Origin of the sequence: Variovorax multivorans (assembly GCF_051216835.1) — a bacterium.
GTDB lineage: Bacteria > Pseudomonadota > Gammaproteobacteria > Burkholderiales > Burkholderiaceae_C > Variovorax.
The window spans coordinates 499,807-554,830 of the sequence record NZ_JBPJZL010000004.1 but is presented as its reverse complement, the minus strand read 5'-3'; the positions used below and the strand labels follow the sequence as shown (position 1 = coordinate 554,830).

Sequence of the window (55,024 nt, the reverse complement as noted above, 5' to 3'; positions counted from 1 at the left end):
TGAACGTATGAACTGAGGGCGCTTTCACCCTCCTACACGCGCAGGATGCGCTCGCCGCGCCCGATGCCGCTGGCACCGGTGCGGACTGTCTCGAGGATAGCGCTACGTTCGATCGCTTCAAGAAAAGCGTCGTTCTTGCCGTGGTCGCCAGTGAGTTCGATGGTGTAGCTCTTGTCGGTCACGTCGATGATGCGGCCGCGGAAGATTTCCGCCATGCGCATCATTTCCTCGCGCTCCTTGCCGACCGCGCGCACCTTCACCATCATGAGCTCGCGCTCGGTGTAGGCGCCTTCGGTCAGGTCGACGACCTTCACCACTTCGATCAGGCGGTTCAGATGCTTGGTGATCTGCTCGATCACGTCGTCTGAACCGGTGGTGACGATGGTCATGCGCGAGAGGCTTGCGTCCTCCGTGGGCGCCACCGTGAGCGATTCGATGTTGTAGCCACGGGCCGAGAAAAGGCCCACCACGCGGGAAAGAGCACCCGGCTCGTTTTCCAGCAGCACTGCAATGATGTGTTTCATGTTTGCGTGACTCCTCTTTTCGCCGCCCTCCCCCACGCACGGTAATGCGCGGGCTCGGCGGGCAATAGATTCGTCAGTAAAGAGTTGAGCGAATGTTCCGCGGATCAGAGATCTTCGGAACCCAACAGCATTTCGGTGATGCCCATGCCGGCCTTCACCATCGGGAACACGTTTTCGGTGGGGTCGGTGCGGAAGTCCATGAACACCGTGCGGTCCTTGAGCTTGCGTGCTTCGCGCAGCGCGGGCTCCACGTCTTGTGGACGCTCGATCAGCATACCGACGTGGCCATAGGCCTCGGCGAGCTTCACGAAGTTGGGCAGTGCATCCATGTAGCTATGGCTGTAGCGGCCGGAGTATTCGATCTCCTGCCACTGGCGCACCATGCCCAGGTAGCGGTTGTTGAGCGAGCAGATCTTGATCGGCGTGTTGTATTGCAGGCAGGTGGACAGTTCCTGGATGCACATCTGCACCGAGCCTTCGCCGGTGATGGTGAACACTTCCGAATCGGGCTTCGCGAGCTTGATGCCCATGGCGTAGGGAATGCCCACGCCCATGGTGCCCAGGCCGCCTGAATTGATCCAGCGACGCGGCTCGTCGAAGCGGTAGTACTGCGCAGCCCACATCTGGTGCTGACCCACGTCCGACGTGATGTACGCGTCGGCGTCCTTGGTCATGTTCCAGAGGGTCTCGACCACGTATTGCGGCTTGATCACGTCCTTGTTGCCGCGGTCGTACTTCAGGCAATCGCGCGAGCGCCAGGCCTCGATGGTCTTCCACCAATCGGCCAGCGCGCCGGCGTCGGGCTTGGTGGTGCTCTCGCGGATCATCGAGATCAGTTCGGTGAGCACGTCCTTCACGTCGCCGACGATCGGAATGTCGACCTTCACACGCTTGGAGATGCTCGACGGATCGATGTCGATGTGGATGATCTTGCGTTCGTTCTGCGCGAAGTGCTTGGGATTGCCGATCACGCGGTCGTCGAAGCGCGCACCCACGGCCAGCAGCACGTCGCAATTCTGCATCGCGTTGTTGGCTTCGATGGTGCCGTGCATGCCCAGCATGCCCAGGAACTTGCGGTCGCTCGCCGGATAGGCGCCCAGGCCCATCAGCGTGTTGGTGACCGGGTAGCCGAGCATGTCGACCAGCGTGCGCAGTTCGTTGCAGGCGTTGCCCAGCAGCACGCCGCCGCCGGTGTAGATGTAGGGGCGCTTGGCAGCCAGCAACAGTTGCAGCGCCTTGCGGATCTGGCCGCCGTGGCCCTTGCGCACCGGGTTGTACGAGCGCATCTCGACCTTGTCGGGATAGCCCGTGTAAGGGACTTTCTTGAACGAAACGTCCTTGGGCACGTCCACCACCACGGGGCCCGGCCGGCCGCTGCGTGCAATGTGGAAGGCCTTCTTCATCGTCATGGCCAGATCCTTCGGATCCTTGACGAGAAAGTTGTGCTTGACGATGGGGCGGGTGATGCCGACCGTGTCGCATTCCTGGAAGGCGTCGAGACCGATGGCAGCCGTTGGCACCTGGCCCGAGATGATCACCATCGGGATGGAGTCCATGTACGCCGTTGCGATGCCGGTGACCGCATTGGTCAGGCCTGGACCGGAAGTGACCAGTGCCACGCCGACTTCGCCGGTGGCGCGCGCATAGCCGTCGGCTGCGTGAACAGCGGCCTGCTCGTGACGCACCAGCACGTGCTGGATGGTGTCCTGCTTGTAGAACGCGTCGTAGATGTAGAGAACCGCGCCGCCGGGGTAGCCCCAGACGTACTGGACGCCTTCGGCCTGCAGTGCCTTGACCAGCACTTCAGCGCCCATGAGTTCTTGCGTCGGGTTGCCTGCGCCTGAGGACGCGGCTGCTGCGGAAATGATTTCCGCCTTGGAGATTTCCATGATCAACCTTTGTTTATTTCGGGAACGAAATACCTTGGGTGCCCCTTGCCAACCCTTGTGAGGTCGCGCCAGGACTTGAGGCCAAAGCCATGAGCGGACTGATGTTCCGCCGGACCGTGACCCGTTTGCCTTTTGACTTGCAGGGCGGATTATGACATTTCCGGGCGTTCAGATTCGCTTCAGCTGCCTTGTAAAGCTACAAAGGCATAATCCGCGGCGGTAAACATACGCGATCGCTAGACCCTCTTCCCCACGCGGCGCGCCCTGCGCGCCCCCTCTCGCTTGGCCACTGAACAAGAACTCTCCGACTTCCTGAAAAGCGTTGAACGACGCGCTTTCAAGCGCTCGGTCTACCACGTGCGGGATGAAGAAGCGGCCCTCGATATCGTGCAGGACAGCATGATGAAGCTGGCGCAGCACTACGGCGACAAGCCCGCGGCCGAGTTGCCGATGCTGTTTCAGCGCATCCTGTCGAACTGCACGCTCGACTGGTTCCGCCGCCAGAAGACCCGGCGCGCCCTTTTCTCCAACCTCAGCGATTTCGACTCGGTCGACGACGACGGAGATTTCGACTTGCTGGAGAACTTCGTCTCGCCGACCGACTCTAGGGAATCGGAGAGCGCCGAAGACACGACCCGCCGCGCCCAGGTCTTCCACGAGATCGAGGAACAGATCGCAGCACTGCCGGGCCGTCAACGCGAGGCTTTCCTGATGCGTTACTGGGAGGAAATGGACGTCGCAGAGACGGCCGCTGCGATGGGCTGCTCCGAGGGCAGCGTCAAAACCCATTGCTCGCGAGCCGTTCACGCTCTGAGCAAGGCGCTCAAGGCCAAGGGAATATCGCTATGAACACTAAGGTTCCAACCTCAACATCCACCATCGCCGAAGACCAGTTCGGCCAGCGTCTGGTCGCCCGCCTTTCGGCTGGTAACCGAGAGCTGCCGCACGACATCGGCGAGCGGCTGCGCGTGGCGCGCGCGCAGGCCGTGGCCGCGCGCAAGCAGCCCCCACAGCTGCGGACTGCGCCCGTGGTGGTGCAGTCGGGCCATGCGCTCACGCTGGGTGGAAGCTGGTGGACCCGCATCGGCTCCGTGGTGCCGTTGATTGCGCTCGTGGCTGGCCTGATCACCATCAGCGTGATGCAGGACGACGACCGCGCCAGCGAGTTGGCCGAAGTGGATTCCGCGCTGCTGACAGGCGACCTGCCGCCCGCCGCCTATACCGACCCCGGTTTTGCCCAATTCCTGAAGGCCGACAACGCCTCCGACTGATTTTTCATCGACCGAATGCGACGCCGCTCCACCTCCAGCGCAAACACCCCCCGCCCGTTGCGCCCGCTCCCGGCGGGCGCAGTCGTTTGGGCAGGTGCGCTTGCAGTCGCAGCCTTTAGCCTGACGCTCGCCTGCGCTCAGCCTCCTTCCGAAGCAGCGATCAAAGCCGCGGCAGGCCCGGCTTCGGCAAGCTCCGCTTCGGCCACCAGCCCCAAGGCCATCTCGACGACCAAGCCTCTCTGGAGCGAACTCACAGCCGAGCAGCAGCAAGCCCTGAAGCCGCTGAACGCTCACTGGAATACGCTGAACGTCGGGCAAAAGAAGAAATGGCTGGCCCTGTCGCGCAACTTCGCGAGCATGTCGGCGGACGAACAGGCCACCCTGCACAGTCGCATGATCGAATGGACCGCCCTGAGCAATCAGCAGCGCGCCCAGGCCCGCCTGAACTTTGCCGAGGTCAAGCGCATTCCGGCTGACGAGCGCAAGGTCAAATGGGAGCAGTACCAGGCCTTGAGCGAGGAAGAAAAGCGCAAGCTCGCGGAACGCGCCCCACCCAAGCCACGCGGCGCCGCCATTCCCGTGCGGCCAGTCTCGTCCCAGAAGCTCGTGCCGGTGCCGGCCGTCACCCCCGGCGTGCAGCACACGCCCAGAATTCTGCTGGCCCCGCCGCCCGCCCCCACTGCCACACCGGCCACGATCATGGTGGCGTCGCCGCCGGAGCGCATGCCTGCAGCGGCGACACCGGCGGTTTCCATCCTCCCCGCCGCGCCTGCCCCGTCCAGCATCGCTTCTCCACCGGTCCCGGCCGAAGCCCAGGTGCCCGCGCCGTCGTCGGCAGCCGAGCCATCCTCCCCTGCCCCCTGATCCCAAGGCTTCGATGGTTTCCAGTTCTCCCGAGGCTTCGGGCCCAGATCAGCCCGCCTCGCCGATCCCTTCTGCATCCAGCGCTCCTGTTTCGATAGTGCCCGGCCTCTGGCGCCGTATGGCCTGCTGGCTCTACGAGGGCATGCTGCTGTTCGCGGTGGTGTTCGTTTCGGGCTGGCTCTTCAGCACGTTGGGCCAGATGCGCGACGCCATGGATTCGCGCCGCCATCTATTTCAGGCTTTTCTTTTCGTGGTGTTCGGCGTGTACTTCGTCTGGTTCTGGACCAAAGGTCAGACCCTCGCCATGAAAACCTGGAACATCCGCATCGTCGACGTGCACAACCAGCCCATCAGCCAACGCCGCGCGTTGGCGCGCTATCTGCTGAGCTGGGTCTGGTTCCTGCCGCCGCTGGCCGCCATTGCTCCCTTCAAGCTGTCGGGCGGCGAATCGACCGTCCTGATCTTCGGCTGGGTCGCAGTCTGGGCCCTGCTGGCTCGTTTTCACCCCGAGCGCCAGTTCTGGCACGACGCCTGGGCCGGTACACGGCTCATCACCTCCAAACCGATGAGTCGCCAATGAGTGCCTTGCCCAAGCTTCCCGATCCCGCTGTCAATCCGCAAAAAGCCCGCAAGGGCTTCGAACGCGTCTGGCATGCCACGCTGATCTCTCTGCACGGCCTGCACGCCGGCTGGAGCGAGCCCGCCTTCCGCCAGGAAGCCATCATGTCGATCGTGATGATTCCGGCCTCCTTCTGGCTCGGGCGCAGCTGGGTCGAGGTGGCGCTGCTCGCGGGCAGCGCCATCCTGGTGATGATCGTCGAGCTGCTCAACACAGCGGTGGAAGCCGCCATCGACCGCATCGGCCCCGAGTGGCACGACCTCTCCAAGCGCGCCAAGGACATGGGCAGCGCCGCGGTGCTGCTGTCGCTCACGCTGTGCGGCGGTATCTGGGCGGCGGCGTTGTGGCAACGCTTCGTGTCATGAGAAGGCCCGCGGGCTGCGGCATGATGGCAGGATGAATCCTGAATTTTCGATCTGTGTGTATTGCGGCTCGCGCCCCGGCGAGCGCCCTGAATTTTCCCAAGCCGCGCAAGCCGTCGGCCAATGGATCGGCCAGCACGGCGGCCAACTTGTCTACGGCGGCGGTCGCACCGGCCTGATGGGCACGGTGGCCGAAGCCACCCGCCTCGCCGGCGGCCGCGTGGTCGGCATCATCCCTAAGGCATTGGTCGACAAGGAATTGGCCAACCCGCTGTGCGACGAGCTGCACGTGGTCGACACCATGCACGAGCGCAAGGCCATGATGGGCGAGCGCGCCGATGCCTTCGTCGCCCTTGCGGGCGGCATTGGCACCTTCGAGGAATTGTTCGAGATCTGGACCTGGCGCCAGCTCGGCTACCACGACAAGCCCACCGGCATCCTCAACACCGCCGGCTACTACGACGGCCTGCTCGGCTTCCTGGCGCACAGCGTGCGCGAGGGCTTCATGGGCGAATGGCAGATGAGCCTGATCCGCACCGGCACCAATGTGCCTGAGCTGCTCACGGCATTGCGCGCCGAAGTGCCGCTCCATCCACGCGAAGACAGGCTGTCGGAAAACCTCTGACGACCATGTCGAAAGCCCCGTCGCCGGGGCTTTCTTGCTCTAAACAGCGTTTTCGTTTTCCTCACCCGTACGGATGCGCACGATGCGCTCCACGCCGGTGACAAAAATCTTCCCGTCGCCGATCTTCCCGGTGCGCGCGGAGCTGACGATGGCTTCGATACAGCGCTCCACATCACCCTCGTTGACGACCACTTCGACCTTCATCTTGGGCAGGAAGTCGACCACGTATTCGGCGCCGCGGTAGAGCTCGGTGTGCCCCTTCTGGCGGCCGAAGCCCTTGACTTCGGTAACGGTCAGGCCGGTGACGCCCACTTCGGCCAAGGCCTCGCGCACGTCCTCGAGCTTGAAGGGTTTGACGATGGCGGTGATCTGCTTCATGGTTTTCGTGCTCCGGCGGTTTCGTTGAATTTGCTGGTGATAGGGTAACGCCAATCCTTGCCAAAGCTTCGATGGGTGACCCGGATGCCTACCGGCGCCTGGCGCCGCTTGTATTCGTTGATCCTGATGAGCCGCGCAACCCGCTCGACCACCGCACGGTCGTAACCCGCAGCAATGATCTCGTCGATGCCTTCGTCGTCCTGCATGTAGCGTGCCAGGATTCCATCGAGGATGTCGTAGGGCGGGAGGCTGTCTTGATCGGTCTGATCGGGCCGAAGTTCGGCGCTGGGGGGGCGCGTGATGATCCGCTCGGGAATCGGCTCGGTGCCCGTGCCGTACGGATCGTGGGCATTTCGCCAGCGCGCCAGCGCGAACACCGTGGTCTTGAGCAGGTCCTTGATGACCGCGAAGCCACCCGCCATGTCGCCGTACAGCGTGCAGTAGCCGGTGGCCATTTCGCTCTTGTTGCCCGTGGTGAGCACGATGGCGCCGAACTTGTTCGAAAGCCCCATCAGCAGCGTGCCGCGGATGCGGGCCTGGATGTTTTCCTCGGCCGTGTCCTCGGGCAGGCCCTTGAATTCTTCGGCCAGCGCGCCCTTGAAGGACTCGAAGGTGTGCTTGATGGAAATTTCGTCATAGCGCACGCCCAGGCGGCTGGCCATGTCGCGCGCATCGATCCAGCTGATGTCGGCGGTGTAAGGCGAAGGCATCATCACCGCACGGACCTTGTCCTTGCCCAGTGCATCGACCGCGATGGCAAGCACCAATGCGGAGTCGATACCGCCCGAAAGCCCCAGGATGGCGCCCGGAAAACCGTTCTTGCCGACGTAGTCGCGCACGCCGAGCACAAGGGCGTCCCAGAGCTGTGCCTCAGCGTCTCGCGGCGGTGCGATGGCCGCCGGCTCGGCCACGAAGCCCACCCCACCCTGCGGCGTGCGCTCCAGTTGGGCGAAGACCAGTTTCTCCTTGAAGCTCTCGGCCTGCATGGCGGCCACGCCATCGGCCTGCAATGCGAACGAAGCGCCGTCGAACACCACTTCGTCCTGCCCGCCGACCAGGTGCGCGTACACCAGCGGCAGACCTACCGCGCGCGCCCGGTCGGCCATGCGCGCGACGCGCTCGCCTTCCTTGCCCACGTGATATGGCGACGCATTGATCACCGCCAGCACCTCGGCGCCGCCTTCGCGCGCCAGTTCGGCTGGCTGGTCGAACCAGGCGTCTTCGCAGATCAGCAGGCCGACCGAGACGCCGCCCGCCTCGAACACGCAGGTGCCCTGCCCCGGCGTGAAATAGCGGCGCTCGTCGAACACCTGGTAGTTGGGCAGTTCGCGCTTGGCATACGTTTCGAGGATGCGGCCTTCCTTGATGACGCTGGCCGCGTTGTGGCGCATCTGCACGGCCACCGAGCGGCTGCGCAGGCTGCCGCCGGTCGGATGCCCCACCACCACCACCATGTCTTTGAGATCGGCCAGAGCGGCGGCTATGCCTTTCACGGCATCATCACAGGCTTCGGTGAAGGCGGGACGGAGGAACAGGTCCTCTGCCGCGTAGCCGGCAATCGAGAGTTCGGGCGTCAACAAGAGGCGCGCGCCCTTCGCATGGGCATCGCGCGCGGCTTCGACGATTTTTTTCGCATTGCCGGCGAGGTCGCCCACCACAAAATTGAGTTGCGCGATGGCGAGCTTGAGCGTCATACAGAAGGAAGAAAAAGGCTTGAACGATTATGTCATTCGGGTTCTGTCGTCGCCGGCTGACGTGAGCCCGGACGCATGGAACGCGCTGCTGGCCGCCGAGGCCGAGCCATCGCCCTTCATGCGCCACGAATACCTCGCGGCGCTGAACGACAGCCGCAGCGCCACGCCCGAGAGCGGATGGATGCCGCAGTTCGTCACGCTGTGGCAAGGCGAGCAGTTGCAGGCCGCGTGCCCGTTCTACATCAAGGACCATTCCTACGGCGAGTACGTCTTCGACTGGGCCTGGGCCAACGCCTACGAGCAGCACGGGCTCGCGTACTACCCGAAGGCCGTGGTCGCGGTGCCCTTCACGCCCGTGCCCGGCACGCGGCTGCTGGCGCGCGACGCCCAAAGCCGCACATTGCTGGTGCAAGGACTCGTCGCGCTATGCAAGCAGGAGGAACTGTCGTCGCTGCACCTGCTGTTCGGCGCCGATGCCGACATCGCCGCCTGCACCGAAGCGGGCCTGATGCTGCGCAACACGGTGCAGTTCCACTGGACCAACGCCCAATACCCCGACTTCGACGCCTTCCTCGCCAGCCTCTCGCACGACAAGCGCAAGAAGATCCGCCAGGAGCGCCGCAAGGTCGCCGATGCCGATGTGAGCTTCCGGTGGTCGCGCGGCACCGACATCTCGAAGGCCGACTGGGACTTCTTCTACCGCTGCTACGAGCGCACCTACCGCGAGCACGGCAACCCGCCCTACCTCACGCGCGACTTCTTCCGGCGCATGGCCGACACGATGCCCGAGGCCTGGCTGCTGTTCGTCGCCGAGCGCAACGGCAAGCCCATGGCCACCAGCCTGATCGCCCTTTCGACGCAACCCGATGCACCGCTCGTTGCCTACGGCCGCTACTGGGGCGCGCTGGAGCGCGTCGACTGCCTGCACTTCGAGGCTTGCTACTACCAGCCGCTGGCCTGGTGCATCGAACATGGCGCGCAGCGCTTCGAAGGCGGCGCCCAGGGCGAGCACAAGATGGCGCGCGCGCTGATGCCGGTGAAAACCACCAGCGCCCACTGGCTGGCGCATCCGGCGTTTGCCGATGCGGTCGAGCGCTTTCTGGAGCGCGAGGGCGCGGGCATCGAGAACTACATGGACCACCTGGGCGAGCGCAGTCCGTTCAAGGCAGCCTGACCAGCCTGTCTTGCCATGCGGGGCTGCTATAAAAGCGCCCGATATCCACAACAACTCAGAGAGAACTCGATGCCATTCGTCGGACTGGGGCTGCACGTCCTCATCGCGCTGTTCTTCGCCGTGCACGCGATGCGCCACGGCAAGCAGATGTACTGGCTCCTCATTCTTTTCAGCTTCCCGCTACTGGGCAGCATCGTGTATTTCGTGGTCGAGTACCTGCCCGCCTCGCGCATGCAGCGCACCGCCGGCAAAGTGGCCAGCGCGGCCATCGGCTTCATCGACCCCGAGCGCGAATACCGCGCGGCCACCGAGGCTTACGACCTCGCACCCACAGCCCAGAACAAGCTACGCCTTGCCAAGGCCGCGCTCGACAAGGGCCAGGCGGCCGATGCCGTCGGCCACTACCGCGACGCACTGAAAGGCCCGCTGGCCTCCGATCCCGAACTGCAGTTCGGCCTGGCCAGCGCACTGCTCGCGGCAGGTGGACCGGCTTCCGGCCGCGAAGCATTGCAGGCACTCCAGGCCCTGCGTGCCACGCGCGACGACTACCGCAAGGACGAAGTCGCCGTGCTCACCGCCCGCGCCCTCGCCGCCGACGGACGCCAGCCCGAAGCGCGCGAAGCCTTCGAGGCCGCGCTGAGCCAGTACAACACCGTAGAGGCCCGCGCCCGGTATATCGCGTGGCTCGCCCAGCAAGGCGACGCCGCCAGCGCACAGCGCCAGTGGGACGAACTCCAGCAGGCCGCGCGTCATTGGAACTCGCATGCGCGTTCGGTCAATCGCGAATGGATGCGGCTGGCCAGCGACGCGGTCCGCGCCTGAAGCATCTCCTCTGTCCAAGGGCATAGTGCCCTTGACCATTCGGCACATCGACGGCGCGCGGCGCCTCTCCTAGCATCCGCTTCGAGGAGAAAGAACCGCATGCCGCCCTTCACACGCCCTGCCCTCGTGGCACTCTGCTTCGTGGCTGCCAGCCAGTTGGCGACGGCCGCCAGCTTCGACTGCGCCAAGGCCGGCAACGCCACCGAGAAAGCCATCTGCGCCGACCCCGGCCTGTCACGCCAGGACGAAGCCATGGCCGCGCTCTACAAGCGGCAAGTCGAAATGCCCGGCACGGGCCAGTGGGCGACGTTCCTGAAACGCGACCAGCGCGACTGGATCGCCGTGCGCAACCGCGAGTGCCGCGGCAAGACCGAATGCCTGAAGCAGGACTACGAGCGGCGCATCACCTACCTGAGTCACCCGCTGCTGCATTGGATGGGACGCTATGTGGAAGGCCAATGCCCGAAGGACGGCCGCTTCCTCGACGTGACGCCCGAGCTGGGCGGCACACTGGACATCCAGATCTACGTTTGCCCTGACCCGCGCGGCAACATGCTGCTGCAGGGCAAGAACGTGCTCGACGGGCAGCGGCGCCTCGTGGTGCGGGAGAGCGGGCGTTGCACCCGCACACTCCAGTTCGACACCGACCGCATCACAGTCTCGGACACACCGGGCTGCGCACCATCGCTGGCCGGCAGCTTCACGCGCGACCCGCGCCGCTCGCCCTTCGAGAACGAATAAGTTACTTCTTGTAGCTGGCGATGCCGTCCAGGATTTCCTTCTTGGCCGCGTCGATGCCTTCCCAGCCCAGCACCTTGACCCACTTGCCTTCTTCCAGGTCCTTGTAGTGCTCGAAGAAGTGGCTGATGGCCTTCAGGCGCATCGGGTTCACGTCGTCGACCGACTTCCAGTGGCTGTAGATGGGCAGCACCTTGTCGGTGGGCACGGCCAGCACCTTGCCGTCGACGCCGGCTTCGTCTTCCATCATCAGGATGCCCAGGGGGCGGCACGGCACCACCACGCCCGGCAGCAGTGGATACGGCGCGATCACCAGCACGTCGACCGGGTCGCCGTCGCCCGACAGGGTCTGCGGCACGTAGCCGTAGTTGGCCGGGTAGTACATGGCCGTCGTCATGAAGCGGTCGACAAAAATCGCACCCGACTCCTTGTCGACTTCGTACTTGATCGGGTCGGCGTTCATCGGGATTTCGATCACGACGTTGAAGGAATCGGGGACGTTCTTGCCTGGGGAAACTTTGTCGAAGGACATGACGTTTTTCGAGTAGTGGAAAAGTATGAGAGAGATGGGGACAAACCCGGAGTTTACTTTCCGTGTCACCGACCGGTCGCACGCGCGCTCGTATTTGCCTGTAAATTGCAACCGTTGGCCAATCGGCTCCGCACCCCAGGTGCAGTGAGCTTCGAGGAAGCAACGCGACGGAAAACATGGTCCCGTACGCGTTGCACGCAGGGCCCATGCTGTCCGTCTCCACAAGTCGCAACGAACGAATGGAGAAGCAAAGCATGATCGGCAACACCCCCCTGATACTGGCTATCGTCTGCGGCCTCGTGGCCGTGGCCTACGGTTTCTGGGCTCGAAGTTGGATTCTCGCGAAGGACGCCGGCAATGCCCGCATGCAGGAAATTGCAGCGGCCATCCAGGCCGGCGCCTCCGCCTACCTCGCCAAGCAGTACAGCACCATCGCCGTTGTCGGCGTGGTGCTTGCCATCCTCATCGCCATCTTCCTGGACCTGACCACGGCAGTCGGCTTCATCGTGGGCGCAGTGCTCTCGGGCGCCTGCGGCTTCATCGGCATGAACGTGTCGGTGCGCGCCAATGTGCGCACGGCGCAGGCGGCCACCCAAGGCATCGGCCCGGCACTCGACGTCGCGTTTCGCGGCGGCGCCATCACCGGCATGCTGGTGGTGGGCCTGGGCCTGCTGGGCGTGTCGGCCTTCTACTGGGTCCTGATCGGCAGCAGCACGCCAGCGGCGGGCCACAGCCTCGCGGCCACCCTCAATCCGCTGATCGGCTTTGCCTTCGGCTCTTCGCTGATCTCGATCTTCGCGCGGCTGGGCGGCGGCATCTTCACCAAGGGTGCCGACGTCGGCGCCGACCTGGTGGGCAAGGTCGAGGCCGGCATCCCCGAAGACGATCCGCGCAACCCGGCCGTGATTGCCGACAACGTGGGCGACAACGTCGGCGACTGCGCCGGCATGGCGGCCGACCTGTTCGAAACCTACGCCGTGACGCTGATCGCCACCATGGTGCTGGGCGCGCTGATGGTCACCGCGGCGCCCACCAATGCCGTGCTGTACCCGCTGGCGCTGGGCGGCGTGTCGATCATCGCGTCGATCATCGGCTGCTTCTTCGTGAAGGCCTCGCCGGGCATGGTCAACGTGATGCCGGCGCTCTACAAGGGCCTGGCTGTGGCGGGCGTCCTCTCGTTGATCGCGTTCTGGTTTGTCACGAGCTGGCTTATTCCCGACAACGCGATCGCCCCGAGCGGCAGCCAGCTGAAGCTGTTCGGCGCCTGCTTCGTCGGCCTCGCGCTGACGGCCGCACTGGTGTGGATCACCGAGTACTACACCGGCACGCAGTACAAGCCCGTGCAGCACATCGCGCAGGCATCGACCACCGGCCATGGCACGAACATCATCGCGGGCCTGGGCGTGTCGATGCGCTCCACGGCCTGGCCGGTGATCTTCGTGTGCATCGCGATCCTGGCCTCCTACTCGCTGGCGGGTCTCTTCGGCATTGCGGTGGCTGCCACGTCGATGCTGAGCATGGCCGGCATCGTGGTGGCGCTCGACGCCTACGGCCCCATCACCGACAACGCCGGCGGCATTGCAGAGATGAGCGATCTGCCCGCCAGCGTGCGCGCTGTGACCGACCCGCTCGACGCGGTCGGCAACACCACCAAGGCCGTGACCAAGGGCTACGCCATCGGCTCCGCGGGCCTGGCCTCACTGGTGCTCTTCGCCGACTACACGCACAAGCTGGAGAGCTTCGGGCTGAACATCAGCTTCAACCTGAGCGACCCGATGGTGATCGTCGGCCTCTTCATCGGCGGGCTGATTCCCTACCTGTTCGGCGCAATGGCCATGGAGGCCGTGGGGCGCGCGGCCGGCGCGGTGGTGGAAGAAGTGCGGCGCCAGTTCCGCGACATCCCCGGCATCATGGAAGGCACCGGCAAGCCCGAGTACGGCAAGGCCGTGAGCATGCTGACCGGCGCGGCCATCAAGGAAATGATGATCCCGTCGCTGCTGCCGGTGCTGGTGCCGATCGTCGTCGGCCTGGTGCTGGGGCCGAAGGCACTGGGCGGGCTGCTGATGGGCACCATCGTCACGGGCCTGTTCGTCGCCATCAGCATGTGCACTGGCGGTGGCGCCTGGGACAACGCCAAGAAGTACATCGAGGACGGCCACTTCGGCGGCAAGGGCAGCGAGACGCACAAGGCAGCCGTCACCGGCGACACCGTGGGAGACCCCTACAAGGACACCGCCGGCCCGGCCGTGAACCCGCTGATCAAGATCATCAACATCGTGGCGCTGCTCATCGTGCCGCTGGTGGTGAAGTTCCATGGTGGCGATGCGGCGGCGGCCGTGCCGGCGAAGGTCGAGATGCCGCCGGCTGTGACCGCGCCCGCCGCGATGGCTCCGGCGACACCTGCTGCGGTGGTTGCTTCGGGCGCCGTGTCGGCCGCAGAAGCCGCGGCGGTGAAGGTCGAGAACGGCGTCGTGAAGTTCTACTTCGCGAGCGCCAGTTCCGAGGTAGCGCCCAACGCCAAGGAAGCCCTGGCCGACGTCATCAAGGCCGTGCAGAGCGGCAGCACAGTGCTCGTGAGCGGCTACCACGACGCCAGCGGCGACCCGGCAAAGAATGCCGAGCTCGCCAAGCAGCGCGCGATGGCCGTGAGCGATGCGCTCAAGGCCGCCGGCGCGCCCGAAGACAAGATCGAGCTGGCCAAGCCGGAGCAATCGCAAGCCGACGGGCCGCCCGCCGAGGCGCGCCGCGTAGAAGTCAAAGTAAAGTCCTGAGATGCCCACACCCGAACGACTCGAATCATTCATCGCCGCTGTCGAAGGCGGCGCGCATGCCAAGGCCATCGAGGACTACTACACCGAAGATGCCACCATGCGCGAGAACCAGGCCGAGCCGCGGCGCGGCCGCAGCACGCTGGTGGCGCAGGAAAGCGCCGTGCTCGACCGCACCGAGTCGGTAGTCTCCACCTGCGTGCGGCCGGTGCTGGTGAACGGCGACCACGTGGCGATCCACTGGATCTTCGAGTTCACGTTCAAGGGCGGCAGCAAAATGCGCATGGAAGAAATCGCCTGGCAGCGCTGGGAAGGCGAGCGCATCGCGGAAGAGCAATTCTTCTACGACCCCGCGCAGAAAAAGCCGGGCTGACCGCTTCTGCGAGCGAACCCACCGCCATGGCGCTGCCGCAGACCTCCTAGCCCCATGCGATACCTTCACGCACTGTTCGCCGGCACCTGGGCCATCGCCCGGGCCGAGCTGGCGATCGTGCGGCGCTTTCCGCGCATCCTGCTGGCCGTAGTGGCGGTTGGCGTGGTGCCGGCGATCTATGCGCTGATCTACCTCACGAGCGTGTGGGACCCGGCCGGCCACACGGCCGACCTGCCCGCCGCCATCGTCAACCAGGACCAAGGCGTGACCTACATGTCGCGCACGGTCAACGTCGGCGACGAACTCACGCACACCCTGCTCGACAAGCGCGCCTTCGGCTTCCGTGCGATGACCGACGCCGAAGCCGCGCGCGCCGAGGTGCGGCGCGGCACGCTGGCCTTTGCGCTGCTGATTCCAGCCGACTTCAGCGCCAACGCGGTACCGGGTGCGCAGCGCGGCGCGGGGCAACTGGTGGTCTACACATCCGAAGGCAACAACTACAGCTCGGCCGGCCTGGCGCGGCGCTTCGCGGGCGAGCTGGGGCACCAGGTCAACGAGATGCTCAACGAGCAGCGCTGGGGGCTGGTGCTGAATGCGGCCTCCGGCTCGCAGCAGCGGCTCGACAAGCTCAAGCAGGCCCTGCTGGAGCTGCGCGACGGCAGCCAGACGCTGGCCAACGGCGCCGCCCAATACAGCACCGCCGCGCAGCAGGTGGGCAGCGGGTTCAAGCAGGTCAACGGCGGCATCCGCACCATCGAATCGAAGCTGCCGGCCGACGCGGACCTGCGTGCGCTGAAGGCCGGCTCGCAGCAACTCGCGGCGGGCCAACGCGAGCTCGGCAGCGGGCTCGCGCAGATCGGCGACGGGCTCGGCCAGCTCGAAGCCGGTGCCGGCCAGCTCGGCGACGGCGCGCGCAAGATGCAGAAGGATTCCGCCGACATCCCCTTCGTGGGCGAGCGCATCGCCAAGGGCGCGGGCGAACTCGCAGCCGGCGCCGACAAGCTGCGCGGCGGCATCGATCAGGCGCAGGGGGCCATGGCCAAGGCACAGGACGGCAACCATAAGCTCGCGGCCGGCGCCACTGCGCTCGACGGCGGCGTGGGCAAGCTCACCGACGGCATGGGGGCGCTGTCTGGCGGCATCCGCACCATGGCTGGCAAGCTGCCCGCGGACAAGAAGCTCGACGAGTTCGTGCAGAGTGGCGCTCAGCTTGCACAGGGCGCACAGCGCCTGCTGACCGGTGTGCGCACCATCGAAGCCGCCCTGCCCGCCTCCATCACCCGCATCCAGGGCAGCGCCTCGGGGCTGGCCGATTCGGTCGAGCCCAAGGTCGAGGTGGTAGCACCGGTGGACAACAACGGCAGCGCCTTCGTGCCGAACATGGTGTCGGTGGCGCTGTGGATCGGCGCCGTGATGGCGGGCTACCTGTTCAACATCCGCATCGTGCTGGCGGACCACACCCACTACCCGAAGCTCGCCAAGACGCTCGGCAAGATCACCATGCCGGCGCTGATCGTGCTGCTGCAGGTGGCGCTGGTGCTGGCCACGCTGCTGGGCGTGCTGCAGGTGCAGGCGCCGCACGTGGCGGCGCTGGCGCTCACGATGGCGCTGGCCTCGCTGGTCTTCCTGGTGGTGCTGTTCGCGATCCTGCATGTGTTCGGCGACTTCGGCCGCATCCTTACCGTGCTGCTGCTTACGCTGCAGTTGTCGGCCGGCGGCGGGGTGCTGCCGGTGGAGCTTTCGGCCGGCTTCTTCCGCACGGTGCACAGCTGGCTGCCGTTCAGCTGGGTGGTGCAGGCCTTTCGCGCTGTGATGTTCGGAGCCTTCGACGACGGGTGGGCGCATGCCTGCTGGGTGGTGCTGCTGTCGGGCGCAGTGGCCGTCGGGCTGATGGCCCTGTTCGGCAAGTGGAAGGAAGTGCTGCTGGCGGACTACCGGCCAACGGTGCAGATCTGAGCAGCCCCTTGAAACGATGACACGCTGCCGCCAAGCTCTTTCTTCTTCCCTCCGCTTGCTGCCGGCACTGCTGGTGCTGGGCGCCGCGGCTTTCGCGCAGGCCCAGACCCGCAACGACGACACCCTGTCGCTGAGCTTCGAAGCGGCCCGCGCCCGCATGATCGATCGCTCCGACAAGCTGGCTGCGGCCCGCGCGGCCGTCGAGTCGAAGGAACTGCAGGGCCAGGGCCTGAAGGGGCTCGGCGGCCCGACGGTCAGTGTCTCGGGGCTGGCCTATGCCTACAACGCGAACCTGAACCTCGACCTCGATCCGCTCAACCAGAAACTCGGGCAGATCGGCTCGGCGCTGCCGTCGTCCATCCAGAGCGTGATCGCGCGCGTGCCGATTCCGCAGCTGCCCAACAGCTACACGCTCAACCGCCACGACACCGGCGCCAACGCATCGATCTCGGCCGTGTGGCCGCTCTACGTCGGCGGCGCGACCGATGCGGTGCGCGGCTTTGTCTCGGCCCAGGCGCGCGAGGCGCAGGCCGATGCCGAGCAGGCCGGCCACGAGGTCGACACGCTGCTGGTGCAGCGCTATTTCGGCGCCCAGCTCGCGCAGCGCGCGGCCACGCTGCGCCTGCAGGCCGAGCGCACGATCGCGCAGCATGATTCGGCGGCGCAGAAGATGCTCGCGGCCGGCGTGATCTCGCGCGTCGAACGGCTGCAGGCCAGCGCCGCCTACGAAGAAGCGCGGCGCAATGCACGCAAGGCCGAGAACGACGCGGCGCTCGCTGCTGTGGCCCTGGCCCGCACGGTGCGCGCCGACGGCAGCGTGACACCGCAAACGCCGCTCTTTCTCATCAGCACGCCGATCGAACCGCTCGGCTATTTCATCGACTCGGCGCTCACGCGGCACCCGGGCCTGGGCAAGGTCGCGGCCAAGAAGTCGCAGGCCGAGCAGTTGCACGAAGGCGAAGAGGCGCTGCGCCGCCCGCAGGTCATCGCCTTCGGCACGCGCGAACTCAAGAGCGGCAACGCCGACTGGGTGGCCGGTCTCGGCGTGCGCTGGACGCTGTACGACTCGGTCGACCGCGACGCCCTGTCGGCCGCGTCGCTCAAGCAGGTCGAGCAGGCCGAGCGCACCGACGCGCAGGCGCGCAGCGACATCTCGCTGCTGGTCGAACGCAACTGGCGTGCGCTGGAGAACGCGCGCCAGCAGTACCTCGAGATGAAGGCTTCGGTGGAGCTGGCGCAAGAGGTCGTGAAGCTGCGCACCTCGGGCCTGCGCGAAGGCACGAGCACCACGCTCGACCTGATCGACGCCGAAACCAACCAGGCCAAGGTGCTGACCGAACGCGCGCAGGCCGCCAACGACTACGTGCAGGCGCTTGCGCAACTGCTCGAAAGCGCGGGCCTTTCCGAAAGGTTTTCCGACTACATCGCGCGTGCCGACGTGAAGGTGAATTGATGATGAGTGCCAAGACCCGAAAACTGATCGCGATATTCGCCGCCCTGCTCGTGCTGGCGGTGCTCGTCTGGGGTTTCTGGCGCGCGTCGCAGTCCGCCCCCGAGGTGTTCCAGGGCCAGATGGAGGCGCGCGAGACCGACGTCGCAGGCAAGGTAACGGCGCGCATCGCCGAAGTGCCGGTGAAGGAAGGTGACCGCATCCAGGCCGGCGCGGTGCTGGTGCGCATGGACAGCCCCGAAGTGCGCGCCAAGCTCGCACAGGCCACCGCCGCCGAACAGGCTGCGCAGGCCGTGGCTGACAAGGCGCAGAACGGCGCCCGCCCGCAGGAGGTCGAGATGGCGCGCATGCAGTGGCAGCGCGCCGAAACCGCGGCCCAGCTGGCGCAAACCTCGTACCGCCGTGTGGACGGACTGGCGCGCGAGGGCCTGGTGGCCGACCAGAAACGCGACGAAGCCGAAGCCAACTGGAAGGCCTCGCGCGACGCTGCCATTGCCGCCAAGGCGCAGTACGACATGGCGCGCATCGGCGCCCGCCCCGAGGACAAGACCGCCGCCAGCGCGCAGGCGCGCCAGGTCGCCGGCGTGGTGGCCGAGGCCGAAGCCGCCAAGGCCGAGACCGAGCTGCGCAGCCCCGTCGGAGGCGAAGTGGCCAAGGTGCTGGCCAAGGTCGGCGAGCTGTCGCCGCAGGGCGTGGCGGTGGTCACGGTGGTCGACCTGAGTGACCAGTGGGTGGTGCTCAACGTGCGCGAAGACCGGCTCGCCCGCTTCGCGCTCGGCAACGAGTTCGACGCGCGCCTGCCCGCGCTGGCCGAAGACAGGCGTGTGGCCCGCTTCAAGGTCTACTACAGCGCCGTGCTGCCCGACTTCGCGACGTGGCGCGCCACGCGCGGCGGCACCGGCTTCGACGTTCGCACCTTCGAGGTCCGCGCGCGGCCGCTAAAGCCCATCGACGGCGCTCGGCCCGGCATGAGCGTGCTGGTCAACTGAGCTCGCGATGAGCCTGCGCGGCTTCTCCACGGCCAGCGCACGGCGCGAGTTCGCGCTGCTGCGCACGCGCCCCTGGGACCTGGCGATGGTTTCGTGGGTGCCGCTGCTCGCGGTGTTCCTGATCTGGTGGATTTTCTCGGCCGGCCTGCCCGAGCGGCTACCGATCGGCGTGCTCGACCAGGACCACTCGTCGCTCTCGCGCCAGCTGGTGCGCTTTCTGGACGCCACGCCCGGCTTGCGCGTGGTGCAGCGGTACGGGGACGAAGGCGAGATGGCGCGAGCCTTGACCAGCGGCGCGGTCGACGCGGCGGTGCAGTTGCCGCGCGACCTGAGCCGCGACGTCAAGCAGGGTCGCGTCGGCCAGGTCGTGCTGCTGCACAACGCGCAGCTCGGCACTCACTCGAGCCTGATCCAGCGCGACGTGCGCACCGCCGTGGCCACAGTTTCGGGCGGGGTCGAGCTCACGGCGCGCAACAAGCGCGGCGAGTCGATGACGGCGGCGCGCGTGAGCATGGAGCCGATCAAGGCGAGCATGGTGGCGCTGTTCAACACCTCGACCGACTACGAGCAGTTTCTCGGCGCGGCGCTGATTCCAGCGCTGCTGCACATCCTCGCGATGACGGCCGGCGCCTGGGCCGTGGGGCGCGAGCTGCGCGACCGCAGCATCGGCGAGTGGCTGGGTACCGCACCACGTTGGCATGAAGCGCTGGCGGCGCTGGCGGGCAAGCTGGTGCTGCCGTTCGCGAGCCTTTCGGCGGTGGCCATTGCGGCAATGCTGTGGATCACCGCGGGTCGCGGGTGGCATCCGGTCGGCTCGCTCGGGTGGACACTGTTTGCGCTTGTGGTGTTCCTGGCGCTGTCGATCGCGCTCGGGGCTTTCGCGGCGGCGCTCACGCGTTCGCTGCGCACCGCGCTGTCGGCCACGGGCTTCATCACTGCGCCGGCCTTCGCGTTCGGTGGCGCGGGCTTTCCGCTGGTCGCGATGCCGTTCTTCGCGCAGATATGGGCCGGGCTGCTGCCCTACACGCACTACATCCGCGTGCAGATGGAACAGTTGCAGATGGGCGCGCCGGTGGTGTATTCGGTCGCCACGCCGCTGTGGATGGTGCTGGGCACGGGCGTGCTGCTTGCCGCGTCCGCCGGTGCGCTGGTGCGCGCGGCCGGAGCGCCCGAGAGCTGGGGTGAACGCTGATGACTGGCGAACGGCTCCACCTCGGCGCCGCATGGCGTGACACCGCGCTAGCCGTGCTGCGCGACAAGGGCGTGCTGCTGATCATGCTTCTCGCGCCCATCATCTACGGCTTCTTCTACCCGTGGCCCTATGGCACGCAGGCCGTGACGCGCGTGCCGGTGGCAATGGTCGACCAGGACCACACCGCGCTGTCGCGGCAGATCGCGCGCTTCGCGCTGGCCAATCCGCGGCTGGACGTGCGCATGGTCACGGGCGACGTGCGCGAGGCGCAGCAGGCGCTGTGGCGCGGCGACATCGAAGGCTATGCGCTGCTGCCGGCCGACCTCAAGCGCGACGTGCTGCGCGGCACCTCGGCTGTCGTCACCATCGAAGGCAACGGCGCCTATGCGCTGCTGAACAAGGCGGTGCTGTATGGCTTCTCGGAGGCTGTGGGCACGGTGTCGGCGGGGGTGGAGATCCGCAAGCTGCAGGCCGGCGGCCAGAGCGCGATTCAAGCCGCGCGTAGCCGCAGTCCGCTCAACACGCAGCTGGTCGCTCTGTTCAACCCGACCGAGGGCTATGGCAGCTACGTGGTGCCGGCGGTGGCACTGCTGATCCTGCAGCAGACGCTGCTGATGGGCGTGGCGATGCTGGCTGGCACCTGGGCCGAGGCGGGGCGGCTGCGGGCCTCGATGGGAGCCTGGCTGGGGCGGCTGGGGGCTCTCTCGGCGTTCGGCTTTCTGAGCGGGCTCTTCTACTTCGGCTGGGTTTTCTTCTTGCAGGATTACCCGCGCGGTGGCAATCCGTGGGGCGCGCTGGTGCTTCTCGCGTTCTACGTGCCGGCGATCTGCACGCTGGGACTGCTGCTGGGCTGCTGGTTCCGAGACCGCGAGCGGGCTTTGCAGGTGCTGCTGTTCACCGCCCTGCCGATGGCCTTTCTCTCGGGCTTCTCGTGGCCCGTGGAAGCCTTGCCGGGGCCGCTGCAGGCGCTGCGCTGGCTCTTCCCGAGCACGGCTGGCATCCAGGCATCGCTGCGGCTCAACCAGATGGGCGCGCCGCTGCATGACGTGCTGCCCTACCTCGGTGTGCTGCTGTCGCTGACTCTCGCGGGGCTGTTGACGCTCTGGCTCGCGGCAACCCCGCCGAAGCGCGTCTAGCGCTGGCTCTCGGCCGCCACGGCGCGCACCAGCCGCGTCGCGGGCACTACCAGCTCGCGCAGGTCGCCCGCACGGTCCTGCTCGATGGCCTGCAGCACCAATTCGTTGATGCCGCCAACCACGGTCATCGCCATCTCGCTCGTCAGGTGCACGGCGGGGCCATCCGCGCCGTCGCTGCTGTTGATCGCCACCTGGATGAAGTTGGCGATCTCGTCGTTCACACGGCGCCGCACCACCAGGCCCGGCATGCCGAGCCCCAGGATCTCGACGAAGAGCGTGCGCAGCAGCACCGGGTCTTGCGCGAGGTAATCGAAGTACGCAGTCATGGCCTGCTCGACCTGCGCATGCCAGGGCTGCACTGGGTCGAAGGCCTCGCTCACCGCCTGCAGCGCGAGCCGGCTGGCGGTTTCGTAGAGCGCGATCAGGCACTCGGTCTTGGTGCTGAAGTGTTCGTAGAAAGTGCGGCGCGATACGGCGGCCTCGCGCACGATGTCGGCAATGGTTGTCTCGGCGTAGCCCTTGGCTGCCACGGCATGCGCCATGCCCTGCAGCAGGCGCTTGTAGTGCTCGCTTCCGGGGCCCTCGGCGGACTTGGAAGGGGCTGCTTTTTCGATGGTTTCGCTCATGAACGGCACATTTTCCTACGTCTCGGTACTTGACAGTACCAATTCACAATTGCAACATGGCGGCATGCGGTACTGATTTGTACCAACCATCCATCCAAGCAGCCCTGCTTTTCCCGAGGCTTGTTTCATGACCGATCTCGTTGTCCGCCGCCTTCTGATCGACCTGCAACCGCCCTTTGCCCGCAACTGGTGCGGCGGCGATGCATTCTCGACCGCTTTCTTCAACGCCCTGTCGATGAGTTTCCCTTTCGGCGAGCAGTTCTTCATCGACGCGGTGCGCGACGCCGTCGCCACGCTGCCGCCAGAAGTGCAGGAAAAGCACAAGGCCGACGTGCGCGGCTTCATCGGGCAGGAAGCCACGCACCGGCGTATTCATTCGCTCTTCAACAACCATCTGGAAAGCCAGGGCCTGGTCGACGGCTGGACGGCGCGCGCCAGCAAGCGCATGGCCCTGATGGAAGAAGCCGACCCGCGCCACGCGCTGGCGGTGACGGCGGCCACCGAGCATTTCACGGCGATGTTTGCCGAGTGGCTGCTGGCGCACCCGGAAATTCTGGACGGCGCCGAGCCCCGGCTGCGCACCATGTGGCTGTGGCACAGCGCCGAGGAACTGGAGCACAAGAGCGTGGCCTTCGACATCTACCAGGCCGCGGGTGGCTCTGACGAATGGCGCACGCGCTGGTTCCGCCGCGTGACGATGATGTTCCTGGGCGACCTGATGCACCAGACCATCGACAACCTGCGCCACGAAAAGCAGCTGTGGAAATGGTCGACCTGGAAGAGCGCCGCGCGCATCCTGCTGAGCCGCGACGGCCTGCTGCGCGGCAATCTGGCCGGCTGGCGCAGCTACCTGCGGGCGGACTTCCACCCGATGCAGCAGGACAGCAGCCTGTCGGAGCGCTGGCTGGCGGACAACCGCGCGCAGTACACGCCGGTGGGCGCGGCGCCTGAAGCGGCCGCTGCCGGCTGACCGGCAAAAAACTCAGTAGAAATTGGCGCGGTGCGGCGCGCCGCTGCCGGCCTGCTGTTGCTGCTCGGGGCGCAGCGCCAGGTCGTGCAGGGTGTCGAAGTCGGAGGGAGCATCCGGCACGCGCATCACCACTTCGAGTTCGTGCATCGACGCGACCCAGCGGCCTGCCGGCGATTCGGCCGGCTCGTCATTGGCGAACACGCCGTCGCGGATGTAGAAGGTCTCGCCCTCCGGGCGCTCGGCATGCAGCTCGATCAGGCGCGCGATCGAGAAGTTGTACGTCACGAGCTTCTCGCGTGTCTTGCGGTCCTTGCCACCGCAGTTGAACGAGCCTTCGGCGGCGATGACGATGCAGGAGCCGTCCACGCCCCCGTCAATCTCGATCTCGTTGCCCGAGCGCCAGATGGCGTTGGGTAGGCGCACGCGCACCTTGTCGATCACGAGGTCGCGCTGCTTGTTGAGGCTGCCCAGGGGCGGCACCAGCGAACGCAACTGCCGCAGGCGCTCGGCGAAGTTGTCGTCCATCAGGAATTCGACATGATGGGTGGCGCTGCCGGATGAGCGCTTGACCACCTGCATGACCACGTGGCGCGACTTAGCCATGGCAGGACCCCTTTGCAAGCGTTGAATTCCATGACCCGCGAGGGGCGTCGACGGTGTGGCTGCAATTCATTGGAAATCGGCTACTAGTAGAACTTTAGATTACATGCAATTACATGCATCATTTGTGTCCAACTGTATAACGATTGCCGGCAATGCGGAAGGCCATTCCGTGACTTATGCACGAGGAAATGTCTCCAAAATGCCTCCCCAATGTGCTAGCAGGCGCCCTGCCAGCAGCCGGGGTCAACCCCCTATTCGAGGGATTCGTCGAGCGCCTTGCAGGAAGGCGCGCACACGGTCTGGGACTTGCCCAGCACCTGGCGGGTACGCAGCTGCGAGCGCACGCGGTGCTTGCCGCACATGAAGCACGACATGGTCGCGCCGCTGAACGACGCCGAGGCGCGGAACGGCGAACCCGGCGTCTTGGACTTGTAACGCAGCCCATCCGCCACCACTGCCGTCTTCACTTCACCCTTCGCCATGCGTCTTGTCCTTGCTGTTCAGTTATGCACTGCGCATTGCGCGTGCAATGGCTTCCCGTGCGCTGATTTCAGCGGCCAGGGAAGCGTCCAACGCCGAGCGGCAAAGCCCGGCATGCTTGTAATTGAGGTTCTCGTAAACCTCGGCCGCGGCCGGATAGGCATCGAGCAGGCGGCCTAGTTCGGCGCCCTGCTCGACGTCCTCGAACTCATGCACGAGGTGCTCGACCACGGAGCGGTACTGCTCTGCGCCTACTGGCACAGGGCTGTGCTCAAGCTTTTCCAGCAGTTGTGCCAGCACGTGGGTCACTGCCAGATCGGTCTTGGGAGACGGATTATCGGTCGTGTTCATGGTTTCCATCTGGGGGCAGCATACGCCTATGCAAGTGGCTGCTCGTATAGGGATGTCTCCGGCTCCCCCGCCTTTTGCGCCGCCTGCATCCGCTGGAGGAGGCTGTGCAGCATCTCGGTGGACAGCCCGTGGATCACCAGCCGGTGCCCCGCCCGCAGGGTCGACAGGGGCACCAGCGGGTGCTTGTTGTTGACCAGGATCAGGTGCTCGGGCGCATTCAGGAGCGTCGCCGTGTAGATGCCGATGGTTTCGTCCAGCTGCAAAGAATTGGCCGCGCGCCAGAAGTCGTTGTCCGTAAGCATCAGTTGATAGAGCGGCGTGAACAGCTCGATGGCGCTCTGCAGGTCGAGAAAATTGAGCCTGCCCTGGGGCATGTCTTCCAGCCGCAGCCCCGGCTCCCGGATCATCGAAAAATCGACCTTCTCCGCCTTGCACAGCGCCACGCCCTTGTCGCGCAGCGCCTTGTTCAGCCGGATCACGAAGTTGAAAAGGTTCAGGTCGTGCTTCAGGAACATCTCGTCCTTCAGCGCGTCGATGTCGGCAGGCTCCAGCGGGTTGGTGGCCACCGGGGCCGGCGAATTCCGCCCGATGAAGGCCAGCACCTGCGAGCCCAGGTGAAAGTGCCGCAGGATCAACCAGTTGGCCTCCGGCGACACAAAGCGCTTCAGCCCCCAGGCCAGAAACCGGTGCAGCAGCATCGAATGCGACCAGTTGCGCGGCACGAACACCTTCACGATCTGGATCAGGATGATCGTCAGCCGCGCGATCGGCCGCAGAAACGGCAGCAGGTATTGCCGCGAACCCGAACTCGAATCGGCCAGCCACGCCGCCTTGACGCTGTCGGGCAGCGGCGTGCTCTGGTCGAGGTACAGCGCGAGCCAGGGGCTGGGGTCGCGCTCGTCGTGCGCCTGCGTCAGGAAATCAGGTGTTCGATCCATGGGGCATACGCTCCGTGATGTGCTGGAACTGCATCAGGTACAGGGCCGCAGTGTGGCGAGCGGTGTCTGTGATCTGGCGGGCGGCGCGCGCCTGCCCTTCCACGGCCATCACCATCTCGACCGCCGTGAGCCAGCGGCTCAGGTGGTGCTCGTCGTTGTGGCCGTGGTACTCGAGAAAACGGAAGGCATCGGGCGGCAGCTTCAGGCTGGCTTTGAGCAGCGGCAACAATGCCGGCACGATGCGCTGGCCCGTGCCCTCGATGATGTAGATCGCACCCAGCAGGCCGATCGGGTCGCGCGTGGCGGCCAAGCCGTGCAGATAGGCGTTGAGCGCCTCGCCGCCGGGGTTGCGGCGCAGGTCTTCGATGCGCTCCACCGTACCGCCCGCCTTGCGGTAATCACTGAAAAGGATGTTGAAGTCGTTCTGCTCCTCGCCCGCATGCACGCCGATCAGCGAGGCCAGCACCTGGTACGGCTCGCTCAGCGAGGCCGCGCCTTCGCGCATCCACAGGCTGCCCTCTCGCACCTGCGGCACCCATTGCTCCATCCAGTTCAGGTAGTCGGGCACGGCAAAGCGGCGCTCGCGGATCTGGCGGATCAGCGGCGTGCGCCAGACGCGCGAGCGGTAGTCGTGCCAGATGGCGGCCAGTTCGGTGAGCAAGGCGCCGAGTCCTTCGGGCGCGGCAGTCGGGTCATGCGGGGGCGCAATGACGAAGTCGTCGTCAGGCACAGTCGCCGCACGGGGCGCCACGACCACCGGCGCCGCATCGACCGCCTCGACTTCGAGCAGCATGTAGGCCGCCATGAAGCGCCCCGACTCCGGCACGTAGCAGAAGATCTGCTCGCCGGGCTTCAGCGTCTTGGTGTGCAAAAACTCAGCCAGCATCACCAGGATCGACGCCGCCCCGGTGTTGCCGCGCCACGCGAGGTTGCTCCACCAGCGCTCGCGCGGAATCGACAGGTCGGCCTTCGCCATCAGGTCCTCGACCACCGGGATGAATTTCTCCGACGAGTAATGGCACAGGAAGTGATCGACCCGCTTCGGATCGACCCAGCCGTCACGCACCAGCCCCGCGTACTCGTGGATGCCGATGTCGAACAGATGCGGCAGCAGGCGAATGTCCTGCCGCAGCGAAAGCGCACCCGCCGCTTCGGCCTCGGCCCAGGAGCCGAAGTCGAGGTGGCCGCGCGCGCGGTCTTCGGTCAGGCCCAGCTGCATGCAGACCGGGTAGTCGCCCGAGAACGCGCGTTGATGCACCCACTTCAGCTTCAGGCGCAGCCCCGGCGCACCAGCCAGCTCGGGCGTGCCATCGGACAGCAGCAGGGCACCCGCGCCATCCGACAGCATCCAGCGCAGGAAGTGCGAGTCGAAGTCGGTTTCATAGCCGCGCGCCGCGAAGCGCGAGCGCTTGAAGAGGCGCGACGGCATCTCGCTCGCCACCGCCATCGCCGAGCGGTGGGCGCCCAGCTCGATGCCCTGCGCGGCAGTCTGGATCGCCGACACGCCTGCCGCGCAGATGCCGTGCACCGAATGCGTTTCCATCGGCTGAGCCGCCAGCTCGCCCTGGATCATGTTGGCGAAGCCCGGCATCAGCGTGTCCCCGCCTGAGGAGCCGCTGGCCAGCAGCGACACGCGCGACAGATCCGCCCCGCCCCGCCGCAGGCAATCGCGGATCGCGCCGGCCGCCAGTTGCGCGTTGGTGTGCTGCGTCACGCCTTCCGCGTCGATGGCGTAGTGCCGCGTGAGGATGCCGTTCTCCGCCAGGATGCGCCGCTTGATGCGCTCCGACATGCGGTTGAGCGGCGCGATGTACGCGTCCATGCGATCGTTGGGAATGGGCTCGCCCGGCATGAAGTAGCCGGCGCTTTCGAGGTAGACGCGTTGGAATGAGACAGGCATGGTTCAGGTGATGGATGAATCGGGAGGCATCAGCGAGCGGCTGCGAAAACGCGGCCACACGGTCCCCAGCACGAACACGCGCACCATGTACGGCACCAGCCCGCCCTCGTTGAGCGCAGGATCCACCCGCGCGCGGTAACGCGTGCGATGCAGATGCGTGAGCTCGGACCAATGGGCATGCGGGTTCTCGTGGTGTGCGGTGTGCAGGCCGATGTTGAACAGCAAGGGGTTCACCAGCCCCTCGAAATTGCGGGCGTAGTTCAGCTGGCTACCCGAGGTATCGCCCGGCGCCTCCTTGCGCACGGGTTTTCGGCCGTCGGCATGCGCGTGCTGAAGGTAGTTGGTCGCCAGCAACCAGTGCAAGCCATGCAGCTGCGGCACGATCACGAACAGCAGGGCCTTGCGCCAATCGAGCACCAGCAGAGCCGTCCAGCTCACCAGCCACAGCACGTACTGCGCCATGCAGTAGCGCCACGCGCCGCGCCGGTGCTGCCGCAGCCGCGCGAGCCACGCGAAGAACACCGGCATCAGCACCCACACCGCCTGGAACGGATGCAGCAGATAGCCCCGCAGATGATTGGTGTCTCCACCGAAGCGGTAGGTGCGCGCCACATCCTTCGGCCCATGCCGGTGCCGATGGTGGTTGGCCACGTGCGCGGGCCAGAACACGAAAGTCGGGTGCCCCTGCAGCAGCGTGATCCAGAAATCAGTCAGCCGGTTCATGCGCCGTCCGCGCCACATGCGCAGGTGCACGTGGTTGTGATGGATCACGCCGACACCGAGCGTCAGGAACAGCATCAGCCCGTACAGCAGCGCGTTGAAGCCGTGTAGCCATTGCCACGCCGCCAGCGCAGGCAAGGCGGCGAGATAGGCAAGGCTCTGCCAGTCGCGCCAGTGGCGCAGCCCCGGCAGGCGACGGCTCGCGTCATCAGGCCGTGGTCGCGCCATGCTTCTTTCGGAAAGCCTGAAGCACCGGCTCGGCTGCATCGGCCGCGATGCGCGTCCTGAAGAGCCGGTCCATGAACGTGAACTGGAAGCCGTAGTTGCCGTTGTGCACGGCGTGGTGCAAGTGGTGGCGCCGACTCGCCGCGAACCAATGGCTGTACGACACGCCCGTGAAGAAGTCGTAGTTCGAATGCCCGATGCAGTTGAAGAACAAGCTGAACACCGGCACCGCCGCCAGCGACCAGAAGCTGAAGTCGTGCACCAGCATCGGCAGCAGGATCACGTTGCCGAGCATCAGCGCCTCGACAGGATGAAAGCTGTAGGTCGCCCACGGCGTGGTCACAAACGAGCGGTGGTGCGGCCCGTGAAAGCGCCGCAGCCAGCGCGTATGCAGCAACCGGTGGTTGATCCAGAAATGCACGTCGTTCCAGAACGCGAGCACGAGGATCTCGACCGCGATCTGCCGCCACCCCGCATCGCCGTCGAGCCGCGCCCAGCCCAGCTGCAGCAGCCCCCACGGAAACACCATGCCCAGCCCGAAGATCAGCACCGACACGCCCGATTGCCCCAGCTCGCGCCGCAGTTGCCCCGGCTGCAGCGGCCGCGGATCGAGTTCGCGCCCGATGCCCAGCGCCGGCAGCACCCGCTTCGTCAGCAGCCACGTGATGCCGCCGAAGCCGAGATAGATGCCGCCGAAAAAAAGCACGCCCCACAGCATGACCTGCAGGGCGGACAACGAGGTGAAGGTCTGCGCCATCCCCCGAGGCTACAACAGCATCTCGGGAACGATCGGCGCTATGAGCATGTTGTAGAAGCGCTGGAAGAAGCTCGACTCCGGCTCCGAGGTCAGGATCACTTCTTTCTCGCCGTCGTTCGTCAGCCATTGCAGCGTGCCGGTGTCCTTGGCCAGCCGCAGCCGGTAGGAGTTCTGCAGCTTGCTGATGTTGATGACGCGCATCATCTCGCGCGCCAGCTGCGGGCTGTCGACCACCAGCCCCATCTCGGTGTTCTGGCTGGCAGAGCGCGGGTCGAGGTTCATCGAACCGATGAAGATGCGTGTCTTGTCAATGGCCGCGGTCTTGGCGTGCAACCGCCCGAGCGACTTGCCGAACATGCCGAAGCGCTCGCCCGCGCTGGTGCGCTGCGGGCTCAGCTCGTACAGGTCGGCGCCGCCCTGCAGCAGTCGCTCGCGATAGCGCGCGTAGCCGGTGTGCACCAGCGGCTCGTCGTTGGCGGCCAGCGAATTGGTCAGCAGCGTGAGCTTGACCTTGCGCCGGGTCAGGTCCTCGAAGGCCTCCATGCCGCGCTCGCCCGGCACCAGGTACGGCGAGGTCATGTCGACCTCGGTCTTGGCGTCGAGCAGCAGCGCCCAGACCTTCATCGTCACGCTGGTGGAAATGGCCTCGTCGGCGGTCATGGTCGCGGGCTTGGTGGGCGGATCGGCGATGGCACGGGCCTCGCCCCACAACAGGCCCATGCGGCCGCCGTCGAGCTCTTCGGCAATGGGGCCGTAGCCGAGGATGTCCGACGGCGGCAGCACGATCTTCGGCGGCGGCGCGGCCATGCCCACCCAGCTGTCGAAATCGGCGCCGGTCGGCTTGCGGCCGCCATCGCCCGTCACGATGTCGGCAATAGGCCAGACCTGTTCGCTGTTCCAGTAGGCGTCGAAGATCGACTCGAGCTGCGGCACCACCTTGCCGACCACCAGCGCGTCCATGTCGATGAAGTTCTGCGCCTCGCTCAGCACGAAATACTCATCGGCGATGTTGCGCCCGCCCACCACAGCCATGGCACCGTCGGCAATGAAGAGCTTGTTGTGCATGCGGTGGTTGAGCCGCGGAATTTCCCACGGCGACGCCGCAAAGCGCGACAGGAAGCCGTTGCGCCCGCAGCAGAACGGGTTGAACAGGCGCACGTCGACGTTGGGCGTCTCGGACAGCGCCAGCAGCAACTGCTGGCTCTTCACGGTGTACAGGTCGTCCACCAGCACCCGCACCTTCACGCCTCGGCCCGCGGCCTCGCGCAGCGTGCGCAGCAGCAGGCGGCCGACGGCGTCGTTCTCGAGCTGGTAGTACTGCACCACCAGCGAGCGCTGGGCCCGCTGGGCCAGCTGTATGCGCGCATCGAGCGAGTACACGCCCAGCGGCATCAGCCGGAAGCCCGAGTGCTCGTCCGGCGGTGTGGAGGCGGCGACGATCTTCGCCAGCGTGGTCGACGGGTCGGCCGAAGCGGCGAATTCGGCGGGCCGCTCCCGCGCCGGCGGCAGCGAGCCGCAGGCGCCGAGTGTCGCTATCAGGACGCCCGCGAACGCGATGCGCAGAAACGAGAGCCAAGTGTTCATGATGCTTCGCCCATTGCTGGTGCTTCCCGCCGTTTTTTCAGTTGTTGTGTTCAATACGCCGGCCAGCCCGCACCGGTTTCAGGACGGCCCATTCCGGGGATGCTCAAGCCTAGAATTCGCTCCACATCGCTCGGAGTTACATCATGGCTCGTTCGCACCTCCATCGCATCGCATGGATGACGATTTTTGCAGCCCTTGCCCACCCCGCCTGGGCGGCCCTGGACATCGGCGACCCCGTGCCCAAGTTCACCGCCAACGCCGCCCTGGGCGGCAAGACCTTCCGCTACTCGCTGGCCGACGCGCTCGCCAAGGGACCGGTGGTGTTGTACTTCTTTCCTGCGGCAGATTCCAACGACTGCTCCATAGAGGCTCACGCCTTCGCCGAGGCCGTCGACCAGTTCGCCGCGCTGGGCGCCACCGTGATCGGTGTCTCGGCGGACGACATAGGTACCCTGTCGAAGTTCTCGGTCAAGTCGTGCCAGAGCCGCTTTCCGGTGGCATCGGACGAGAACAAGACCGTGATCCAGGGTTTCGACGCGCTGATGCAGACGCGGCCGGACTTCGCCAACCGCCTGTCTTACGTAATCTCGCCGGACGGCAAGGTCGCCTACTACTACCAGAACCTGAATCCGGACAAGCACGTGGAGCGCATGTTGAATGCCGTGAAGGCGCTGCCGAAAACCACCGCCGCCAAGTAGACACGAGCAGAGGGGCGCCGGCCCGCCCGGCCACGGATTGCGCGTGCTTCGCGCAAAATCCAGCCCCATGCAGCTCAACTACATCGCCAACGCGGACGTTCCGTCCTCCTCCGGCCGCACCCTGCCGGTCATCGATCCTTCCGACGGCCAGGCCTTCGACGAAATCCAGCGCAGCAATGCCGCCGACATCGACTCCGCCGTGCGCGCCGCGCGCGACTGCTTCGAGGGTGTGTGGCACAAGGTCAGCGCCGCCGACCGCAGCCGCCTGCTCTACAAGCTCTCGCAAAAAATCGCCGAGCACGTCGACGAACTGGCGCTCATCGAGCAGCGCGACTGCGGCAAGCCCGTGAAGCAGGCGCGTGCCGACGCGGTGGCGCTGGTGCGCTACTTCGAGTTCTATGCCGGCGCCTGCGACAAGCTGCACGGCGAGACCATCCCTTACCAGGACGGCTACAGCGTCTTCACCTGGCGCGAGCCGCACGGCGTGACCGGCCACATCATTCCGTGGAACTACCCGATGCAGATCTTCGGACGCAGCGTGGGCGGCGCCCTGGCGGCGGGCAACGTGTGCGTGGTGAAGCCGGCCGAAGACGCCTGCCTCTCGCTGATCCGCGTGGCGCAGCTGGCGGCCGAAGTCGGCTTTCCGGCGGGCGCGCTCAACATCGTGACGGGCTACGGCCATGAAGTGGGCGACGCGCTCGCGCGGCACGAAGGCATCGACCACATCAGCTTCACCGGCAGCCCGAAGATCGGCACGCTGATCCAGCAGGTGGCGGCCGAGCGGCATTGCCCGGTCACGCTGGAGCTGGGCGGCAAGAGCCCGCAGATCATCTTTGCCGACGCCGACCTCGACGCGGCCATTCCCGTGGTCATCAACGCGATCGTGCAGAACGCCGGCCAGACTTGCTCGGCCGGCTCGCGCGTGCTGATCCAGCGCGACATCTACGAGCCGCTGCTCGAACGCCTGGGCCATGCCTTCGAAGCCCTGCGCGTCGGCCCCGCTGCCATGGATCTCGACGTGGGCCCGCTGATCCGCCAGACGCAGCAGCAGCGCGTGTGGGACTTCCTGAGCGACGCGCAGCATGCCGGCATCCCGATGGTGGCGCAGGGCATCGTGGTCGAGGAAGCGCCCGAGACCGGCTTCTACCAGGCACCCACCCTGCTGCGCGACGTGCCGGTCGGGCATCGACTGGCGCAGGAAGAAGTGTTCGGCCCGGTGCTGGCCGCGATGTCTTTCACCGATGAAGACGAAGCCGTGGCGCTCGCCAATGCCACGCAGTTCGGCCTGGTGGCCGGCGTGTGGACCGCCGACGGTTCTCGCCAGTTCCGCATGGCCAAGCGCGTGCGCAGCGGCCAGGTGTTCATCAACAACTACGGCGCGGGCGGAGGCGTCGAGCTGCCCTTCGGTGGTGTGAAGTCGTCGGGCTACGGGCGCGAGAAGGGCTTCGAGGCGCTGTACGGCTTCACCACACTAAAGACCGTGGCCGTCAAGCACGGCTGACCGCGCGGGGCTGGTCAGCCCAGCGCGGTGTCCAAGAGCATCATCAGCACGAAGCCGATCATCAGCCCGCTCGTGGCAAAGGCTTCATGCCCCTTGCGGTGCGACTCCGGAATGATCTCGTGGCTGATCACGAACAGCATCGCGCCCGCCGCAAAGCCGAGCCCCCAAGGCAGCAGCATCGCCGAATGGCCGACCACGGCCGCGCCCAGCACCGCACCCAGCGGCTCCACCAGCCCCGAGGCCATGCCGATCAGCACCGCGAACATGCGGCTGTAGCCGGCGGCCAACAGCGCCACCGCGACCACCAGGCCCTCGGGCACGTCCTGGATCGCGATGCCGGTGGCCAGTGCGTCGGCGCGCAGCCCGTTGTTGGCCGCATAGCCCACGCCGATGGCCAGGCCCTCGGGCACGTTGTGCAGTGCGATCGCGAACACGAAGAGCCAGGTGCGGCGCAGCTGCTTGGCGGCCTGGCCTTCGCGGCCCTTGATGAAGTGTTCGTGCGGCAGCACGCGGTCCATCAGCATCAGCACGATGCCGCCGAGCAGGATGGCGGAGCCGATCACGCCGCCCGCCGCCCAGTTGCCGCCGCCGAACACACCCACGTTCTTCGCCGCCTCCAGGCCCGGAATGATCAGCGAGAAGGCGCTGGCCGCCAGCATCACGCCGGCGCCGAAGCCGAACAGCGTGTCCTGCAGCCGCTCCGGGAGCTTCTGCGAGAACAGCACCGGCAGCGTGCCGAGTGCGGTCGCCAGCGCGGCGACCGAGCCGCCTAGCAGGGCATTCCACACCAGCGGATCGCCGCGAACGAACTGCCAGAACTGCAACACGCCCACCAGCAAGCCGGCCCCGACGATGGCGAAGCCGACCCACTCGCGCATCAGGCGGGCCTGCCTGGGTTGCCGTCCTGCCATCGTGCCCTGCTGCGGCTCGTTCATGGGCCTGCTCCTCAGCCGCCGGTCGCGGCGGCGTGGCGCCGGGCCACCTCGGCCCAGTTCACGACGTTGTAGAAGGCCGCGATGTATTCGGGCCGGCGGTTCTGGTACTTGAGGTAGTAGGCGTGCTCCCATACGTCGAGCCCGAGGATCGGCGTGTTGCCCGAGCCGATGCCGCGCATCAGCGGGCTGTCCTGGTTGCCGCTGCTCTCCACCGCGAGCTTGCCGCCGGGGCCGACCGACAGCCACGCCCAGCCGCTACCGAAGCGCGTGAGGGCGGCCTTGGTGAAGGCTTCCTTGAAGGCGTCGAAGCCGCCCAGGTCGGTGTCGATGACTTTCGCAAGCGCCCCCGTAGGCGTACCGCCACCGCCCTGGCCGACTGGCGCCATCACGGTCCAGAACAGGCTGTGATTGGCGTGCCCGCCGCCGTTGTTGCGCACCGGCGCGCGCAGCGCTTCGGGCAGTTGCTCGACGCCGGCGATCAGTTCTTCGACCGGCGTTCCCTCGTGCGGCGTGCCTTTCAGGGCCGCATTGAGGTTGTTCACGTAGGTCTGGTGGTGCTTGCCGTGGTGAATTTCCATCGTCTGCGCGTCGATGTGCGGTTCGAGCGCATCGAAGGCATAGGGCAAGGCTGGCAAGGTGTACGGCACGGTCGAAAAGCTCCTTGGTTGGAAGAGCCCTTTGCGTTGTCGACGTGTTGCGTACTCAGGCGTCTAAATGATAGGAATTCTCATTGTCTACGTCAAGACATCTGTGGCAGAGATGGCGCAAACCGGCCATTTCAGGAAGCTTTCGGCAACGATAGATACACTGCCCTGCGGCACGTTTCCCGGGAGATTTCCAACGATGAAGCTCAAAAGCATCCTTTCCCTCGCCCTGCTCGCCTGCGCCGGCCTCGCTGCCGCGCAGACCGCCACGCCGCCGGCCGGCGACTACATCTACGAACGGGGCAGCGGCTCGCTGCGCGTCAAGCCCGACGGGCACTTCGACATCACCACCATCGGCGCCAATGCCCACACCTGCGCACTCGACGGCGCCATCGTGCGCGGCAAGGCCAAGCTCGACGACTCGGCGTGCGTGGTGAACTTCGCGGTCAATGCCGACAAGGTGCAGGTCACGACCAACGGCGCGGATCAATGCCGCGACAACTGCGGCGCACGCGCCGGCTTCGAAGGCACCTACACCCGCCCCACCCCCGCCTGCACCGACAAGGCCGTCGCCAACTCGCGCAAGACCTTCAAGCGCCAGTACGACGCGAAGGACTACGCAGCCGCGCAAACCACCCTCGCGCCCGTGCTGTCGGACTGCGACAAGACCCTCGACTGGATCACCAAGGCCTGGCTGCGCAACGACCTCGCGCTCACGCAGTTCAAGCTCAACGACCGTGCCGCCTGCCTCAAGACCTTGCAGCCGCTGGCCGAGGACGCCGACCGCACCGACGACGGCATCAAGGACAACTACCCGCCGGCCGACGCCGAGATCTTCCTGCCCGTGGTCCGTGCCACCCGCACGAACCTGAAGCTCTGCCGCGGATAGCCCCCAGCCGCCCACGAGAGGCGGCACAGGTTTTCCATTCACAACAAGACGGAGACAACACCATGAGATTTCTGAAGCGCAGCCTGCGCGCGGCCGTGCTCGGCCTGGCCCTTCCCCTGCTGGCGGCGGCGCAATCGCTGCCTACAGCCAGGCCCGAGCAGATCGGCCTCTCGACCGGGCGCCTGCAGATGCTCACCGACGTGCTCAAGGCTGACGTGGCCGCCGGCAAGATCCCGGGCGCGGTGCTGCTGGTGGCGCGCCAGGGTAAGGTCGCGTGGTTCGAGCCGGTCGGCAAGCTCGACCCTGCGGCCGGCACTCCAATGCCACGCGACGGCATCTTCCGCATCTACTCGATGAGCAAGCCCATCACCACGGTGGCCGCAATGATGCTGGTGGAAGACGGCCGGCTGAAGCTCGACGACCCGATCGCGACCTACCTGCCCGAGTTCGCCACCATGACGGTGGGCGTGGAAAAGCCCGGCGCCGACGGCAAACCGGTGCTCGACACCGTGCCCGCGCGCCGCCCCATCACCGTGCAGGACCTGATGCGCCACACCTCGGGCCTGACCTACGGCTTCTTCGGCCCGGGCCTCGTGAAGCAGGCTTACAACGCCGCCGACCTGGGCGCCGGCGACCCGACGCTGGCCGAGTTCTCCCAGCGCCTCGCCAAGCTGCCGCTGGCCTACCAGCCCGGCACGACCTGGGAGTACAGCCAGTCGACCGACATCCTCGGCCGCGTGGTCGAGGTGGTGTCGGGCCAGTCGCTCTACCAGTTCGAGAAAACCCGGCTGCTCGACCCGCTGGGCATGAAGGACACCAGCTACTACGTGCCCGAGCCGGCGCGCCAGCCGCGCATTGCCGAGCCGCTGCCCAGCGACCGCAGCTTCGGCGTGGGCGCCGAGTTCAACGACCCGCGCATCGTGCGCAAGTACGAATCGGGCGGCGGCGGGCTGGTGGCGACCGCGAACGACTACGCGCGCTTCCTGCAGATGCTGCTCAACGGCGGCTCGCTCGACGGCAAGCGCTACCTCGGCCCGCGCACCATCGCGCTGATGACCGCCGACCATTCCAATGCGGGCGCCGGCATCGTGCCCGGCCCGCTCTACCTGCCGGGCCCGGGCTACGGCTTCGGCCTGGGCTTTGCGGTGCGCCGCAATGACGGCGAGGCGCCCTACCCGTCGGCCGGCGGCGAATACAACTGGGGAGGTGCGGGCGGCACCTACATGTGGGTCGACCCGAAAAACGAAATGTTCGTCGTGCTCATGCTGCAGTCGCCAAAGTACAGAACACATTACAGAACATTGACCCGGGACATGATTTATGCGGCGGTGATCAAGTAGCCTCCGTTTCACAGGCTCTTGGGGCCTGGCGCAAAATCGGAGCCCCCTCCACGAAGCCATGAAGAACAGCAGCAGCACCGTCATCCCGATCTCCGCGATCGGCCGAGCACGTCCCGCCGTGGCCGTGCCGGAGGTTGCCGTGCCCGCCACGGGGTTGCTGCTCGACCGCCTGGGCCGGCCCATGACCGACCTGCGCATCAGCGTGACCGACCGCTGCAACTTCCGCTGCAGCTACTGCATGCCGAAGGACGTGTTCGACAAGGACTACAAGTACCTGCCGCACAGCGCGCTGCTCAGCTTCGAGGAAATGACACGGCTGGCCCGCCTGTTCGCCGCCCATGGCGTGCGCAAGATCCGGCTGACCGGCGGCGAACCGCTGCTGCGCAAGAACATCGAGGGGCTCATCGAACAACTCGCCGAGATCCGCACACCCGCCGGCGAACCGCTGGCGCTGACGCTGACCACCAACGGCTCGCTGCTCGCGCGCAAGGCCGCCGCGCTCAAGGACGCCGGCCTGCAGCGCGTGACCGTGAGCCTCGACAGCCTCGACGACGCCGTCTTCCGCCACATGAACGACGTCGACTTTCCGGTGGCCGACGTGCTGGCCGGCATCGATGCGGCAATCGCCGCTGGCCTCGGCCCCATCAAGGTCAACATGGTGGTCAAGCGCGGCGCCAACGATCAAGAGATCCTGCCGATGGCCCGCTATTTCCGCACGCACCACGGCGGCAAGGTGGTGCTGCGCTTCATCGAGTACATGGACGTGGGCGCCACCAACGGCTGGCGCATGGACGAGGTGCTGCCCTCGGCCGACGTCATCGCGCGCATCCATGCCGAATTTCCCCTGGTGCCGCTCGAAGCCGCCACGCCCGGCGAAACCGCCCAGCGCTGGGCCTATGCCGACGGCACCGGCGAAATCGGCGTGATCAGCAGCGTCACCCAGGCCTTCTGCCACGACTGCAGCCGCGCGCGCCTGTCGACCGAAGGCAAGCTGTACCTCTGCCTCTTCGCGAGCGCCGGCCACGACCTTCGCCCGCTGCTGCGCGGCACCGCCAGCGACGACGACATTGCCTCGGCCATCGGCCACATCTGGCAGGGCCGCGCCGACCGCTACTCCGAGCTGCGCGCCCTGCACGGTCCGGATGACGACAGCAACGATGCCGGCGACAAGGCCCCGCGCCGCGTCGAGATGAGCTACATCGGCGGATGACGCAGGCGGCCGCCATGCCCGCGCACGCCACCATCGCGCCCGCCGACATCACGGGGCTGCTGCTGGCCGGCGGACGCGGCTCGCGCATGGGTGGGGTCGACAAGGGGCTGCAGCCTTTCAACGGCGAACCGCTGGCGCTGCATGCAATACGGCGGCTGGGGCCGCAAGTCGGCCGGCTGATGGTCAATGCCAACCGCAACATCGCCGACTACGAAATCTTCGGCGTGCCGGTGTGGCCCGACAGCCTCGCGGACTATGCGGGGCCGCTCGCGGGCTTTCTGACCGGGCTGGAGCACTGCGCCACGCCCTGGCTGCTGACCGTGCCTTGCGACACTCCCCTGTTCCCGACTGACCTGGCCGCCCGGCTCGCCGAAGCGGTCGTTGCCGGCAATGCGGAGATCGCCATCGCCGCCGCGCCTGAAGCCGTCGAGGGCGACGTGGCGCTGCGCCCCCAACCCGTCTTCTGCCTGCTGCGCGCCGACCTGCGCGACAGCCTGCAGCGCTACACCGAAGCCGGCGGCCGCAAGGTTCACACATGGACCGCGCAGCACCGCACGGCGCACGTGCCCTTCGACCGTCCCGGCGACTCACCCGACGCCTTTTTCAACGCCAACACCCTGGCCGAACTGCACGCACTCGAAAACCGATGAGCCGCATCGCAGACATCGCTTCCGCCCTCACGGGCTATGACGACGCCGCCGACCTGAGCGTCGAGGCCGTCCACGCCTTTCTTTCGCAACTGACGGCCACGTCCGTCGTCACGCAGCGCGAGAGCGTTTCGCTGCTCGACGCCCTCGGCCGCGTGCTGGCCGAAGACATCGTCTCGCCCATCAGCGTGCCGCCGCACGACAACTCCGCCATGGACGGCTACGCCTTCGACGGCGCAGTGCTGCCCGAGGACGCGCCCATCGACGCCTCCATCACGCTGCGCGTGGCGGGCACGGCGCTGGCCGGCGCGGCCTGGCGCGGCGCGCTGGGCCCGAGCGATGCGGTGCGCATCATGACCGGCGCGATGATGCCGGCGGGCCTCGACACCGTCATTCCGCAGGAGTTCTGCAAGGTCGACGGCGACCGCGTGTGCTTCCCGGCCAAGGTGCTGCGCCGCGGCGACAACCGCCGTTTCGCGGGCGAAGACCTGATGAAGGGCCAGCCCGCGCTGCGCAAGGGCGAGCGCCTCTCGCCGGCCGCGCTCGGCATGGTCGCGAGCCTCGGCCTGTCGGGCCTGCCCGCGCTGCGGCGGCTGCGGGTGGCTTGCTTCTCGACCGGCGACGAGATCCTGAGCCTCGGCGACGCGCCGCGCGAAGGCGCCGTGTACGACAGCAACCGCTACACCGTGATCGGCTTGCTCACGCGGCTGGGCTGCGAGGTGATCGACCTCGGCCTGGTACGCGACGACCCGGCCACGCTCGCCGCCACGCTGCAGCGCGCCGCACGCGAGGCCGATGCCATCGTCACCAGCGGCGGCGTCAGCGCGGGCGCGGCAGACCACACGCGCGACGTGATGCAGCAGCTGGGCGACATGGCGTTCTGGCGCGTGGCCATGCGCCCGGGCCGTCCGCTGGCTGTGGGGTTGATTTCGCGCGAGGCCTCACCTCAGCCGGCCGTGCTGTTCGGCCTGCCGGGCAATCCGGTGGCCGTGATGGTCACCTTCCTGGCCTTCGTGCGGCCGGCACTGCTGCGCATGATGGGCTGCCATGAAGCAGCCGCCGCGCCACCGCCGCTGCTGCGCGCGCGCAGCACGAGCCCGATCCGCAAGAAGCCGGGCCGCACCGAATACCAGCGCGGTTTTGTAAAGAACGTGCGGGGCGCGTTGCCCGAAGTGTGCGTGGCGAGCCACCAGGGCTCGGGCGTGCTCAGCTCGATGGTCGAGGCCAACGGGCTTGTGGTGCTGCACCACGACCAGGGCAGCGTGGCGGCGGGCGACGAAGTCGACGTGATGATGTTCGACGGCGTGATCTAGCCAGCCAACGCCACCCGGCTCAGATCCTTCCGAGCGCCTTGTCCACGCCCTTGTTGGCCAGCATGTCGGCGCGCTCGTTGCCCGGATCGCCCGAGTGGCCCTTGACCCAGCGCCATTCGATCTGGTGTCCGCCCTCGCTCACCAGCTTGTCGAGCCGCTGCCAGAGCTCGACGTTCTTCACCGGCTGCTTGCTCGCGGTGAGCCAGCCCTTGGCCTTCCAGCCGCGGATCCATTCGGTGATGCCCTTGCGCACGTACTGGCTGTCGAGGTACAGCAGCACCTTGCAGGGCCGCTTGAGCGCCGCCAGCCCCTCGATGACGGCGGTCAGCTCCATGCGGTTGTTGGTGGTGTTGAGTTCACCTCCGAACAGGTCTTTCTCGGTGGCGCCCGACTTGAGCCACGCGCCCCAGCCACCGGGTCCGGGATTGCCCTTGCACGCACCATCGGTGTAGATCACGACTTCGTTCAAACTGACTTTTCCTTCTCTTTCATTCGATCCTCTTCATTCGATTTCGACCATTTCAATTCTTGTTCGGCTCGCTGCGATGCACCTTGCCGGCAATGGGCACGGGCGCGGTGGCGCGGGCGCCTGAGCGCCGCCAGTCGGCGCTCAGCAGGCGCATGCCGCGCACCCGCTTCACAGCGACCAAAAAATAGGCTGCGCCAAAGATCGGCCACCAGCGCTCGCCGGCGGCGTCCATCCAGCGCGAGCGCTCCAGCCAGGCCTCGCTGCGCACCGCCGGCCGGTAGATGCCGAAGCGGCCCGACTCCACCTCGAAGCTCAGCAGGCGCAGCCAGTCGCGCATGCGCCAGTAGCCGATGAACTCCCCGCCTTCTGGCAGGTAAAGATCGCCGATGCCCAGCCGGCGGTAGATGTGCGCGCGGCGCTGCCGCATGCCCCAGAGGCTGGCCGGGTTGAGCCCGCAGATCACCACGCGGCCCTCGGGCACCAGCACCCGCTCTACCTCGCGCAGGGTGGCGTGCGGGTCGGGGCTGAGTTCGAGCGCGTGCGGCATCACCACCAGGTCGAGGCTGTTGGCGGCAAAAGGCAGCGCCGCAAAGTCGGTCAGGAGCGTTGCCTTGCTGGCGCGGGCGGGGTCGTCCAGCGCCAGCCAGCGGTGCGGCATGCGGTTGGCGCGCAGCCCGTCGACCTCTGCCGCGCCCAGCTGCAGCGCGTGATAGCCGAACACATCGGCCACCGCCTGATCGAACTGGGCCTGCTCCCAAGCCAGAAGGTAGCGCCCCGGGGGGGTCGCGAACCAATCCTGCAAACCTATAATTTGACCGCTCATGACCCTTGTTCCGCTGCCCGCCTTCGCTGACAACTACATCTGGATGCTGCACGACGGGTCCCACGCCATCGTGGTGGATCCGGGCGATGCCCAACCGGTGTTCGACGCGCTGGCGCGCCACAAGCTGCAGCTGGCCGCGATTCTAGTCACGCACCACCACCCAGATCACACGGGGGGCGTGGCCGCGCTGCATGCAGCCACCGGCGCGCCGGTCTGGGGGCCCGCACGCGAGCGCATTCCCGAGCCGTACACGCCGCTGGCGCAGGGCGACATCGCGGAAGTGCTCGGCCTGCGCTTCGAGGTCATCGACGTGCCGGGCCATACCGCCGGCCATATCGCCTACTTCCTGCCCGCCGCGCAAACCGCGCTCAACGATGCCCCGCTGCTGTTCTGCGGCGACACGCTGTTCTCCGGTGGCTGCGGCCGCTTGTTCGAAGGCACGCCCGCGCAGATGCTGGCCTCGCTCGACGCGCTCGCCGCTTTGCCCGGCGACACGCGCGTCTGCTGCGCTCACGAGTACACACTTTCTAACCTGCGTTTCGCCCAGGCGGTGGAACCGGCCAACGCCGAACTGAGTCACTACAACGCGCGCTGCGAAAGCCTGCGCGCGAAGGGGCAGCCCACGCTGCCGTCGCAACTGGCGATCGAACGCCAGGTCAACCCCTTTCTTCGCAGCCGCGAAGCCACTGTCCTTAGAGCGGTGCGTGCCCACGCCGAGCTGGCTGCCGATGCAGCCGAAGCCGATGTGTTTGCCGCATTGCGCCAATGGAAAAACGACTTCCGATGAAATTTATCGCTGCCACCTGCCTTGCAGGTTCACTAGTGCTCGCGGGCTGCGCGGGCACGAACAACAACAGCTCTTCCCCCTCTTCTTCATCGTCACCCCAGGCCGGCGGCACCGGCTCCAAGATTGCCGGCAGCGCGGCCCCCATCTACCCGCGCGACTCCCTCTCGCCCCTTACCAGCGGCCAGGCCCATTCGCAGAGCGTGGTCACGCTCGCGCCGCCGGTCGACATGTGGGACCGCATCCGCCGCGGCTTCAAGATGCCCGACCTCGACAGCGACCTGGTGCGCGACCGCGAGCAGTGGTACGCCAGCCGGCCCGACTACATCCAGCGCATGACCGAGCGCTCGAACAAGTACATCTTCCACATCGTCGAGGAACTCGAGCGGCGCAACATGCCGACCGAACTCGCGCTGCTGCCCTACATCGAGAGTGCATTCAACCCTCAGGCCATCTCCAGCGCGCGCGCCGCGGGCATGTGGCAGTTCATGCCGGCCACCGGCACCGACTTCGACCTGAAGCAGAACATCTTCCGCGACGACCGCCGCGACGTGGTGGCCTCCACCCGCGCCGCGCTCGACTACCTGCAGAAGCTCTACGGCATGTTCGGCGACTGGCAGCTGGCCCTGGCCGCCTACAACTGGGGCGAAGGCAGCGTGAGCCGCGCCATCGCCAAGAACCAGCGCCTGGGCCTGCCCACCACCTACAGCGACCTCACGATGCCCGCCGAGACGCGCATGTACGTGCCCAAGCTGCAGGCCGTGAAGAACATCGTGGCGAACCCGCAGGCCTTCAACACCGAACTGCCGCTGATCGCCAACCACCCGTACTTCCAGACCGTCACGCTCACACGCGATCTCGACGTGGAGCTCGCCGCCAAGCTGGCCGACGTACGGCTCGACGACTTCCGTGCGCTCAACCCCGCCGCCCACAAGCCGGTGCTGATCGCTGCCGGCACGCCGCAGATCCTGCTGCCGTGGGACAACGCAGCCGTGTTCCAGCGCAACTTCGACGCCTATTCGCAGGGCCAGTACGCGAGCTGGACGGCCTGGGTCGTGCCCAACACCATGACGGTGGCCGACGCGGCCCAGCGCTCGGGCATGAGCGAAGCCGACCTGCGCGCCATGAACAACGTGCCGCCGCGCATGCTCATCAAGGCCGGCTCGACGCTGATCGTGCCGCGCGGCGCCCGCGTGAAGGAAGACGTGGCGGCCGTGGTGGCCGACGGCGGCCACCTGAGCTTCCAGCCCGAGATCGTCACCCGCCGCACGACCGTCAAGGCCGGGCGCGCCGACAGCGTTGCCAGCATCGCGCGCCGCTATAACCTCAAGCCGGCCAACGTGGCCGAGTGGAACGACGTGCAGCCCAACCACGCGTTCAAGCGCGGCTACAGCGTGGTGGTGTATCTGCCCGTTCGCGCGACGGTTGCGACCCGTGCTGGCACCGGCATCCGGCCCGTACAGACGTCTCACGTCGCGGCTTCTCCCGCACGCCGTGGCGGTGCGTCCTCGAAGGCGGCCGCACCGCGGGGCTCCAATGTGGCCAAGGTTCCCGCCAGCAGCAAGCAGCAGGTCGTGCGCGAGAAGCGCGGCGGCACGCCGGCGAAGAAGAAGCGCTAAGGCCTGCGCTTCAGTGGGCCTTCTCGGCCCACGCCCTGCGGCGCACCACGGCCTCCAACGTGGCCACGGCGATCATGATGACTGTGGTGAGCGTGCCCACCACCATCACCGTCATGTGCGACGCAAAAACCGCGAGCACCGCCAGCAGCCCCAGCCCATAGAGATGCGATTGCGGCAGGAAGCCGCGCACCACGCGCTTGAACAGCGCATTGCCGAACAGATAGAGCGCCGGGCCGCCAATCAGCGCGCCTAGGTACTTGAGCTCGGCATGGTGCGAGCCCTCGCCGATCGTCAGCTCGTCCGCCACCGCGCAGACGATGATGCCCGCCACCAGAATGACGTGCGTGTAGTGGAACTTGGCGCCGACGCCGCCCGGGTCCGCGGCATGCTCGATGACATGGGTCGCCTCCTTGGCGCTGGTGTCGAAGTACATCCACCACATCGCCAGGCTGCCCGCGAAGCCCACGAGCAGCGCGAACAGATCGCTTCCGTGCCATTCAGGGTGGTGCCCGAAGGCGATGCCGGTGGCCAGCACCGACTCGCCCAGCGCGACGATCACGAACAGCTGGCAGCGCTCGGCGAGATGGCCGCCGTCGATGGTCCAGTCGCTGGTCAGCGAACGGCCCAGGCCCGGAAAGCGCAAGCCGATCATCGGTGCGATGTACTCGCACAAAACGCCGCCGAACCACAGTGCGAGACGCGCCGGCCCGTCGACCAGGCCACCGGCGATCCAGAACACGCCGGCCACGCAATTCCACGCCAGCAGGCGGCGGAAGTTGGGTGTGAGTGGATCGTTCGGGCCGATGGCAATCAGCATGCAGAGCGTGCGCCCCGCCTGGATGCCCACGAAGCACAGCGCGAATGCCAGTCCCCGCTCGGCAAAGGCCCCGGGCAGCGCCGAGGCCATCACCATTGCCAGCAGCATGATTGCGAACAGTACGCCGCGGATACGTAGCGCGCTGGGGTTGAACCAGTTGGTGGTCCAGGCCGTGTACTGCCAGCCCAGCCAGACAGCGAACCACATGACCAGCGTCTGGAGCGCGCCCAATAGCGTGAGGTGGTCGAGCAGGTAGTGGGAAAGCTGCGTGACTGAAAACGCGTAGACCAGGTCGAAGAACAGCTCTTCGTTCGAAACCTTGGCGGCCTGGTCGCGCGAGCGCAAGGTCGTGGCCCGCTTGTGGTCGTGGCTCATTGTTCGTTTACCCCCGTGAATCGTTGCAGCGCTCTCCGGCGCCGCGCAGGATCATCGCATGAGGGCTCTAGAGCTTTTCGGTCTCGCCGGTCTTCGGCTGCCACTTCATGAGGCGCTTTTCAATCAGCCCCACGATGCCGTCGAGCGCAAGCGCGAAGGCCGTGAGCACCACGATACCGGCGAACACCGTGTTGACGTCGAATGTGCCCTCAGCCTGCAGGATCAAGTAACCCACGCCGCGCGCCGAGCCCAGGTACTCGCCCACCACCGCACCCACGAAGGCCAGGCCGACCGAAGTGTGCAGGCTGGAAAACACCCAGCTGGTCGCGCTCGGCAGGTACACCGTGCGCAGCAGCTGCCGCTGGTTGGCGCCCAGCATCTTCGCGTTGGCCAGCACCACCGGGCTCACCTCGCGCACGCCCTGGTAGACGTTGAAGAACACGATGAAGAACACCAGCGTGACCGCCAGCGCCACCTTGCTCCAGATACCCAGTCCGAACCACAGCGCGAAGATGGGCGCGAGGATCACGCGCGGCATCGAATTGGCGGCCTTGATGTAGGGGTCGAGAATCAGGCTCGCCGTGGGCGCGAGCGCCAGCCACAGCCCGCAGGCCAGGCCCAGCACTGTGCCGATGACGAAGGCCAGCACCGTCTCCAGCAGCGTGGTGCCCAGGTGCTGGTAGATGTCGGCATTGCCTTTCAGCCCTTCGGGAAAGAGCGCATTGGCCGGCAGTTCAAACGGCAGGAACCAGCTCCAGATGCAGCCCGCCACCTGGATCGGCTCGCCGAGGAAGAAGGCGAACTGCTGGTTGCGCGAGGCGATGTGCCACGCCGCCAGAATCACCACCAGCAGCGCCAGTTGCCAGAAGCGCGCATTGCGTTCATTGAGTCCGAGGCGCGGCATCACGCAGCCTTCCTCAGCTGCTGCGCATAGCCCTTGAGCACCTCGTCGCGCAGCACCTCCCAGATCTGGGTGTGCAGCTCGACGAAGCGCGGCTGCGTGCGCACCTCGGCCACGTCGCGCGGCCTTGCAAGGTCGATGGCGAACTCGCCGATGGGGTGCGTCGCCGGGCCTGCCGACAGCACCACCACGCGGTCGCTCATGGCAATGGCCTCGTCGAGGTCGTGCGTAATGAACAGCACGGCCTTCTTCTTTGCGCTCCAGAGGTCGAGCACCTCGTTCTCCATCAACTGGCGCGTCTGGACGTCGAGCGCGCTGAAGGGTTCGTCCATGAGGATGATGTCGGGGTCGAGCACCAGCGTCTGCGCCAGCGCCACGCGCTTGCGCATGCCGCCGGAAAGCTGGTGCGGATATCGGTCGCCGAAGCCCGTGAGGCCCACGCGCGAGAGCCAGGCCTCGGCCTGCCTGCGTGCTTCAGCATCGGGCACGCCGCGGTATTGCAAACCCACCATCACGTTGTCGACGGCGCTGCACCAGGGCATCAGCGCTTCGGTCTGGAACATGTAGCCGGCGCGCGTGTTGATGCCCTCGAGCGTCTGGCCGAAGACCTTCACGGTGCCCGAAGAGGGTTCGAGCAGGCCCGCGCCCACGTTCAGCAGCGTCGACTTGCCGCAGCCCGTGGGGCCCACCACCGAGACGAACTCCCCTGCCCTGATGCGCAACGTGGTATCGGCCACCGCGGTGTAACGCTGGCCCGGATCGTCCTTCGAATGGAAGGTGCAGCTGATGGAGAGAAGTTCGAGTGCGTAGTCGGACATGGCGTAAAAAACCCGGCCTGAGCCGGGTCGCGGGGACGTTCGAAAATCAGGCTTTGAACCTGTCTTTCGCGCGCCTAGCAAAATCGTTGGTGTAGGTTTTCGCGAGGTCGATCTTGTCGGCCTTCACGGTGGTGTCGAAACTCGCGATCGCGGTGAGCGCGGTCTTGGGGCCGTCGACCGGCACGAGGCCGTCGGTTGCGATCGATTCGCGCACCTTGTCGAACGACGCGAGGTACAGCGCGCGATCGCCGAGCAGATAAGTCTCGGGCACCGTCTTGATGATGTCGCCAGGCCCCGCAGTCTGCAGCCACTTCAGGCCGTGCACGATGGCATTCGCCAGCGCCTGGCAGGTGTTGGGATTCTTCTGGATGAACTCGCTCGACGCATAGAGGCAGGCCGCCGGCATCGTGCCGCCGAACACCTGCAGCGTGCCCTTGAGCGTGCGCGTGTCGCTGATGATCTTCACGTCACCCTTCTGCTCCAGCATCGTCATCACCGGGTCGGTGTTGCTGATGGCGTCGATCTGGCCCGAGCGCAATGCGGTGAGCGCACCGGCCGCCACGCCCACGCCGATGAAGCTCACGTCGCTGGCCTTTAGCCCGCCGCGCGAGAGCACGAGGTTGGCCACCATGTTGGTCGACGAGCCCGGCGCGGAGACGCCGATCTTCTTCCCCTTGAGATCCTGGATGCCGGTGTAGCCGGCCATGTTCTTGGTCGACACGCCCACCGCAATCTGCGGTGCGCGTCCCTGCAGCACGAAGGCCTGGAAGAACTGGTTCTTGGCCTGCAGGTTGATGGTGTGTTCGTAAGCGCCCGAGCAGACATCGGCCGAACCGCCGACCACCGCCTGCAACGCACGTGCGCCTCCGGCGAAATCGGAAATCTCCACATCGAGCCCCTCGGCCTTGAAGTAGCCGAGCTGCTCGGAGATGGTGAGCGGCAGGTAGTAGAACGCCGCCTTGCCCCCGACCGCGATGGAGATCTTCGTCTTCTCCAGCTTCGCCTGCTGCGCAAAGACGCGCGGCAACGCGATGGTTGCAGCAGCAATGGCGGCAGTAGCTGAAATGAGAGTGCGGCGATGAAGCATGAAACGTTGCCCGTTGGCTCTGTGACTCGTAAGAACTGAATCGAGCTTAGGGGCCGCACCACACGGCTGCATCGGGGTGATCCCGTGCGGGTTTTCACGTAAGCACGAAGGCCTCTCCGAGAAGCCTTCGCCGAAGCGTCATCGCGCCAGAAAAAGTCTCGCGATATCGGTCCGTGCTACCTGCGATCCACCAGCGCATGAGCGATGGTGCCGAGGTCGACGTACTCGAGCTCGCTGCCAGCCGGCACGCCGCGCGCAAGGCGTGTCACGGTCAGGCCATGCTGCTTCAGAGCTTCGCCGATCACGTGCGCGGTGGCCTCGCCCTCAGCGGTGAAGTTCGTGGCGAGGATGACCTCGCTCACCGTGCCGTCGCGCGCGCGGTCGAAGAGCTTTTGCAGGCCGATGTCCTTCGGCCCGATTCCGTCGAGCGGACTCAGCTTGCCCATCAGCACGAAGTAATAGCCGCGGAACGCACCGGTGCGTTCGAGCGCGGCCTGGTCGGCCGGCGTCTCGACCACGCAAAGCTTGCTCGCATCGCGCCGCGTGTCGAGGCAGACGTTGCAGACCGGCGCCTCGGTAAAGGTGTTGCAGCGCTCGCAATGCCGCACGTGGCCCGCAGCCTGCTGCAACGCGCGCGCGAGCAGCTGCGCGCCCTCGCGGTCGTGCTGCAACAGGTGGAATGCCATGCGCGAAGCCGACTTGACGCCGACACCGGGCAGGCGGCGCAGCGCATCGACCAAGGCGTCGAGCGAACTGGCGTCTGCCATTTACTTCGGCCGCTCGCTCAGAACGGCAGCTTCATGCCGGGCGGGAGACCTGGCATGCCGGCCGTCAGCTTGCCCATCTTCTGCTCGCTTGTTTCCTCGGCCTTGCGCACGGCGGCGTTGAAGGCGGCAGCCACGAGGTCTTCGAGCATGTCCTTGTCGTCCGCCAGCAGGCTGGGGTCGATGGTGATGCGCTTGACGTCGTGCTTGCAGGTCATGACGACCTTGACGAGGCCGGCGCCGGATTCGCCTTCGACCTCGATGTGGGCCAGCTCTTCCTGGGCCTTCTTGAGGTTGTCCTGCATTGCCTGCGCCTGCTTCATGAGGCCGGCCAGTTGTCCTTTGTTGAACATCGTTGGTCCTGTGTCTGGTTGGAAAGTGGGTGAAGGATAAGAGAGACGGAAGCTCAGGCTGGTTTCAGCGTGCCGGGGACGATCTTCGCATCGAAGTCGCGCATCAGCGCCTGCACTTCGGGGTCGCTGAGGATGGCCTCTTCGGCCACGCGCTGGCGCTCGTCGGCGGCCTGCTTGTTGCGGCGCGCGGGGCTGTCGACAACGCTGCCGATCTCGATGGCGAGCTTGACATCGTGGCCCAGGCTACCCAGCGCAGCCGTCAGTTTTTCGCGGCTGGACGGCTGGTTGAGCGTTTCGCGCTCGATGCGCAGCAGCCACTGGTCGGTGTCGCGGCCCACCAGCTGCGACTGCAGCGCCAGTTCGCGCGCAAGGGCGGTGATGGCCTCGGCTGCGACCAGTTGGGAGACGGTGGCGTACCAGAAGTCGCCGTCTTCGCTGGTCGGAATGGGGGTGAAGGTGCTGCGCGGCTCATCGGCGCGCGGCGTGTCGCGGGCACTGGGCGGAGGCTGCACGCGGATGGGCACGCCGACAACCCGGGCGGGTGCTTCGGCGGCAGCGCCGGGGCGGGGTTCGGCCTGCCGGGGTTCGTCGACCACGGCGAGGCGATGGCCTGCGGGAACTGGGGAGGCGTTGGCGGGCGCCGGAGCCGCAGCAGGCGCTTCGACCGGAGGGCGAGCCACCGGCGCGGGGGCCGGAGCGGGTGGCACGGCGCGCGCCGGAGCTGCCGGCGCCACGGCCGCAGCTTCATTCAGAGTTTTTTTTTCCGTGGAGGCCGTCGAAGCAGCCGCGTTGGAAGGTTTGAAGGCCAATAGCCGCAAAAGCACCATGGTCAGCGCGGCGTACTCATCGGGGGCCAGGCCCAGTTCGCCGCGGCCATGCAGGCACAGGCTGTAGAGCAGTTGCGTTTCGTCGGCCGGCATCAGCGCGGCAAGGCGTGCGGTGTCTGCCGCGTCGGGGTCGGTGGCGGAATCGGCCGACTCCGCCCGCGAGGGCACGGCCTGCAGCACGGCCATGGCCTGCAGCACCGCCGTCATTTCCTCGAGCGTGGAGGCGGCGGACATGCCGTCGACGCGCAGCGCCTCCGATGTCTCGACCACCGTCTTTCCGTCGCCCTGCGCCAGCGCCTCGATCAGGCGGAACACATGGCCGCGATCGACGCTGCCGAGCATCTGGCGCACGCCAGCCTCGACCAGTTCGCCGTTGCCGAAGGCGATGGCCTGGTCGGTGAGCGAGAGCGCATCGCGCATCGAGCCGCGCGCCGCGCGCGCCAGCAGGCGCAGCGCCTGCGGCTCGGCCGGAACGTTTTCAGTCTGCAGCACGCTGGTGAGGTGCTCGAGCACCGTCTCGGGCGCCATCGGCCGCAGGTTGAACTGCAGGCAGCGCGACAACACCGTGACCGGCACCTTCTGCGGATCGGTCGTGGCCAGCACGAACTTGAGGTACTCGGGCGGCTCTTCGAGCGTCTTCAGCATCGCGTTGAACGCGGTGTTCGTGAGCATGTGCACTTCGTCGATCATGAAGACCTTGAAGCGCCCCTGCACCGGCTTGTAGACCGCCTGCTCGAGCAGCGACTGCACCTCGTCCACGCCGCGGTTCGAGGCCGCGTCGAGCTCGGTGTAGTCCACGAAGCGTCCCGAGTCGATGTCGCGGCAGGCCTGGCACACACCGCACGGCGTGGCCGTGATGCCGCCCTGCCCGTCCGGCCCCTGGCAGTTCAGTGACTTCGCCAGAATCCGCGAGACCGTGGTCTTGCCGACACCCCGGGTGCCGGTGAAAAGATAGGCGTGATGCAGGCGCTGCGTGGTCAACGCGTTCTCGAGCGCCTGAACCACATGCCCCTGACCGACCATCTCACCGAAGGTTTTCGGACGGAACTTGCGAGCGAGCACGAGATAAGACATTGCGGGCATTCTAAAAGGCACGGCACCCACCCTCAGACCTACCCCGCAATCAAAAAAGACCTGCCTTTTCGTGGGACACCGAGGAACCGGCTTCGCCGGGCCTCAGGTGTCGCCCCCGGCAGGGGGAAGGAGAAGCGACACGAAGTGCGCGCATCCTGGGAGGTTACAATGCGTGCTGACGGGCCTCCCTGCATGGTGAAGTGGCCAACCGGGTCAGGTGGGGAACCAAGCAGCCCTAACTGCGTAGTCAGTGCCAGGGGTAAGGCTCGTCAACCTCTTCAGCGGCTTCGTTTCATTCCGTGCGAAATGAAACGGGGCTTGCAAAAACTCTCAGCGACAGAAATTCCAACGGCGCGAGGCCTTCACAGGCCCAGCCGCTGGATCGCTCCGCGCGCCGCAGCCGCGCCACTGGCCATCGATGCAGTCAGCAAGTAGCCACCAGTCGGCGCTTCCCAATCGAGCATCTCCCCTGCCGCGAACACGCCGGGCAGTGCGTTCGCCATCAACTGCGCATCCAGCGCGTCGAAGCGCACGCCGCCTGCCGTGCTGATCGCCTCGTCGATGGGGCGCGTCGCGACGAGCTTCAAGGGCACGGCTTTGATCGTGGCCGCCAGTTGCGCCGCGTCCTGCATCGCTTCGCGGCTCAATGCCTCGTGCAACACGCCGGCCTTGATGCCTTCGAGCCCGAGCCGGCTCTTGAGGTGGCTGCTGAGCGAGCGAGCACCACGGGGATGCGTGACCGCGGCCAGCACCTGCTCGGCGTTGCGGTCGGGCAGCAGGTCCAGCAGCAGCGTCGCACTTCCTTTTGCAGCGATCTCGTCGCGCAGCAGCGCCGATGCCGCATAGATCAGGCTGCCTTCGATACCCGTGGCCGTTGCAACGAATTCGCCCTTGCGCGCAAAGTGCCGCCCCTGGCCGTCGGTAAAAGAAATCGCGACCGATTTGAAGGGCTGCCCCGCAAAGCGGCTGGAGAAATGCTCGCTCCAGCCCGCGCCGTCGAAACCGGAGTTGGCGGGTAGCAGCGGCGCCACCTCCACGCCCTGCGCCTGCAGCCATGGCGCCCACGCGCCATCGGAGCCGAGGCGCGCCCAGCTTGCGCCGCCCAGCGCCAGTACCACGGCGTCGGCCTTTGCAGTGACGTCGCCAGCGGGTGTCGAGAATCGCAACGCAGCCGCATCGAACGGCCCATCGCCCACCCAACGATGCCGCATATGAAACTGCACACCCGCCGCACGCAGCCGATGCAGCCACGCACGCAGCAGCGGCGCGGCCTTCATGTCGGTCGGGAAAACGCGCCCCGAAGTGCCCACGAAGGTTTCGATTCCCAGGCCGTTCGCCCATTCGCGCACCTGCTGCGGCCCGAATTGCGCAAGCATCGGCTCCAGTTGCGCGCGGCGCTCGCCGAAGCGGCTCATGAACACATCGAAGGGCTCCGAGTGCGTGAGATTCAGCCCGCCGCGGCCGGCCAGCAAGAACTTGCGGCCCACCGAGGGCATCGCGTCATAGACATGTACTTGCGCACCGGAGGCGCTCAAGACTTCAGCCGCCATCAGGCCGGCAGGTCCGCCGCCGATGACGGCGACGGTAGGGGAAACAGTCATTCGAGATTTACCAGTTCGCCCTGCCCGGTGAGGAACGCGACGCGCACCGTGGCACCGGGATAGGCATGTTGCACTGCCGCGCGATAGCGCTGCATCTGTGCGATCAGCGCGGCGTCCCGTTCGGGGCGCGCCGCGGATTTGTAGTCGAGGATCCACCAGGCGCCACCGTCGCGCTCGCGCACCAGACGGTCGATGCGCAAGGTCTCGCCTTCATGCACCAGCGTGACTTCGTTGCCATGCCAGTCGACCCTGCGATCGTCCCACACCCACGCCCCTTCGCCCGCGCGGATGCGCTGGGCCAGCGCGGCGGCACCGCGCGCCTGCTGGGCGTCGAGCATGAATTCGCGGGCCGCGGCGCGCACGTGGGCCGCTGGCAGCGGCTCGCCCGGCACTGCCCATTCGAGCAGCCGGTGCATGGCCTGGCCGAAAGCGGCGGCGCGTGCATCGATCGTGGTGTTGGCAGCCTTCTTTGCGGACGGTTGTTCGGTGGGTGCAGGCGCTACCGGCATGTGCTTCATCGAGAAGCTGGCGGCGCCGGTCTCGGTCGGCAGCGCGACCAGTGGCTCGTCGGCCTCCGTGGGCTCGCACAGCGGCTCCAGGCGGGTCCACCAACTGCCTTCGTTGGCGCGCGCAGGGCGCACCGACGACAGCACCAGCCGCTCGCGCGCCCGCGTGGTGGCCACGTAGAGGCCGTTGAGTTCTTCGCGATGGCGCGCACGCTGCTCCTCTTCGAGCAGCGTTGCCGCGCAGGCGGGCGGCGTCTTCTCGCTCGCGAGGAACACGAAGCGCGTCGGCGCGCTGTCGCTGCCCTTCCATTCGACCAGCACGCCCATGGTCTGGGCGCGTGGTGGCGGCGCGTCGCAATCGAGCATGAACACGGTGTCGGCCTCCAGCCCCTTTGCGCCGTGCACGGTCAGCAATTGCACGGCGTCGGGCGCGGCCACGGTCGGGGCGCGCACGCCGCCCGCACGCAGCGCGCGCACCAACGCATATGGCGTGGCGAAACGCGCGCCATCGATGTCGAGCGACGCGGACAACACACCGCGCAGATTGGCCAGCGCGCTCTGGCGCATTGCGGCCGGAACCGCGGCGCCGAATTTCGCGAGCAAATCGCCGTCGTGGAAGATCGCGTCGAGCGCGTCGTGCGGCGGCAACGTCATCAGCCAGCGCTGCCATTTCTTGAGCTTCGGGCCCGCCTCGATCAACGCCGACGGCAGGCTCTCGTCCTTCTGGATCAGTGCGAACCAGCTCACCGCGCCGCGCTCGCGCTGGCGCAGCGCGAGCTGCACCAGCGCTTCGTCGTCGATGCCGAACACCGGCGACTTCAGCGCCCGCGCCAGCGAAAGATCGTGCGCGGGCGACACCAGCGCATCGATCAGCGCGACCACGTCCTGAACCTCGGGCGCGTCGTGCAGGTCGTTCTTCTCGGGCTGCTGCACGGGGATGTGGCGCTGGCGCAGCGCGTCCTGCATGGCCGAGAGCCGGCTGCGCCTGCGTGCCAGCACCATGATCTGCCGCGGCGGCGTGCCGTCGGCGATGCGCTGCGCCACCCATTGCGCAGCCTGTTCGCATTCTTTCTGCAGCAATTGCTCTTCGGGCAGCACGCGCGGCGTGACGAGGCTGTCGCGCCAGTGCAGCATGCCGTCGTCGGCCGGCGCTGCTTCAGCCGTATCGCCGAGCGCGTCGCGGTCGATGGCAGGCAGCTTGAGCAGTTCGCCTTCGTCGCCGCGCTCGGTGGTGTGGGCGCGGTAGCCGTCGAACTCGCCGGCCTCCTGTGCAGCCAGCATCGCTGCATTGACCAGCGCGACCACGGAGCGTGCATTCCGGTGGGTGTGGTCGCAGTTCAGCAGCTCGCCGTCGAGCCCTTCGCGCACGAACTTCTTGGCCGCGATGAAAACCTGCGGCTCGGCACGGCGGAAGCGGTAGATGCTCTGTTTCGGGTCGCCCACGATGAACACGCGCGGCGCGCGGCCCTGCGCGCCCGTGTACGCACTGAGCCAGCCGTAGAGCGCTTGCCATTGCAGCGGGTTGGTGTCCTGGAACTCGTCGATCAACAGGTGCGCGATGCGCGCGTCGAGCCGCTCCTGCACCCAGCCGGACAGCGCGGACTGGCCGAGCAGCAGCTGTGCAGCCTGCTCGACGTCGTTCATGTCGACCCAGCCGTGGGCACGCTTCACATCGGCAAAGGCCGCGATCAGGATGCGTGTGAGCCGCGTCATGCGCTGCTGATAGAGCCACGCGGCGTGCTGGGCTTGCGCACCGCACAGCACCTGCAGCTCGGCCTCGGCCTCCTGCGCAGCGGGGAATTTCTGCAGATTCTTGTTGAGGCGGTCTTCGGTCGCGACGAAGAAGTTCTTGCGCAGGTGCGCGAGTGCGGCCGCCAGCGAATCGCCAGCGGGCTCGCCCGTGCCGAACACGTCGATGATGGCTTCGGCCGCCTTCTGCGGTGTCTTGTTGCTCTCGCGGCCGAGCGCGGCGGCCCGGTCGAGCCAACGCTGGCGAACCTGCTCGCCGCGCAAGGCCGCGGTCGGTTCGGCCAGGCCCTCGAGCGATGGATAGAACACGCTGAAATGCTGCACGGCGTTCTCCGCATCGGCCAGCGAGAACTCGACGCGCTTCGACAGCGCCTCGCTCAAGGCCTTGGCCGTCTGCGAGCGGCCGTGCGTGGCGACGACAGCGTAGTAGTCGGCCAGCGCGTTCTTGTCGGCGGTCACGGCCTCGAAGAACGGCCGCCAGGTGTGCCCGCGCGCCTCGGCGTCGTCTTCGAGCAGTTCGTAGTTCGAGGGCAGGCCCAGTTCGCGCAGCACCGCGAGCGGCGCATTGCGCAGCAGGCCCGCAAACCAGGCGTGGAAGGTGCGGAACTGCACCGGCCGGCCGCCTTCGAGCAGGCGTCGGTAGAGGCCCTTCAGACGCGGCACGGCAGCCAATGCAGTCGCGGGCTCTACGCCACGCATCACGAGCTGGCTGACCAACTCTTCCGGGGTTCGCTCCGCGAAGTCTTCGAGCCACTGGTCGAGCCGCTCGC

The 55,024-nt window shown here is 66.7% G+C and carries 53 protein-coding genes and 1 other RNA gene (1 of these 54 cut by a window edge); 27 read left to right on the top strand and 27 right to left on the bottom strand.

Annotated features, from left to right (window positions below):
- Positions 1-32 precede the first annotated feature (32 nt).
- Positions 33-524 (bottom strand): acetolactate synthase small subunit, encoded by a 492-nt coding sequence (ilvN, locus tag ACSFCA_RS13005; protein ID WP_007834236.1) that lies wholly within the window; start codon positions 522-524, stop codon positions 33-35.
- 104 nt (positions 525-628) lie between these two features.
- The gene (locus ACSFCA_RS13000; protein WP_258355210.1) at positions 629-2,413 is read right to left on the bottom strand and encodes an acetolactate synthase 3 catalytic subunit; all 1,785 of its coding nucleotides are present in this window, start codon (positions 2,411-2,413) and stop codon (positions 629-631) included.
- A gap of 282 nt (positions 2,414-2,695) precedes the next feature.
- Between ACSFCA_RS13000 and ACSFCA_RS12995 the strand changes: the two genes are divergently transcribed.
- From ACSFCA_RS12995 to ACSFCA_RS12970, 6 genes are read left to right on the top strand one after another with little or no spacing between them, the layout of a single operon-like run.
- On the top strand, positions 2,696-3,262 hold the full coding sequence (locus ACSFCA_RS12995) for an RNA polymerase sigma factor (RefSeq protein WP_093054421.1): 567 nt from the start codon (positions 2,696-2,698) through the stop codon (positions 3,260-3,262).
- On the top strand, positions 3,259-3,684 hold the full coding sequence (locus ACSFCA_RS12990) for a DUF3619 family protein (protein ID WP_258355212.1): 426 nt from the start codon (positions 3,259-3,261) through the stop codon (positions 3,682-3,684). The genes ACSFCA_RS12995 and ACSFCA_RS12990 overlap by 4 nt, the downstream gene beginning before the upstream one ends.
- Positions 3,685-3,699: 15 nt before the next feature.
- Positions 3,700-4,548 carry a DUF3106 domain-containing protein gene (locus ACSFCA_RS12985; RefSeq protein WP_435459796.1) on the top strand — a complete coding sequence of 283 codons (849 nt, stop codon included), beginning with the start codon at positions 3,700-3,702 and terminating at the stop codon, positions 4,546-4,548.
- A 13-nt stretch (positions 4,549-4,561) separates the two neighbouring features.
- The gene (locus tag ACSFCA_RS12980) at positions 4,562-5,128 is read left to right on the top strand and encodes an RDD family protein (protein ID WP_258355214.1); all 567 of its coding nucleotides are present in this window, start codon (positions 4,562-4,564) and stop codon (positions 5,126-5,128) included.
- The gene (locus tag ACSFCA_RS12975) at positions 5,125-5,532 is read left to right on the top strand and encodes a diacylglycerol kinase (RefSeq protein WP_093054413.1); all 408 of its coding nucleotides are present in this window, start codon (positions 5,125-5,127) and stop codon (positions 5,530-5,532) included. The genes ACSFCA_RS12980 and ACSFCA_RS12975 overlap by 4 nt, the downstream gene beginning before the upstream one ends.
- A gap of 31 nt (positions 5,533-5,563) precedes the next feature.
- Positions 5,564-6,154 (top strand): LOG family protein, encoded by a 591-nt coding sequence (locus tag ACSFCA_RS12970; protein WP_258355215.1) that lies wholly within the window; start codon positions 5,564-5,566, stop codon positions 6,152-6,154.
- Between the two features lie 39 nt (positions 6,155-6,193).
- Here ACSFCA_RS12970 and ACSFCA_RS12965 read toward each other — a convergent pair whose 3' ends face one another.
- Together ACSFCA_RS12965 and ACSFCA_RS12960 are read right to left on the bottom strand one after the other, a co-directional pair.
- On the bottom strand, positions 6,194-6,532 hold the full coding sequence (locus ACSFCA_RS12965; RefSeq protein ID WP_258355216.1) for a P-II family nitrogen regulator: 339 nt from the start codon (positions 6,530-6,532) through the stop codon (positions 6,194-6,196).
- Positions 6,529-8,226 carry an NAD+ synthase gene (locus tag ACSFCA_RS12960; RefSeq protein WP_435459795.1) on the bottom strand — a complete coding sequence of 566 codons (1,698 nt, stop codon included), beginning with the start codon at positions 8,224-8,226 and terminating at the stop codon, positions 6,529-6,531. The genes ACSFCA_RS12965 and ACSFCA_RS12960 overlap by 4 nt, the downstream gene beginning before the upstream one ends.
- 19 nt (positions 8,227-8,245) lie before the next feature.
- On the opposite strand from ACSFCA_RS12960, the gene ACSFCA_RS12955 reads away from it, so the two are divergent.
- From ACSFCA_RS12955 to ACSFCA_RS12945, 3 genes are all read left to right on the top strand, one after another.
- Complete coding sequence (locus ACSFCA_RS12955; protein ID WP_435459794.1) at positions 8,246-9,400, top strand: GNAT family N-acetyltransferase; 1,155 nt, start codon at positions 8,246-8,248, stop codon at positions 9,398-9,400.
- Positions 9,401-9,469: 69 nt separating this feature from the next.
- On the top strand, positions 9,470-10,222 hold the full coding sequence (locus ACSFCA_RS12950) for a hypothetical protein (protein ID WP_435459793.1): 753 nt from the start codon (positions 9,470-9,472) through the stop codon (positions 10,220-10,222).
- Positions 10,223-10,321: 99 nt separating this feature from the next.
- Positions 10,322-10,963, top strand: coding sequence for a lysozyme inhibitor LprI family protein (locus ACSFCA_RS12945; RefSeq protein ID WP_435459792.1), 642 nt, complete (start codon positions 10,322-10,324; stop codon positions 10,961-10,963).
- Position 10,964: 1 nt separating this feature from the next.
- On the opposite strand, the gene ppa is transcribed toward ACSFCA_RS12945, so the two are convergent.
- The gene (gene ppa / locus ACSFCA_RS12940) at positions 10,965-11,492 is read right to left on the bottom strand and encodes an inorganic diphosphatase (protein WP_093054399.1); all 528 of its coding nucleotides are present in this window, start codon (positions 11,490-11,492) and stop codon (positions 10,965-10,967) included.
- Between the two features lie 254 nt (positions 11,493-11,746).
- On the opposite strand from ppa, the gene ACSFCA_RS12935 reads away from it, so the two are divergent.
- Genes ACSFCA_RS12935 through ACSFCA_RS12905 form a run of 7 tightly spaced genes read left to right on the top strand, consistent with a single transcriptional unit; the run spans position 11,747 to position 21,356 of the window.
- A complete protein-coding gene (locus tag ACSFCA_RS12935) occupies positions 11,747-14,263 on the top strand; it encodes a sodium-translocating pyrophosphatase (RefSeq protein ID WP_435459791.1) in 2,517 nt (838 codons plus the stop codon).
- Position 14,264: 1 nt separating this feature from the next.
- Entirely contained in the window at positions 14,265-14,633 is a 369-nt protein-coding gene (locus tag ACSFCA_RS12930; RefSeq protein ID WP_093054397.1) for a nuclear transport factor 2 family protein, read from the top strand.
- Positions 14,634-14,687: 54 nt separating this feature from the next.
- The gene (locus tag ACSFCA_RS12925) at positions 14,688-16,589 is read left to right on the top strand and encodes a YhgE/Pip family protein (protein ID WP_435459790.1); all 1,902 of its coding nucleotides are present in this window, start codon (positions 14,688-14,690) and stop codon (positions 16,587-16,589) included.
- Positions 16,590-16,605: 16 nt separating this feature from the next.
- On the top strand, positions 16,606-18,042 hold the full coding sequence (locus ACSFCA_RS12920) for a TolC family protein (protein ID WP_435459789.1): 1,437 nt from the start codon (positions 16,606-16,608) through the stop codon (positions 18,040-18,042).
- Positions 18,042-19,028: an HlyD family secretion protein gene (locus tag ACSFCA_RS12915; protein ID WP_435459788.1), complete on the top strand. Its 987-nt coding sequence runs from the start codon at positions 18,042-18,044 to the stop codon at positions 19,026-19,028. The genes ACSFCA_RS12920 and ACSFCA_RS12915 overlap by 1 nt, the downstream gene beginning before the upstream one ends.
- Before the next feature lie 7 nt (positions 19,029-19,035).
- Complete coding sequence (locus ACSFCA_RS12910) at positions 19,036-20,220, top strand: ABC transporter permease (protein ID WP_435459787.1); 1,185 nt, start codon at positions 19,036-19,038, stop codon at positions 20,218-20,220.
- Positions 20,220-21,356 carry an ABC transporter permease gene (locus ACSFCA_RS12905; RefSeq protein WP_435459786.1) on the top strand — a complete coding sequence of 379 codons (1,137 nt, stop codon included), beginning with the start codon at positions 20,220-20,222 and terminating at the stop codon, positions 21,354-21,356. The genes ACSFCA_RS12910 and ACSFCA_RS12905 overlap by 1 nt, the downstream gene beginning before the upstream one ends.
- Here the strand turns inward: ACSFCA_RS12905 and ACSFCA_RS12900 are convergent.
- Positions 21,353-21,982: a TetR/AcrR family transcriptional regulator gene (locus ACSFCA_RS12900; RefSeq protein WP_258349592.1), complete on the bottom strand. Its 630-nt coding sequence runs from the start codon at positions 21,980-21,982 to the stop codon at positions 21,353-21,355. The genes ACSFCA_RS12905 and ACSFCA_RS12900 overlap by 4 nt on opposite strands.
- Positions 21,983-22,109: 127 nt before the next feature.
- On the opposite strand from ACSFCA_RS12900, the gene ACSFCA_RS12895 reads away from it, so the two are divergent.
- Positions 22,110-22,952: a metal-dependent hydrolase gene (locus ACSFCA_RS12895; RefSeq protein ID WP_435459785.1), complete on the top strand. Its 843-nt coding sequence runs from the start codon at positions 22,110-22,112 to the stop codon at positions 22,950-22,952.
- Between the two features lie 12 nt (positions 22,953-22,964).
- Here ACSFCA_RS12895 and ACSFCA_RS12890 read toward each other — a convergent pair whose 3' ends face one another.
- From ACSFCA_RS12890 to ACSFCA_RS12855, 8 genes are all read right to left on the bottom strand, one after another.
- Positions 22,965-23,555: a hypothetical protein gene (locus ACSFCA_RS12890; protein ID WP_435459784.1), complete on the bottom strand. Its 591-nt coding sequence runs from the start codon at positions 23,553-23,555 to the stop codon at positions 22,965-22,967.
- Between the two features lie 251 nt (positions 23,556-23,806).
- Positions 23,807-24,037, bottom strand: a complete 231-nt coding sequence (locus ACSFCA_RS12885; protein WP_007836713.1) for a hypothetical protein — start codon at positions 24,035-24,037, stop codon at positions 23,807-23,809.
- Between the two features lie 22 nt (positions 24,038-24,059).
- Positions 24,060-24,395: a hypothetical protein gene (locus tag ACSFCA_RS12880; RefSeq protein WP_093054381.1), complete on the bottom strand. Its 336-nt coding sequence runs from the start codon at positions 24,393-24,395 to the stop codon at positions 24,060-24,062.
- 17 nt (positions 24,396-24,412) lie between these two features.
- Complete coding sequence (locus ACSFCA_RS12875) at positions 24,413-25,324, bottom strand: DUF6999 family protein (RefSeq protein ID WP_435459783.1); 912 nt, start codon at positions 25,322-25,324, stop codon at positions 24,413-24,415.
- Positions 25,308-27,224, bottom strand: a complete 1,917-nt coding sequence (locus tag ACSFCA_RS12870) for an iron-containing redox enzyme family protein (protein ID WP_435459782.1) — start codon at positions 27,222-27,224, stop codon at positions 25,308-25,310. The genes ACSFCA_RS12875 and ACSFCA_RS12870 overlap by 17 nt, the downstream gene beginning before the upstream one ends.
- Positions 27,225-27,227: 3 nt before the next feature.
- Positions 27,228-28,172 (bottom strand): fatty acid desaturase, encoded by a 945-nt coding sequence (locus ACSFCA_RS12865; RefSeq protein WP_258349598.1) that lies wholly within the window; start codon positions 28,170-28,172, stop codon positions 27,228-27,230.
- Positions 28,153-28,926 (bottom strand): sterol desaturase family protein, encoded by a 774-nt coding sequence (locus ACSFCA_RS12860; protein ID WP_435459781.1) that lies wholly within the window; start codon positions 28,924-28,926, stop codon positions 28,153-28,155. The genes ACSFCA_RS12865 and ACSFCA_RS12860 overlap by 20 nt, the downstream gene beginning before the upstream one ends.
- 9 nt (positions 28,927-28,935) lie before the next feature.
- Positions 28,936-30,510, bottom strand: a complete 1,575-nt coding sequence (locus ACSFCA_RS12855) for a phospholipase D family protein (protein WP_435459780.1) — start codon at positions 30,508-30,510, stop codon at positions 28,936-28,938.
- Positions 30,511-30,653: 143 nt separating this feature from the next.
- Between ACSFCA_RS12855 and ACSFCA_RS12850 the strand changes: the two genes are divergently transcribed.
- On the top strand, positions 30,654-31,208 hold the full coding sequence (locus tag ACSFCA_RS12850; protein WP_375338382.1) for a peroxiredoxin: 555 nt from the start codon (positions 30,654-30,656) through the stop codon (positions 31,206-31,208).
- Positions 31,209-31,275: 67 nt separating this feature from the next.
- Complete coding sequence (locus tag ACSFCA_RS12845) at positions 31,276-32,709, top strand: aldehyde dehydrogenase family protein (RefSeq protein WP_258349601.1); 1,434 nt, start codon at positions 31,276-31,278, stop codon at positions 32,707-32,709.
- A gap of 14 nt (positions 32,710-32,723) precedes the next feature.
- Here the strand turns inward: ACSFCA_RS12845 and ACSFCA_RS12840 are convergent, their stop codons facing one another.
- On the bottom strand, positions 32,724-33,644 hold the full coding sequence (locus ACSFCA_RS12840; protein WP_435459779.1) for a ZIP family metal transporter: 921 nt from the start codon (positions 33,642-33,644) through the stop codon (positions 32,724-32,726).
- Positions 33,645-33,655: 11 nt separating this feature from the next.
- Positions 33,656-34,291: a superoxide dismutase gene (locus ACSFCA_RS12835; protein ID WP_435459778.1), complete on the bottom strand. Its 636-nt coding sequence runs from the start codon at positions 34,289-34,291 to the stop codon at positions 33,656-33,658.
- Between the two features lie 196 nt (positions 34,292-34,487).
- Between ACSFCA_RS12835 and ACSFCA_RS12830 the strand changes: the two genes are divergently transcribed.
- From ACSFCA_RS12830 to moeA, 5 genes are all read left to right on the top strand, one after another.
- Positions 34,488-35,177, top strand: coding sequence for a hypothetical protein (locus ACSFCA_RS12830; RefSeq protein WP_435459777.1), 690 nt, complete (start codon positions 34,488-34,490; stop codon positions 35,175-35,177).
- Positions 35,178-35,239: 62 nt separating this feature from the next.
- Complete coding sequence (locus ACSFCA_RS12825) at positions 35,240-36,517, top strand: serine hydrolase domain-containing protein (RefSeq protein ID WP_435459776.1); 1,278 nt, start codon at positions 35,240-35,242, stop codon at positions 36,515-36,517.
- Between the two features lie 58 nt (positions 36,518-36,575).
- On the top strand, positions 36,576-37,727 hold the full coding sequence (gene moaA, locus ACSFCA_RS12820) for a GTP 3',8-cyclase MoaA (RefSeq protein ID WP_435459775.1): 1,152 nt from the start codon (positions 36,576-36,578) through the stop codon (positions 37,725-37,727).
- Positions 37,724-38,377, top strand: a complete 654-nt coding sequence (gene mobA, locus ACSFCA_RS12815; RefSeq protein WP_435459774.1) for a molybdenum cofactor guanylyltransferase MobA — start codon at positions 37,724-37,726, stop codon at positions 38,375-38,377. Before moaA ends, mobA begins: the two co-directional genes overlap by 4 nt.
- Entirely contained in the window at positions 38,374-39,687 is a 1,314-nt protein-coding gene (gene moeA / locus ACSFCA_RS12810) for a molybdopterin molybdotransferase MoeA (RefSeq protein ID WP_435459773.1), read from the top strand. The genes mobA and moeA overlap by 4 nt, the downstream gene beginning before the upstream one ends.
- 19 nt (positions 39,688-39,706) lie before the next feature.
- Here moeA and rnhA read toward each other — a convergent pair whose 3' ends face one another.
- Positions 39,707-40,156: a ribonuclease HI gene (gene rnhA, locus ACSFCA_RS12805; protein WP_258349608.1), complete on the bottom strand. Its 450-nt coding sequence runs from the start codon at positions 40,154-40,156 to the stop codon at positions 39,707-39,709.
- A gap of 52 nt (positions 40,157-40,208) precedes the next feature.
- A complete protein-coding gene (locus ACSFCA_RS12800) occupies positions 40,209-40,979 on the bottom strand; it encodes a class I SAM-dependent methyltransferase (protein WP_375338383.1) in 771 nt (256 codons plus the stop codon).
- Between ACSFCA_RS12800 and gloB the strand changes: the two genes are divergently transcribed.
- Together gloB and ACSFCA_RS12790 are read left to right on the top strand one after the other, a co-directional pair.
- Positions 40,978-41,766: a hydroxyacylglutathione hydrolase gene (gene gloB, locus ACSFCA_RS12795; protein ID WP_258349609.1), complete on the top strand. Its 789-nt coding sequence runs from the start codon at positions 40,978-40,980 to the stop codon at positions 41,764-41,766. The two genes, ACSFCA_RS12800 and gloB, sit on opposite strands and share 2 nt — an antisense overlap.
- Entirely contained in the window at positions 41,763-43,382 is a 1,620-nt protein-coding gene (locus tag ACSFCA_RS12790; RefSeq protein ID WP_435459772.1) for a transglycosylase SLT domain-containing protein, read from the top strand. The genes gloB and ACSFCA_RS12790 overlap by 4 nt, the downstream gene beginning before the upstream one ends.
- 10 nt (positions 43,383-43,392) lie before the next feature.
- Here ACSFCA_RS12790 and ACSFCA_RS12785 read toward each other — a convergent pair whose 3' ends face one another.
- The 7 genes from ACSFCA_RS12785 to dnaX form a co-directional block, all read right to left on the bottom strand.
- Entirely contained in the window at positions 43,393-44,574 is a 1,182-nt protein-coding gene (locus ACSFCA_RS12785) for a low temperature requirement protein A (protein ID WP_258349611.1), read from the bottom strand.
- 67 nt (positions 44,575-44,641) lie between these two features.
- Positions 44,642-45,478: an ABC transporter permease gene (locus ACSFCA_RS12780; RefSeq protein WP_435459771.1), complete on the bottom strand. Its 837-nt coding sequence runs from the start codon at positions 45,476-45,478 to the stop codon at positions 44,642-44,644.
- Positions 45,478-46,293: an ABC transporter ATP-binding protein gene (locus tag ACSFCA_RS12775; protein WP_435459770.1), complete on the bottom strand. Its 816-nt coding sequence runs from the start codon at positions 46,291-46,293 to the stop codon at positions 45,478-45,480. The genes ACSFCA_RS12780 and ACSFCA_RS12775 overlap by 1 nt, the downstream gene beginning before the upstream one ends.
- Before the next feature lie 46 nt (positions 46,294-46,339).
- On the bottom strand, positions 46,340-47,380 hold the full coding sequence (locus ACSFCA_RS12770) for an ABC transporter substrate-binding protein (protein WP_093054339.1): 1,041 nt from the start codon (positions 47,378-47,380) through the stop codon (positions 46,340-46,342).
- A 176-nt stretch (positions 47,381-47,556) separates the two neighbouring features.
- Entirely contained in the window at positions 47,557-48,147 is a 591-nt protein-coding gene (gene recR / locus ACSFCA_RS12765) for a recombination mediator RecR (RefSeq protein ID WP_093054337.1), read from the bottom strand.
- A 17-nt stretch (positions 48,148-48,164) separates the two neighbouring features.
- The gene (locus tag ACSFCA_RS12760; protein WP_007836669.1) at positions 48,165-48,497 is read right to left on the bottom strand and encodes a YbaB/EbfC family nucleoid-associated protein; all 333 of its coding nucleotides are present in this window, start codon (positions 48,495-48,497) and stop codon (positions 48,165-48,167) included.
- Between the two features lie 53 nt (positions 48,498-48,550).
- The gene (dnaX, locus tag ACSFCA_RS12755; RefSeq protein WP_435459769.1) at positions 48,551-50,398 is read right to left on the bottom strand and encodes a DNA polymerase III subunit gamma/tau; all 1,848 of its coding nucleotides are present in this window, start codon (positions 50,396-50,398) and stop codon (positions 48,551-48,553) included.
- Between the two features lie 177 nt (positions 50,399-50,575).
- Between dnaX and ffs the strand changes: the two genes are divergently transcribed.
- Positions 50,576-50,672: signal recognition particle sRNA small type (gene ffs / locus ACSFCA_RS12750), an RNA gene on the top strand.
- Positions 50,673-50,760: 88 nt separating this feature from the next.
- Here ffs and ACSFCA_RS12745 read toward each other — a convergent pair.
- Positions 50,761-51,999 carry a TIGR03862 family flavoprotein gene (locus ACSFCA_RS12745; protein WP_435459768.1) on the bottom strand — a complete coding sequence of 413 codons (1,239 nt, stop codon included), beginning with the start codon at positions 51,997-51,999 and terminating at the stop codon, positions 50,761-50,763.
- Positions 51,996-55,024 carry the 3' portion of a UvrD-helicase domain-containing protein gene (locus ACSFCA_RS12740; protein WP_435459767.1) on the bottom strand. Its footprint extends 232 nt past the window's final position, so the window shows 3,029 of its 3,261 coding nt (coding positions 233-3,261); the start codon falls outside the window, past its right edge — the gene reads right to left on this strand; its stop codon occupies positions 51,996-51,998. Before ACSFCA_RS12740 ends, ACSFCA_RS12745 begins: the two co-directional genes overlap by 4 nt.

Bases quoted from the DNA above. Each gene is read 5' to 3' on its own strand.
- ilvN (WP_007834236.1), bottom strand. From the start codon at position 524: ATGAAACACATCATTGCAGTGCTGCTGGAAAACGAGCCGGGTGCTCTT.
- ACSFCA_RS13000 (WP_258355210.1), bottom strand. From the start codon at position 2,413: ATGGAAATCTCCAAGGCGGAAATCATTTCCGCAGCAGCCGCGTCCTCA.
- ACSFCA_RS12990 (WP_258355212.1), top strand. From the start codon at position 3,259: ATGAACACTAAGGTTCCAACCTCAACATCCACCATCGCCGAAGACCAG.
- ACSFCA_RS12985 (WP_435459796.1), top strand. From the start codon at position 3,700: ATGCGACGCCGCTCCACCTCCAGCGCAAACACCCCCCGCCCGTTGCGC.
- ACSFCA_RS12980 (WP_258355214.1), top strand. From the start codon at position 4,562: ATGGTTTCCAGTTCTCCCGAGGCTTCGGGCCCAGATCAGCCCGCCTCG.
- ACSFCA_RS12975 (WP_093054413.1), top strand. From the start codon at position 5,125: ATGAGTGCCTTGCCCAAGCTTCCCGATCCCGCTGTCAATCCGCAAAAA.
- ACSFCA_RS12970 (WP_258355215.1), top strand. From the start codon at position 5,564: ATGAATCCTGAATTTTCGATCTGTGTGTATTGCGGCTCGCGCCCCGGC.
- ACSFCA_RS12965 (WP_258355216.1), bottom strand. From the start codon at position 6,532: ATGAAGCAGATCACCGCCATCGTCAAACCCTTCAAGCTCGAGGACGTG.
- ACSFCA_RS12960 (WP_435459795.1), bottom strand. From the start codon at position 8,226: ATGACGCTCAAGCTCGCCATCGCGCAACTCAATTTTGTGGTGGGCGAC.
- ACSFCA_RS12950 (WP_435459793.1), top strand. From the start codon at position 9,470: ATGCCATTCGTCGGACTGGGGCTGCACGTCCTCATCGCGCTGTTCTTC.
- ACSFCA_RS12945 (WP_435459792.1), top strand. From the start codon at position 10,322: ATGCCGCCCTTCACACGCCCTGCCCTCGTGGCACTCTGCTTCGTGGCT.
- ppa (WP_093054399.1), bottom strand. From the start codon at position 11,492: ATGTCCTTCGACAAAGTTTCCCCAGGCAAGAACGTCCCCGATTCCTTC.
- ACSFCA_RS12935 (WP_435459791.1), top strand. From the start codon at position 11,747: ATGATCGGCAACACCCCCCTGATACTGGCTATCGTCTGCGGCCTCGTG.
- ACSFCA_RS12930 (WP_093054397.1), top strand. From the start codon at position 14,265: ATGCCCACACCCGAACGACTCGAATCATTCATCGCCGCTGTCGAAGGC.
- ACSFCA_RS12925 (WP_435459790.1), top strand. From the start codon at position 14,688: ATGCGATACCTTCACGCACTGTTCGCCGGCACCTGGGCCATCGCCCGG.
- ACSFCA_RS12920 (WP_435459789.1), top strand. From the start codon at position 16,606: ATGACACGCTGCCGCCAAGCTCTTTCTTCTTCCCTCCGCTTGCTGCCG.
- ACSFCA_RS12915 (WP_435459788.1), top strand. From the start codon at position 18,042: ATGATGAGTGCCAAGACCCGAAAACTGATCGCGATATTCGCCGCCCTG.
- ACSFCA_RS12910 (WP_435459787.1), top strand. From the start codon at position 19,036: ATGAGCCTGCGCGGCTTCTCCACGGCCAGCGCACGGCGCGAGTTCGCG.
- ACSFCA_RS12905 (WP_435459786.1), top strand. From the start codon at position 20,220: ATGACTGGCGAACGGCTCCACCTCGGCGCCGCATGGCGTGACACCGCG.
- ACSFCA_RS12900 (WP_258349592.1), bottom strand. From the start codon at position 21,982: ATGAGCGAAACCATCGAAAAAGCAGCCCCTTCCAAGTCCGCCGAGGGC.
- ACSFCA_RS12895 (WP_435459785.1), top strand. From the start codon at position 22,110: ATGACCGATCTCGTTGTCCGCCGCCTTCTGATCGACCTGCAACCGCCC.
- ACSFCA_RS12890 (WP_435459784.1), bottom strand. From the start codon at position 23,555: ATGGCTAAGTCGCGCCACGTGGTCATGCAGGTGGTCAAGCGCTCATCC.
- ACSFCA_RS12885 (WP_007836713.1), bottom strand. From the start codon at position 24,037: ATGGCGAAGGGTGAAGTGAAGACGGCAGTGGTGGCGGATGGGCTGCGT.
- ACSFCA_RS12880 (WP_093054381.1), bottom strand. From the start codon at position 24,395: ATGGAAACCATGAACACGACCGATAATCCGTCTCCCAAGACCGATCTG.
- ACSFCA_RS12875 (WP_435459783.1), bottom strand. From the start codon at position 25,324: ATGGATCGAACACCTGATTTCCTGACGCAGGCGCACGACGAGCGCGAC.
- ACSFCA_RS12870 (WP_435459782.1), bottom strand. From the start codon at position 27,224: ATGCCTGTCTCATTCCAACGCGTCTACCTCGAAAGCGCCGGCTACTTC.
- ACSFCA_RS12865 (WP_258349598.1), bottom strand. From the start codon at position 28,172: ATGGCGCGACCACGGCCTGATGACGCGAGCCGTCGCCTGCCGGGGCTG.
- ACSFCA_RS12860 (WP_435459781.1), bottom strand. From the start codon at position 28,926: ATGGCGCAGACCTTCACCTCGTTGTCCGCCCTGCAGGTCATGCTGTGG.
- ACSFCA_RS12855 (WP_435459780.1), bottom strand. From the start codon at position 30,510: ATGAACACTTGGCTCTCGTTTCTGCGCATCGCGTTCGCGGGCGTCCTG.
- ACSFCA_RS12850 (WP_375338382.1), top strand. From the start codon at position 30,654: ATGGCTCGTTCGCACCTCCATCGCATCGCATGGATGACGATTTTTGCA.
- ACSFCA_RS12845 (WP_258349601.1), top strand. From the start codon at position 31,276: ATGCAGCTCAACTACATCGCCAACGCGGACGTTCCGTCCTCCTCCGGC.
- ACSFCA_RS12840 (WP_435459779.1), bottom strand. From the start codon at position 33,644: ATGAACGAGCCGCAGCAGGGCACGATGGCAGGACGGCAACCCAGGCAG.
- ACSFCA_RS12830 (WP_435459777.1), top strand. From the start codon at position 34,488: ATGAAGCTCAAAAGCATCCTTTCCCTCGCCCTGCTCGCCTGCGCCGGC.
- ACSFCA_RS12825 (WP_435459776.1), top strand. From the start codon at position 35,240: ATGAGATTTCTGAAGCGCAGCCTGCGCGCGGCCGTGCTCGGCCTGGCC.
- moaA (WP_435459775.1), top strand. From the start codon at position 36,576: ATGAAGAACAGCAGCAGCACCGTCATCCCGATCTCCGCGATCGGCCGA.
- mobA (WP_435459774.1), top strand. From the start codon at position 37,724: ATGACGCAGGCGGCCGCCATGCCCGCGCACGCCACCATCGCGCCCGCC.
- moeA (WP_435459773.1), top strand. From the start codon at position 38,374: ATGAGCCGCATCGCAGACATCGCTTCCGCCCTCACGGGCTATGACGAC.
- gloB (WP_258349609.1), top strand. From the start codon at position 40,978: ATGACCCTTGTTCCGCTGCCCGCCTTCGCTGACAACTACATCTGGATG.
- ACSFCA_RS12800 (WP_375338383.1), bottom strand. From the start codon at position 40,979: ATGAGCGGTCAAATTATAGGTTTGCAGGATTGGTTCGCGACCCCCCCG.
- ACSFCA_RS12790 (WP_435459772.1), top strand. From the start codon at position 41,763: ATGAAATTTATCGCTGCCACCTGCCTTGCAGGTTCACTAGTGCTCGCG.
- ACSFCA_RS12785 (WP_258349611.1), bottom strand. From the start codon at position 44,574: ATGAGCCACGACCACAAGCGGGCCACGACCTTGCGCTCGCGCGACCAG.
- ACSFCA_RS12780 (WP_435459771.1), bottom strand. From the start codon at position 45,478: ATGCCGCGCCTCGGACTCAATGAACGCAATGCGCGCTTCTGGCAACTG.
- ACSFCA_RS12775 (WP_435459770.1), bottom strand. From the start codon at position 46,293: ATGTCCGACTACGCACTCGAACTTCTCTCCATCAGCTGCACCTTCCAT.
- ACSFCA_RS12770 (WP_093054339.1), bottom strand. From the start codon at position 47,380: ATGCTTCATCGCCGCACTCTCATTTCAGCTACTGCCGCCATTGCTGCT.
- recR (WP_093054337.1), bottom strand. From the start codon at position 48,147: ATGGCAGACGCCAGTTCGCTCGACGCCTTGGTCGATGCGCTGCGCCGC.
- ACSFCA_RS12760 (WP_007836669.1), bottom strand. From the start codon at position 48,497: ATGTTCAACAAAGGACAACTGGCCGGCCTCATGAAGCAGGCGCAGGCA.
- dnaX (WP_435459769.1), bottom strand. From the start codon at position 50,398: ATGTCTTATCTCGTGCTCGCTCGCAAGTTCCGTCCGAAAACCTTCGGT.
- ACSFCA_RS12745 (WP_435459768.1), bottom strand. From the start codon at position 51,999: ATGACTGTTTCCCCTACCGTCGCCGTCATCGGCGGCGGACCTGCCGGC.